This window comes from Achromobacter insolitus (assembly GCF_002209555.1).
Taxonomy (GTDB): domain Bacteria; phylum Pseudomonadota; class Gammaproteobacteria; order Burkholderiales; family Burkholderiaceae_B; genus Achromobacter; species Achromobacter insolitus.
In genome coordinates this window covers 55,691-99,269 of record NZ_NJIF01000015.1, presented here as the reverse complement: position 1 = coordinate 99,269, position 43,579 = coordinate 55,691, and the positions used below count along the sequence as shown (strand labels likewise).

The window sequence follows — 43,579 nt, the reverse complement described above, 5'->3', positions numbered from 1 at the left end:
GGGCCGCGCAGCGGCGCGCCCAGCGCCGATGGATCCCCGCCGATGCGGGCAATGCCGGCCGCGAGCGTTTCGCCCTCGGGGTTGCGGGCCTGCAGCATGTCCGCGGTCAATTGGCCGCAGAGCGCGCGGCTGCCCACGCAAGAGATACCGTAGTCGCTGGGTTCCTCGGACAGGAAGTCGATGACCTCGAAGGGGTGTTCCAGCTGGACGCCGTGTTCGCGCAGCGTGTGGGCAACCTCGATGCCGGCCAGCACGCCGATGATGCCGTCGAACCGGCCGCCGGCCATGACGGTGTCGCAGTGCGAGCCGGTCGCGATGGGCTTGCGCGCCGGATCGCGTCCGGCCAGCGTGCCGACCAGGTTGCCGCCGGCGTCCAGGCGGGTAGTGAGGCCAGCGGCTTCGAATTCACCGCGCAGCCAGGCGCGCGCTTCGTCAAACAGCGGCGAGAACGCGCGGCGCGTCCAGGGCACATCGGGCAGGGTGAATCGGGACAGGGTTTCGACGCGGGCCCAGAGGCGCTCGGCGTTCAGGGGAGGAAAAGCGTGTGGCATGAGACTTCCTGAAATTGCGCAGGGAATTATGGCATGCGCGCATTCAGGCTTTCGCGGATTTCCTGGCCGAACGGCTGGACGCCTAGCGCTTCGCGCGCCAGGCAGGGTCGCGTTTTTCCAGGAAAGCGCTGACGCCTTCGCGGGCTTCATCCGTGCTGCGCACGGCCGCGATGCGTTCCACCGTGTCGGCGATGAGTGCGGCGTCGATGTCTTGGCCGGCGAAGTCGCGCACCAGCCTTTTGCTGGCCTGCACCGCGCCAGGGCCGTTGTCGCAAAGGGCGAGGCACAAGGCCTCGGCGTGACGGGGCAGATCGGCCAGTGGCACGACGTCATGCACCAGGCCCAACCGGAAAGCGGTTGCGGCGTCGAAGCGTTCGGCGGTCAGGAAATAGCGGTTGGCCGCGCGCTCGCCCATGGCGCGCAGCACATAGGGGCTGATGGTGGCGGGCAAGAGTCCCAGCCGTGTTTCGGACAGGCAGAAGTGCGCGCTGTCCGCGGCGATGGCGATGTCGCAGGCCGACACCAGGCCCATGCCGCCGGCATAGGCGTCGCCGTTGACGCAGGCCACGACCGGCTTGGGGCAAGACCAGATCGTGTGCAGCATACGAGCCAGTTTTGCGGCGTCGGCGCGATTCTCGGCATCAGTCAGCGTGGCCATCTTGCGCATCCAGTTCAGGTCGCCGCCGGCGCAAAACGCCTTGCCAGCGCCGGTCAGCAACAGTACGCGCACGGCGGGATCTTCCACTGCCGCCTGCACGGCGCCGGTCAGGGCGGCGATCAGCGTGTCGTCGAACGCGTTGCGCATGTCCGGGCGGTTCAGCGTCAGGCGGGCGATGGGGCCGTCGTGGGCGATATCCAGTGGGGCAGGCGTGTCCATTCCTGGTCTCCAGTTTTCTTGATTCAGGCTCAATAAAGGCAAAGCGACTGTCGAGCGATTCTAGGGCGAAATTTCCTGTCCGGCCACACCCAAATCGGATAAGTATTGAGTTATCCTCAAAAAAATAATGGAGTGAGACATGAGCCAGAACAGGGCTGCCGCGGCGGCCTCCCAGCGCTATGCGTCGGTATTCCGACCCGGACTGTACGAAGGCAAGACCATACTTGTGACGGGCGGCGGCAGCGGTCTGGGCCGCTGCACCGCGCATGAGCTTGCATCACTAGGCGCGAGCCTGGCGCTGGTCGGACGCAAGCCGGAGAAACTGCAGGCGGCGCAGGATGAAATCGCGCGGATCTATCCCGAGGCCGCCGGGCGCATCAGCCTGCATGCCTGCGACATTCGCGATGAGGCCGGGGTGCGCGGCGCGGTCGCCGAAGCGCTGGCGCGGCATGGCGCCATCGACGGCCTGTTCAATTGCGCGGGCGGACAATTTCCCGCGCCGCTGGAACGCATCAGCTCCAACGGCTGGAACGCCGTGGTGCAGAACAATCTGCACGGCACGTTCCTGATGTCGCGCGAGGTCTATACCCAGCACATGCGCCAGCACGGCGGCGCCATTGTGAACATGCTGGCCGATATCTGGGGCGGCATGCCGGGCATGGGGCATTCCGGCGCGGCGCGCGCCGGGGTCTGGAACCTGACCGAAACCGCCGCCTGCGAATGGGCCCACGCCGGCGTGCGGGTCAACGCCGTGGCGCCGGGCTGGATCGCGTCCAGCGGCATGGATAGCTACGACGATGCCTACCGCGCCGTGCTGCGTGAACTCAGGACCAAAGTGCCGCTGCAACGCTTCGGTACCGAGGCCGAGCTGGCGGCGGCGGTGGTGTTCCTGCTGTCGCCAGCGGCCGCCTTCATCAACGGCAGCGTCATCCGCGTGGATGGCGGCGTGCCCAACGCCCGCCATTCCTGGACCTTGCCGCCCGCGGAGCGGGGAGAAACCTACAACGGCTTTCCTCAGTACGAGCCGCCGTCCTTGTTTTCCGACGATTGAAGCCTATGCAGGGCGTCCCGTACCTCTCCGCGGAACCGGGCCAGCGCCAGCGCGTCCTGCGCGGGCGGTTGCAGCGCCTGCCACAGAAAGCCGACCAGCTGGTCGGCGGTAGCCGTCACGTCCACCCGGGCGCCGCGCAGGATGGCGTCCCACAGCACGTGCTCCATCGGCCCGTAGACCGCCGAGCGCAGCAGCCGCAGCGGCATGTCGCGGCGTATGTCGCCATCGGCCTGGCCCTGGGCCAGGATGCGCATCAGGGGCGCGGTGTAGCGGCGCTGCAGGCCGGCGTAGACCTCGCCGAAATCGTCATTGCGGGCGCGCCCTTCCGACAGGATGAAGGCGCACAGGCCGGTCCCTTCCGCCAACAGGTGGCGCAAATGCGCGTGCACCAGATAATGCAGCTGGGCCCGGGCGCCATGCACGTGGGGCAGGCTGTCCTCGACCTTGGCGATGATTTCGTCGTACCAGTCGCTGATCACCCGTACGCAGAGTTCGCGCTTGCCGCCAAAGTAGGTGAATACCGTGGCTTCGGACACGCCCAGGCGCTGCGCGATCTCGGTGGCGGTGGCCGCCTGGAAGCCCGCTTCGGAAAAGACCTGGCGGGCAACGCGCAGGATGTCGCGGATGCGCTGTTCGGATTTGGCGCTTGCCGGCGGGCGGCGCATCGGGACGGTGGCGGCTTTTTCCATGCGGCGGGGAAGGGGGCTGCGAGTGGGCGGGGCTTATTATTGAGCCAGGGTCAAGTTTGAGGCAAGACGTTACATCGCCGGCGCCTGGCGCCGGCGCGTTCGACAACAACATCAGAGACAAACCATGCTGTCCAGAGCCGATTCCTACACGCAGCTAGCGTCCCAGTTCCAATGGCAAGTGCCCGAGTCCTACAACATCGGCGTCGACGCCTGCGACAAGTGGGCCGATGGCAGCGGCCGCCTGGCGCTGATCTACGAAAAGAGCGACGGCGCGCAGTCGCGCTATACCTTCGATGAGATCAAGGCGCTATCCAACCGCCTGGCGCACAGCCTGGGACGCCACGGCGTCAAGCGTGGCGACCGCGTGGCCGTCTATCTGCCGCAGGCGCCCGAGACGGCGGTCACTCATATCGCGGTGTACAAGATGGGCGCGGTGGCAGTGCCGCTGTTCACGCTGTTCGGCGTGGACGCCATCCAGTACCGCCTGGCCAACAGCGGCGCGGCCGCCCTGGTGACCGATGCCGAAGGTTGCCGCAAGCTGCGCGAGATCCGCGCCAGCCTGCCCGACCTGAAGGTCGTGTACTGCATCGACGAGGACTGCCCGGACGGCGCTGTGCCTTTTCATGCCGCCCTGGCGGCCGAATCGGCCGACTACACGCCGGTGGCGACGGCGGCCGACGACCCGGCCGTGATCATCTATACCTCGGGCACCACAGGCAAACCGAAAGGCGCGCTGCACGCGCACCGGGTATTGCTGGGCCACCTGCCGGGCGTGGAAATGTCGCATGAGTTCTTCCCGGAGAACGCCGCGCTGATGTGGACGCCGGCCGACTGGGCCTGGATCGGCGGCTTGCTGGACGTGTTGCTGCCGGCCTGGCACCACGGGGTGCCGGTGCTGGCGCGCCGCTTCGAGAAATTCGATGGCGCCAGCGCCTTCGAGCTGATGGCGCGCCACGGCGTGACGCACACCTTCCTGCCGCCCACGGCCCTGAAGATGATGCGCGGGACCGAACTGCCGGCCGGAGCGGGGGGGCTGGCGCTGCGCTCGGTCGCCAGCGGCGGCGAGTCGCTGGGGGCGGAACTCATCGACTGGGGCCGGCGCGTGCTGGGCGTGACCATCAACGAGTTCTACGGCCAGACCGAGTGCAACATGCTGGTGTCGTCCTGCTCGTCCCTGTTCGACCCCTGCATCGGCGCCATCGGCCGCGCCGCGCCCGGCCATCGCGTTGCTATTGTGGATGACCGGGGCGTCGAAGTGGCGGATGGACAGGAAGGCAATATCGGCGTACTGCGGCCCGATCCCGTGATGTTCCTGGGCTACTGGAACAACCCCGAAGCCACCGCCGAAAAATTCGCGGGCGACTACCTGCTGACTGGCGACCAGGGCGTGCGCGATGCGCAGGGTTTCATCCGCTTCGTCGGCCGCAACGACGACGTCATCACCAGCGCAGGCTATCGCATCGGCCCGGGCCCCATCGAGGATTGCCTGATCGGCCACCCGGCGGTGCGCATGGCGGCGGTGGTGGGCGTGCCGGACGCCCAGCGCACCGAGATCGTGATGGCCTATGTGGTACTGAACGAAGGATATGAAGGCGATGACGCGCTGGTCAAGGACCTGCAGGCCCACGTGCGCAAGCGCCTGGCGGCCCATGAGTATCCGCGCGCGATCCGTTTTGTAACCAGTTTGCCGACCACCGCGACCGGCAAGATCATCCGTCGCGAGCTGCGCGATGGCAGCTACCTCTGACGCGTCTCAACCGGTGACAATGTCGTCCAAGAGGATGGGTTGACGGGCAACCCGCCGCTGCAAGTATGATGGCGCAAATTGATACGGCCCCATGCCAATTGGGGCCGTATCACCATTAGCCTTACTAGTATGGAGATGAACCCCGATGAATAAGCCTTTGGATGGGGGATTGGCAGCCTTGAATGTGCCTGCCTATGTGAAGCACCGCGGCCTGATCGACTGGGTCGCCAGCTTCGTGGCGCTGGCCAAGCCTGACCAGGTCGTGTGGTGCGACGGTTCCCAGGAAGAATACGACCGGCTGTGCGAGCAGATGGTCCAGTCGGGGACCATGCGCAGGCTGAACCCCGCCAAGCGGCCTAATTCCTTCCTGGCGTGCTCGGATCCTTCCGACGTCGCCCGCGTGGAGGACCGCACCTTCATTTGTTCCGACCGCGCCGAAGACGCCGGTCCGACCAACAACTGGGCCGAGCCCGCCGCCATGCGCGAAACGCTCAACGGCCTGTTCGACGGCGCCATGCGCGGCCGCACGCTGTACGTGGTGCCGTTCTCGATGGGGCCCCTGGGTTCGGACATCGCCCACATCGGCGTGGAACTGTCCGACAGCCCCTACGTGGCCGTGAATATGCGCATCATGACGCGCATGGGCAAGCAGGTATACGACGTGCTGGGCGCCGACGGCGATTTCGTGCCGTGTGTGCATTCCGTGGGCAAGCCGCTGGCGCAGGGCGAGGCCGACGTGGCCTGGCCTTGCAACCCGACCAAGTACATCGTTCATTTCCCCAAGACCCGCGAGATCTGGAGCTTCGGCTCGGGCTACGGCGGCAACGCGCTGCTGGGCAAGAAATGCTTCGCACTGCGCATCGCGTCCACCATGGGCCGCGACCAGGGCTGGCTGGCCGAGCACATGCTCATTCTGGGCGTGACCTCGCCCAAGGGCCGCAAGTATCACGTGGCGGCGGCGTTCCCCTCGGCCTGCGGCAAGACCAACTTCGCCATGCTGATCCCGCCCCAAGGCATGGACGGCTGGAAGGTCACGACCATCGGCGACGACATCGCCTGGATCAAGCCGGGCAAGGACGGCCGCCTGCATGCCATCAACCCGGAAGCCGGCTATTTCGGCGTGGCCCCGGGCACCAGCGAGCAGACCAACTTCAACGCCATGGCCACGCTCAAGGCCAACGTCATTTTCACCAACGTGGCGCTCACCGATGACGGCGACGTCTGGTGGGAGGGCATGACGGACGAGCCGCCGGCGCACCTGATCGACTGGCAGGGCCAGGACTGGACGCCCGCCATCGCGCGCGAAACCGGCCGCAAGGCCGCGCACCCGAACGCGCGCTTCACCGCGCCGGCCGCGCAATGCCCGTCCATCGACCCCGAATGGGAAAACCCGCAAGGCGTGGTCATCGACGCCTTCATCTTCGGCGGTCGTCGTTCCACCACCGTGCCGCTGGTCACCGAAGCCCGCAACTGGGTCGAAGGTGTCTACATGGCTGCCACCATGGGCTCCGAAACCACCGCCGCGGCGGCAGGCCAGCAGGGCGTGGTGCGCCGCGATCCCTTCGCCATGCTGCCGTTCTGCGGCTACAACATGAGCGACTACTTCAGCCACTGGCTGAAGCTGGGCAAGCAACTGGAAGCCGCTGGGGCCACCCTGCCGCGCATCTACTGCGTCAACTGGTTCCGCAAGGGCCCGGACGGCAAGTTCGTCTGGCCCGGCTTTGGCGACAACATGCGCGTGCTGCGCTGGATGCTGGGTCGCATCGACGGCCAGTCCAAGGGCGTGGATCAGGTGTTCGGCATTTCCCCGAGCTACCAGGACATCGATTGGACGGGCCTGGAATTCAGCCCGGACAAGTTCGAGCAGGTCATGTCCGTGGATGCCGCGGCATGGCGCGACGAACTGGCGCTGCACCAGGAACTGTTCGCCCAGTTGAAGCAGGGCTTGCCTGACGATCTGCCGGCCACCAAGGCCAGCATCGAAGGGCGCCTGGCGGCCTGAGGCCGGGCGTCCGACGTGCCGGGATTGCGCGCCGCATGCGGCGCGTATTCCCGGTGGCGCCGGATGTCGCAGCAACGATGAAACTCGACGCCGACGATCTCGCCAAGATCAGTTCCCTGACTCTCGCGCACTACCAGGAGAACGCCGAGTCGTTCGAGGCCGGCACGCGCGATCACGACGTCAGCCAGAACATCGCGGCGCTCTTGCGCCATATCGAAGGCGACCCTCCCTATGACATCCTGGACTTCGGATGCGGGCCGGGTCGCGACCTCAAGACCTTCGCCGCCCGGGGCACCGACCCGTGGGCCTGGACGGCACGCCGCGCTTTGTCGAGATGGCGCGGCAGGCCAGCGGCTGCGAAGTCTGGCAGCAGGACTTCCTGCGTCTGGCGCTGCCGTCGGAACGATTTGACGGTATCTATGCCAATGCCGCCCTGTTCCACGTGCCCGGCCAGGAGTTGCCCCAGGTGCTGCAGGCCTTGCGCGGCGCGCTGCGGCCGCGTGGCGTGCTGTTCAGCTCCAATCCGCGGGGCGGCAACCAGGAAGGCTGGAACCGCGGACGCTACGGCGCCTACCACGACCTGGACGGTTGGCGCGCGCTGATGACCGCCGCCGGCTTCGAGGAACTAGAGCACTACTACCGGCCGTCTGGCCTGCCGCGCGAGCAGCAGCCCTGGCTGGCCAGCGTCTGGCGGCGCGCGGCGTAGTTCAGGCGGCCTGTATCGTCCAGGGCGCGTCCGGCAGGTCCACGATTTCGCAATCCACCGCGGGGCCTGCGCGTTCCAGCACGGCGAACTCACCCTCGGCCAGCGCCATCAGGGGGTGATGCCAGACGTCCCTGCGCAGCGTGATGCCCATGCCAGCGCCCGCCATAAAAGCTTGCAGCGTCGCCAGGTCGGGCGCGTCCGCGCCCAACGCGACCAGCACCACATACCGTGTGCCGGCCAGCGGCAGGAAGGTCTGGCTGCCCAGCCGGTGGCGTTCCAGCATGCGCGCGGCAAAAGGCAGGGTGATCGCCTGCGCGCGGAAAACCGCGAGCGATGGACGGCCGCCCGCGTCCACGATGTCGGGATCGCCCATTTCGACGCGCAGCGAAGTGCCCGCATTGATGGCGCGGCCCGCGCGGCCTGCGCTGCTGATGACCTCGCCATAAGGCGCAAAGGCGGCGGCGGTCAGCGGTTGCGCGGTCAGGATCCGGGCACTCATCAGAAGTTGATCCCCAGCCATTCGCGCACCTGTTCGTGCAGGTCGCCGGCGAAGTCCTCGGGTGAGCCGGAGGCGGTGATTTCGCCCAGGCTCAGCACGTAGATGTGGTTGGACATGGACACGACCCGGCGTACGTTGTGGTCCACCAGCAGGATACCCATGCCTGCGTCGGCGAATGCGCGGATCCACTGGAACACCTCGGCCGCCACGCGCGGCGCCAGCCCGATGCTGGGTTCGTCGATCAGGCAGACTTCCGGCTGCACCATGTAGGCCTTGGCGAACTCCAGCGACTTTTGCTGGCCGCCCGACAGGTTGCCGGCCTGGTCCTTGAGCTTTTGCTTGAGCACCGGAAAGCGCTCCAGCGTATCCGAGTAGCGCGCTTCCAGGACGCCGCCGTAGCGCTTGCGCCGGCCCTCCAGCGGCAGGCGCAGGTTCTCCTCCACCGTGAGGTAGGGAAAGAGACTGGATTCCTGCGGAATGTACCAAAGGCCGTCGTCGATCATGCGGTGCGGCGGTTGGCCCGAGATGTCGCGCCCGGCACGCGTCACGCGGCCGGACTTCGGCCGCAGGAAGCCGCAGATCGCCTTCATCAACGTGGACTTGCCCGCGCCGTTCAGGCCGATCAGGCCGCTGATGCGACCGGCCTGGACCGTGAGCGAGACGTTGCGCAGCACGTCGATGTCGCCCATGTAGCCGGCGGTGACGCCTTCCATGGCCAGCAGCGAGTCAGGCATGGCTTTGCTCCTCTTGTCCCTCTTCGCCAAGATAAGCCTCGATCACCTCGGGCGCGCGCAGCACCTCTTGCGTCGGGCCATCGGCCAACACCCGGCCGGCGTTCATGCACACCGAACGCGGGCACAGGTCCACCACCACCGGCATGTCATGGCTGACCAGGATGAACGCCTGGCCGCTCTGGTTGCGGCGGCGGATGAATTCCGACATGGTTTCCTTCATGACCGGGTGGACCGCGGCGAAAGGCTCGTCCAGCAATGCGATGCGCGGCGGCACCATGAAGCAGGCGCCGAACTCCAGCAGTTTTTTCTGTCCGCCCGACAATTGCCCGGCGTCCAGGTGCATGACATGCGCAAGCTTCAATTCGTTCAGCAGTTCCAGCGCGCGCCGGCTGGCGGCTGCCTCCGCCAGGCCCATGGCCAGCCCGCACACGATCAGGTTGTCGTAGGCGCTGACGCGGTTAAAGACGCGGGTCATCTGGAACATGCGCAGCACACCCAGCCGGGTCAGCTGGGTGGGGTTCAGGCCCATGACGCTGCGGCCATCCAGGCGCACCTCGCCCGCGTCCGCCGCGAGGTGGCCGGACAGGACGTTGAGCAGGGTGGTTTTGCCGGAGCCGTTGGGGCCTATCAGCCCCAGCAGCTCGCCGTCGGCGACGTCCATGCCCGCGCCGTTCACGGCGAGCAGTCCGCCGAAGCGTTTCTGTATTCCGGAGATCTGCAGCAATGCCATCAGGCCCCCCTGGCGCTGGCGTTGGCGCCGGCCGAGCGGCGCAGGGCGGCGCGGCGCGCCAGTCCCCACAACCCCTCGCGGAAGAAGCGCGCGAAGATGATTACCAGCAGCGCGAAGACGATCATCTGGATATTGCCCGCGTCGCGCAGCAATTCGGAGGCGACATACACCAGCACCGCGCCCAGCAGCGGTCCGACCAGCGTGCCCATGCCGCCTATCACGACCATGGCGATAACCATGCCGGTCTGCGTCACGATGCCCAGTTCCGGGCTGACCAGTTGCGCGAAGGTGCCGTACAGGCCGCCGGCGAAGCCGCAGATGGCGCAACTGATCAGGAAGGCCAGCGTCTTGTAGCGCACCACGTCGATGCCCCGGCTGGCGGCGCCGATCTCATCGTCGCGGATGGCCTGCAGGAAACGGCCAGGCCGCGCCCGCAGCAGCAGGTAGATCAGCAGCGTGATTGCCGCCAGCGCGGCCAGGAACAGGTAGTAATTGCCCACCCGGCTTTCCAGCAGCGCGGGCACGTGCAGGCCCTGGTCGCCGCGAGTGAAATCGATGGAGTTGTAGATCACCAGGCGCACGATCTCGGCGAAGGACAGGGTGGTCAACGCCAGATAGGGGCCGGACAGCCGCAGGACGATGCGGCCCAGTGCCAGTCCGACCAATCCCGGCAGCACGGCCGACAGCGGCAGCCCCAGCCACAGGGGCACGCCCCAATGGAAGGCAAGCAGGCCGGTGGTGTAGCCGCCCAGCATGGCAAAGGCGGCCGGCGCCAGCGAGAACTGCCCCGCGTAGCCGGCCAGCAGGTTCCAGCCGCAGGCCAGCATCGCGAAGTACATGCTGACGATCAGCACGCCCAGCCAGTACGGCGAGGACACGCCCAGGGGCAGTAGCGCCAGCACGGCCAGGAACACAAGCGACAACCGCATTTCCTGGGTCAGCTTGTTGGCGAGCAGATTGGGATGGGCTAGCGGTTCCATGGTCAGACCTCCCGCGCGCGTTCGCCGAACAGGCCCTTGGGCCGGAACAGCAGGATCAGGATCAGGAGCGCCAACCCGAAGGTGTCGCGGTAGTCATACGACAGGTAGACCGCGCCGAAGCTCTCCAGCACGCCCAGCGCAAGCGCGGCCACGATACTGCCCGGGATCGAGCCCATGCCTCCGATGACGACGATCACATAGGATTTGATCGCCGGAAACGCGCCCACGTCTGGCGCGGGGTTGATGACTGGCGCGAGCAGCGCGCCGGCCAGCGCCGCCAGCACGCCGGAAGCCATGAAGATGATGCTGCTGGCGCGCGCCGTGTCGATGCCGGCGATGGATGCGCCCAGCCGGTTCTGCGCCACCGCCTGCACCTGCCGTCCCCACAGCGAACGCTTGATGAAGAGCGCCAGCGCCACCAGCAGCACGATGGACAGGCCGGCGGTGATCAGCTTCTGGCCGCTCATCATGAAGGGACCGACGGCCATGCGCGTCACGTCCGAGAGCGCCGGGCCGCGCATGGGGTAGGGGCCCACGACCTTGTCGACCAGGTTGATAAGCAGCAGCGACAGGCCGAAAGTGACCACCACCGCGTATTCATCCTTCATCAGGCCCCAGGAACCATAGCCCGCATACAGCGGGCGCATCAGCCAGCGTTCCGTGGCCCAGCCCAGGAGCGCCCCGGCCGCCGCAGCCACCGGCAGCGCCAGCCACGGCGGCACGCCCAGGGCCAGCGAGACCAAGGTGTATGTGTAGGCCCCGATCATGTAGAACTCGCCGTGGGCAAAGTTCACGACCTTCAGGATGCCGAAGATCATGGTCAAGCCGACCGCCATCAGCGCGTAGTACAGGCCGATGATCAGGCCATTGACGAACAAGTCCAATGCCAGCACTCGATTCTCCCTGGCGCCGGGGCCAGGCCCCGGCGTGTTGCGGTCATGCTGTGGAGGCGATCCGGTCCTTTTTGCCGCCGCGCCACCCCAAGGCGAAAAGCGCCCCCTCGGGGGGCTGCAAGCCGAAGGCGCGGCGTGGGGGCACCGTTACTTGGCAGGCTTGACGAGTTTGTCGACCTGCAGCGGCTGTCCGCTAGCCTGAATCAGCGTGGTCTTGCTCAGAGGCTGGTCCACTTCGGTCAACTGGTAAGTGACATAGGGAATGTCGACCCACTGCTGGTAGGTGTAGCCCGGCTGTTGAGAAAAGCCGAACTTGCCGCGCACGCCTTCGAACTGCATGCCCTGCAGCGCTTTGATGATGGCGGCGCTGTCGGTGGACTTGGCCTCTTCGATGGCGCGCGCAATCAGCAGCACCGAATCCGCAGCCTGGAAGATCAGGCGGTTGGGCTCGGTCTTGGCCTGCTTCTGGTAGGTGGCGGCCACGTCCATGCCGAGTTGCGGCATGGGCATCTGCGGGTGATACAGGCCGAAGGCCAGCATGTACTTGCCAGCTTCCTTCACGTTCTTCCAGAAGTCGGGATAGTCGGCGATGCCGGCGCCGTCGTAGAACCAGGTCTTGGCGCTGGGCGCCACGCCCTGTTCATACAGCTGATTCATCAGGATGTAGGCCGCCGGCGGCAACATGATGTTGACCACCAGATCCGGCGGACTGCCGCGCAAGGGGAGCACGGCCGGCGTGAAATCCTTGCCGGCCCGGTCCAGCGCCACGTATTTATATTGGGTCTGCGGCGCGGCCTTCTTCAGGAATTCGCCCAGCAGCTTGGCCTGGCCGATGCCGTAGTCGGTGTTCTCGGCAAAGGCCACCACGCTTTTGACCTTCAGCGCGGCGATGGTGTCAGCCATGGCGCTGGAGACGCGGGTGTTGTAGTTGGCCGGATTGAAGACTTCCGGATAGCCCTTGGCGCGCACATCGTCCGACCAGCAATTGGTGTTGACGTAGGGCACCTTGTAGCGGTGCGCGACTTCGATCTCTGCCAGGCAGACCGAGCTCTGGTGTCCACCCGTCACGGCCACGACCTTGTCGCGCGAGATCAATTTCTCGGCTGCCGCGCGGCCCTTTTCCGGAATGCCCTGGTTGTCTTCATAGACGATCTTCAGCGGCCGGCCCAGCACGCCGCCCTTGTCGTTGATCATCTTGGCGATGATTTCCACCCCGTCTTTCACCTGGGTGCCTTGCACCACCGAGCCGGGCGGAGATTGCGCGATGCTGACACCGATGACGACAGGATCGGCGCCATGAGCGGCAGAGGCAAGAACGACCGCGGATACGGCTGCGGCTAAGCGGAGCAGTTTCATCGTGGTTTCCTTTTGGAAAGGATCTGCGGCGATGCCGCCACTCGCGCGGGCGAAGCGTCGGCGGGCGGGAAGTCTGCTTGTTTGTAATCCTGTAGTACCGGTCTGACCAGTTAGGGGTTTCCAGCATGCAAGCCCAGGCCCGTGCCCGCAAGAGCTGGCCCGGGCCGCAAGGCCTTACGCGGCCAGCAGATTCTCCATGCGGGCGGCCGTGTTCAGCACGCGCCAGTCGGCGCCGCGCGCGCCAGCGATCTGCAGGCCCAGCGGCAGGCCATTGCGGCCATTGCCGCAAGGCAGCGTCAACGCAGGCATGCCGGTGAGGTTGAAGGGCATGGTCAGCCCGGTGACGGCCGTGTGCAGCGGCACTTCGCGGCCGGCCAGGGACACCGCGCCCGCGCCAGAGCGCGGCGGTTCGATGCGCAGCGTGGGGGTGACCAGCACATCCACCGACTGCATCGCCTGGTCGAACATGCGCGCCAGCGCGGCGCGGCCGCGTTGCGCCCGCGCGTACCAGGCGGCCGGGAAGAACTGGCCGATTTCAAGGCGCACGCGCACGTCGTCGCCCAGGGTCTCGGGTTGGTCGACCAACCGGCGCCAGTGCAGGTCAGTGGCTTCGCTGCAGAGAGTGGCGAACTGTAGCGCCGCGCTGTGTTCGACGCCGGGCAGGTCTAGGGGGACCAGCGTGGCGCCGTCGGCCTGCATCAGGGCCAGTGCGCGGTTGACCGCCTGCGCCACGTCTTCCGCCAGCGGGTCGTAGAAATAATTGCGCGGCACGCCCACGCGCAGGCCCGTGAGCGCGCCGGCGCTGACGGTTCGTTCGGCCTGGCCCGACATGATGGAATAGGCCAGGGCGGCGTCCGCCACGCTGGCGGCGATGGGCCCCAGGTGGTCCAGGCTCGCGCCCAGCGCCTGGGCGCCGTCGCGCGGAATGGCGTCGAAGGTGGGCTTGAAGCCCACCACGCCGCAGCAGGCGGCGGGTATGCGGATGGAGCCGGCGGTGTCGGTGCCCACTGCCAGGCGTACGATGCCGGCAGCCACCGCCGCGGCCGAGCCGCCGCTGGAACCGCCGGCGGTGTAGCCCGGCTCGCGCGGGTTGCCCACCCAGCCGTAGTGGGGGTTTTCGCTGGTGATCCCGTAGGCCAGTTCATGCAGATTGGCGGTGCCCACAACCAGGGCGCCGGCCTCGCGCAGCCGTGCCACCGCCAGCGCATCGCGCAGGGCAGGCGGCGGCTTCAGTCCGCCGCTGCCGTTGGTCTGGGGAAAGCCCGCGACCTGCATCAGGTCCTTGACGGCGATTGGCACGCCCATCAACGGCATGGCCGCGCCTTCGCGCAGCTTGCGCGCGGCGGCTGCGGCGGCGCCGTCCAGCGCCGGCGTGTCGGACAGGCTGATGAAGGCGTTCAGGCCGGCCTGCTGGCGCGCCGCTGCCAGCGCGGCCTTGGCGGCATCGGCCCCGCGCGTCGGGTCCTCGCGGCATTCGCGCGCGATGGCGGCGATGCCGCGCGCATGCCGCGATACGGCGACACCCCGGCCGGCCTGGGCCGCGGGCAATCGTTCGGCCGGCGCGGCCGGCGGCGGCGCCAGATAGCCCAGCTCCGTGTCCGGCGCAAGCGTGTCCAGCACGGCCAGTTCGGGCAGGTTGACGCGCAGGCGGTCGAGCCAGGCCTGGCGGCGTTCGGAATAGGGGTAGTCGGCCAGTCGGGCCATGGCGTCGACGGCGCGGGCAAATCGGTCGTAGAGATCGGTCATGAGCGGCGATTTGAGCAAGAAAGGGCGTGGGGCCGCGGGCGTGCCGGGGCGCTTTGCAGTACGGCGTTATCCTAACCGGTCAGACCAGTTGAATGTCATAATGCCCAGGCAGTATATGGCTGTCAACGCCAACCGGGGCGGCCGCCGCGCGCCCATGCCTTGAGAATTCCGCGATGAACACCGTCGAACACATAGCCCAGCAGTTGCAGGCCCGCCTCCGCCAGCGCGACTGGGCGGAAGCCGGCAAGCTGCCTGGGCAACGCCAGCTGGCCGAAGAGCTCGGCGTGAGCCGCGCTTCATTGCGCGAGGCTATCACCATGCTGGAAGGGCTGGGCTTGCTGCGCAGCGAAGCGGGCCGCGGCGTGTTCATCGCCCGGCCCGGGGAAAAAGGCCTGGGCAGCGCCTACGGCCGCTGGCGCTTCCAGGGCCGCTATGCCTTGCGCGATGTCTACCTGGTGCGCAACCAGCTGGAGGAGTTGGCCGCCGGCCTGGCGGCGGGCGTTGTCACGCAGGCGGGGCTCGCCCGCCTGCGGGCCACCATTACGCACATGGAGCAGGCTGCTGACGCCGGCGACCTCGTGGCGATGTCGGAAGGGGACCGCGCCTTCCACGCCTGCCTGTACGAAATCGCCGGCAGTCCCATGTTGCTGGACCTGGCCGAGAATATCGCCGAGGTGGTCGACGGCAGCCGCCAGGTGGCGTTCGCAGACCCCGCGCGCGTGCGTGAGCCGATACGCGAGCATGCAGCCATCATCGACGCGCTGGCCACGGGTTCCGCCGAAGCCGCGCGCCGGGCCATGCGCGCCCACATCTGCAACGTGGCCGACCGGGCCGGCCTGTCGCTGACGATCCCGGGCGCCTAGGCGCGGCGCGGACTCAGCGCTGCCCGTCGTGCACGGTGACCGCTTCCTTGGTCAAGCCGCCCAGGCGCGAATGCACGCGGCCGCCGGTGCCCATGACCAGCGCGAACAGGATCTCATTGGAGCGTGGCGCATCCTGGATGCCGATCTCGATGCTGTTGAAGTGGCTGCGCACATACGAAGCATGGATGTAATGCACCGGCACCATCATGCGGTAGCCAGCCACCGCCACGGCCTTGACGGCGGGAACCATGGCGCGCGGCTCGCCGAGCACGCTGCGCATGGCCCAGCCGCCGGCCTCGTGCCAGACCGCGCCGTGCTCCATTTCGCCGTCCAGGCCGACGATGGCGGCCTTGCTGTACACCTCGATATTCTCCTTGCCGCCCAGCGTGTCGACGAGTTCGGTCGCCAGCAGCGTGCCCAGGGTGCGCAGTTCGGCCATGAAGGGCATGAGGTCCGGCTCGTAGCGGCCGGCATAGGGGTTGCGAATGACGGCGCAGGAGGCCGCCAGCTTCAACGGCCGTTCGGGCGCCGGACCGTTCTCGTGGAAGGTGGTCTCGACAATGAGGCAACGTTTGCGGATATCGATCAGCGACATGCGGGAAGTTCCTGATAACGGTTGAAAGGGATAGGTCATTGCGGCGGAATGCCGGTTTCCTTGACGATGGCCGCCCATTTGTCGATCTCGGCGCGTACGAAACCGCCGAATTCAGCCGGGGTCTGCTGTTTGACGGTGAGGCCCTGGCGGGCATACGTCTGCCTGAGTTCCTCGCTGGCCAAGGCCTTGCCCAGCGATTGCGACAGGCGCTCGACCACGGGCGCGGGCAGCGCGGCCGGGCCCATCAGGCCGAACCACACCGTCAAGTCGAAGCCGGGCGCGCCGGTCTCGTTGAGCGTGGGGATGTCCGGGGCCAACGGAAAGCGTTCCGGGGTGCTGACGCCGTAGGTCTTGACCTTGCCGGCGCGCGCCTGCTGCAGGCCGTTGGCCAGGTCGGTGAAGGTGAGGTCGACGGTGCCGCCGATGACGTCGGTGAGCGCCTGCGGACCGCCGCGGTAGGGGACCGGCGTGACGTTGATCTTGCCCATGGCCGCCAGCTTGGCGCCGAACACCTGCGCGCTGCCCGAGCCGTAGGCATAGGTCAGCTTGCCCGGATGCTGGGCGCCATAGGCAAACAGATCCGATACCTTGGTGCCGGGCATGCGGGGCGAACCCACCAGCAGGTAGGGCGTTTCGGCGACCGCGCCGATGGGAGTGAGATCGGTGGCGGGGTTGTAGGGCAAGTCCTTGAACAGGCTGACGCCGCTGGCCGCCGTGGAGACGCCCACGACCACCAGCGTGTAGCCGTCGGCCTTGGCGCGGGCCACATCGTGTGTGCCGATGATGCCGTTGGCGCCGGGCTTGTTTTCCACCACCATGGGCTGGCCCAGGTCCTCGGCCATGGCTTTGCCCAGGCTGCGAGCCACCACGTCGGTGATGCTGCCCGGAGGGAAGGGCACGACCATGCGGATGGGATGGTCGGGGTAGCTCGCGGCGCCAGCGGGCAGCGGCGGCGCGCCCAGCCCGAGCGCCAGCGCAAGCGCGGCGGCGGATCGTTTCATCGTTGTCTCCTGTGGAATGTCGTTGTCGTTGTCGTTGTCGTTGTCGCAGGCAGCAGCCGCTTCAGGCCGGCGCCGGCGCCTGCAGCCGTTCCAGGTAGCGGTGGATCTCGGTGTTGTCCACGCCCGCGGGCATGTCCTGGAGCGCGCGCTGCCACAGCGCCGTGCACAGCGACAACTGCGAGGCCGACACGCCTGCCAGCGTCTGCAGCGCATCGGCGGTGCGCAGGTCCTTGGCCATCAGCGCCAGGGCGAAGCCGCCGTTGTAGGTGCCGGGCACGATGAACTGCCGCAGCTTGGTTTCGGTGGCCACATTGCGGCCGCTGGAGGCGTTGAGCACTTCGGTGAAAACGTCCAGGTCCAGATTCATGCCGCGGGCGATCAGCAGCGCCTCGCTGGCAGCCAGCAGGCCAGCCGCGTAGACGTAGTTGTTCAGCGCCTTCATGGCGTGCGCGGAGCCCACGGCGCCTGTGTGGATGAGCGAGGCGCCCATGCGCGAGAGCAGGGGGCGCACGCGCTCCAGGCCGTCTTTGTCGGCGCCCACCATGATGGCCAGCGTGCCGGAGGCCGCCTTGGCCACCGCGCCCGATACGGGCGCGTCGATGAGCGTAACGCCGGCTTCACGCAGGAGCGGGGCCAGGCGCAGCGTCTCGGCGGGGTTGGACGACCCCATGTCCAGCAGCACTGAACCGGCGCGCATCACGCTCGCCAGTCCGTTTTCGCCCTCGATCACGGCATTGGTGATGGCGCTATCGGGCAGCATGGTAATGACTACGTCGCAATCGGCCAGCGCCTGCGGACTGGCGACCGGCTTTAGCGTCTTGTTCCAGGCCGGGTGTCCGGCCAGGCGCTCCAGTCTTGCGGGGTCGCGGTCATAGGCCAGGATGTTGAAGCGTTCCTCGCCGCGGGCGAGGTTGTCCAGCATGGGCAGGCCCATCATGCCCAGGCCGACGAATCCTACTGTCAGTGTCATGCATTCCCTTTATCGAATCATCCTGGAATGTGCGCCAGGAGCCATCTGGAATGCTAATAAATGCCTGATTGCCGCGGTTATGCTAAGTTGGCCAGGGGATATAACAAACGATTATCGGATTAGCCATGCGTTTCAAGCTCAGGCAGATGGAGGTGTTCCGGGCGGTGATGCTGACCGGGTCCATGAATGGCGCCGCCAAGTTGCTGTTTGTGTCGCAGCCCGCGGTCAGCCGCCTTATCGCCCACACCGAGCAAAGCCTCGGCCTGCAACTGTTCGAACGCGACAAGGGCAAGCTCACTCCCACTCCCGAAGCGCAGCGTCTGTTCCAGGAAGTGGGGGCGCTGTTCGAAGAGGCCGTGCGCATCGACGAGCTGGCCCGCGATCTGGCCGAGCGCCCCGAGGGCGCCTTGACGCTGTGCTCCAGTCCCAGCCTGGCGCTGAATTTCGTGCCGCCGGTCATTGCGCAGTACCTCGAGCTGTACCCCAACGTCAGGCTCAAGTTCCACACCACGCTGCTGTCCGACATGGCGCACGAACTGCTGGGACGCAAGGCGGAACTTGCCGTGTCCGTCCTGCCCATAGACCATCCCAACCTGGTGGTGGAGCCGCTGGCCACCGGCGAGATGATCTGCATCCTGCCACAAGGGCACCCATTGGCCTCGCAGCCGGCGGTCAGCCTGGCCGAACTGGCCGAATGCAGGCTCATCCTGTATGCCCGCAATATTCCATTCGGGCAATTGGTGGCCGCGGCGTTCCAGCGCGCCAACGTCAGCTGGAACGCCGCGGTGGAAATCGTGCGCGCCGAACTGGCCTGCGCCCTGGTGCGCGTCGGCGCGGGCGTGGCGATCGTCGATGAGTTCTCGGTCGGTGAGCAGGGGTGGCCCGGCGTGGTGACCCGGCCGCTCAGGGAGTCGATCCCGCTATCGCTGAGCCTGGTGCGTTCGCGTTTTGATCGTCCCAGCCGCCAGGTGCAGCGTTTCGTGCGTCTCATCAAAGAGCACGCTCGCAAGACGCGCAAGGCGGGCCGCGACCGGCCTGCTACTTAAGCTGGCTGGCGCCGCAAGGAACGGACAGGCGCTGCAGTTTCCGGACACGCCGGCTGGACCTGGATCAAGTTTGCGCTCAATAAGCGCAGTTTGCGGATAGCGTCGGCCAGATCCGGCTAACGCGGCGTCGGCACGCGGCTTCAGTATTCGCTTCACTCAATCAGCGAACGGTGAGGTGATGCGATGAAGGGTCTGGACAACAAAGTGGCCATTGTGACGGGCGGCGCCACGCTGATCGGCGCGGGCGTGGTCGCGGTGCTGCGGGCCAAGGGCGTGCGCGTGGCGCTGTTCGACATCGACGCCGCCGGCGGCGAGCGTGTGGCGGCCGTCGATCCCGCAGGCACGCGGTTCTGGCCGGTGGACATTGCGGACGACGCGCAGCTCGAGCGCGGCGTGGCCGAAGCCGCCGCGCATTTCGGCCGCATCGATTTCCTGGTCAACCTGGCTGCGACCTACCTGGACGATGGCGCCGCATCGGGGCGCGCCGATTGGTTGCGCGCGCTGGACGTCAATGTGGTCAGCGCGGTGATGGCCGCGCGCGCGGTCCACCCTCACCTGGTTGCCGCAGGCGGCGGCGCCATCGTCAATTTCACCAGTATTTCCTCGCGCGTCGCGCAGACCGGGCGCTGGCTTTATCCGGTCTCCAAGGCGGCGCTATTGCAGGTCACACGCAGCCTGGCGATGGACTATGCCGCGGACGCGATACGCGTCAACTCTGTGTCGCCGGGCTGGACCTGGTCGCGCGTCATGGACGAGCTGACGCAGGGCGACCGCGCGAAGACCGATAGCGTCGCCGCGGACTATCACCTGCTGGGGCGCGCCGGCGATCCGGCGGAAGTGGCCGAGGTGGTCGCCTTTCTGCTTTCAGACCATGCCAGCTTCGTCACCGGCGCGGATTACGCGGTGGACGGCGGCTATTCCGCCATGGGTCCCGAACAGGCGAAGCCCGCGATCCCGCGCCTGGCTGCCTAGCGCCTGCTCACATCGAAAGGAGAACAAACATGCGTCGAATCGCAATCGTGGGTGGAGGGCAGGCGGGTCTGCCCCTGGCGTCGGGACTGCTGGACAAGGGTTATGAGGTGACCGTGGTCACCAACCGCGAACCTGACCACATTCGCCGCGGCAAGGTGATGTCCAGCCAATGCATGTTCGATGCCTCGTTGCAGATCGAACGTGACCTGGGCTTGAACCAGTGGGAGGCCGAGTGTCCGACGGTGGACGGCATAGGCCTGGCGATACCGCATCCCGAACGCCCGGGCCACAAGCTGATCGATTGGGTCGCCCGCCTGGACAGGCCCGCACAGGCGGTGGACCAGCGCATCAAGATGCCGGCCTGGATGGAACTGTTCGCCGCGCGCGGCGGCCGGTTGCTGATCCAGGACGGCGGCGTGGCCGAACTGGAATTGCTGGCGGCATCGCACGACCTGGTGCTGCTGGCCGCCGGCAAGGGCGACGTGGTCAAGTTGTTCGAGCGCGACGCGCTGCGCTCGCGCTTTGACCGGCCGCAGCGCGCGCTGGCGCTGACCTATGTGCATGGCATGCGTCCTGCGCCGGAGCATTCGCGGGTCGCCTTCAACCTGATTCCCGGCGTGGGCGAGTACTTCGTGTTTCCGGCGCTGACCCACAGCGGCCCCTGCGAGATCATGGTGTTCGAGGGGGTGCCCGGCGGTGCCATGGATTGCTGGCGCGACGTCAAATCGCCGCAAGAGCACCTGGCTCAAAGCCTCAATATTCTGCGCACCTATCTGCCCTGGGAGGCGGATAGGTGCGCGGCGGTGGAACTGACCGATGACAACGGCATTCTGGCCGGCAGCTTCGCGCCCACGGTGCGCAAGCCCGTGCTCGCCTTGCCGTCGGGCCGGCTGGTGTTCGGGCTGGGCGACGCCGTGGTGACCAACGACCCGATCACGGGACAAGGGTCGAACAACGCCACCAAGGCATGCGCCGTCTATCTGGACGCGATCCTGGCGCATGGCGATGCGAGCTTCACCGCCGAATGGATGCAGCGTACGTTCGAGCGCTTCTGGGACTACGCCGGCGCGGTGGTGGAATGGACCAATTCCATGCTGCTGCCGCCAGCCCCGCACCTGCTCAAGCTGCTGCAGGCCGCGGACCACACGCCGGCGCTGGCCAGCATCATCGCCAACGGCTTCAACCATCCACCGTCGCTGTTTCCCTGGTGGGACGACGCGACGGCATGCGAAGCGTTTATCGCGGCGCAGCCGGCGCGGGCGGCGGCATGACGGCGGATTGCGCGGCGGGCCTGCCCCTGGACTGGGGCTGCACCGATCTGCATCCCAAGGTCCTGCGCGGCGTGCTCGGCAGCTACCCGACCGGCGTGGCCATCGTGGCCACGCGCTGTCCGGACGGCCGCCGGGTCGGGCTCACCATCAACTCCTTCGCCTCATTGTCCCTGGATCCGCCGCTGGTGCTGTGGAGCCTGGTGAACCATTCGCCCAACCTGGCGGCGTTCCGCGATTGCAGCCACTTCACCATCAGTGTGCTGGCCTGTGGCCAGGAAGAACTGGCCCTGCGTTTCGCCAGCTCCGCGGTACCGGACAAGTTCGCGGGAGCGCCCGTGCACGATGTGCCGGAAGGCGTGCCCGCCATCGCGGGGGCCGTGGCCACGCTGGTCTGCGCCAACGATCAGCAAAGCCCCGCGGGCGACCATCTGCTGCTGTTCGGCCGGGTGCTGCGCGTGGCGAGCGTGGCGGCCACGCCGTTGGTGTTCCATGCCGGGCGCTTTACCGCGCTGACCGCCGCCTAGGCGCTGCGCAAGGTTTTTCAGCGTACAGGGCCCAGCGGCCCGCATCTCATTGGAGCGCATCATGCCCCTGGAGTCAGAGGCGCAGGTCATTATTGTCGGCAGCGGCATGAATTCGCTTGTGTGCGCGGCCTTGCTGGCGCTGCGCGGCAAGTCGGTGCTGGTACTGGAACGCAACGACAGATTGGGCGGATGCATCCGCACCGAGGAACTGTTTCCCGGCTACCGCCACGACGTGCTGTCCTGCTGGTATCCGCTGTTCGTGGGCAGCCCGGCCTATGCGGCGCTCAAGCCCGCGCTGCAAGAGGCCGGACTGGAATTCATGCAGGGCGAGTATTCCACCGGCCTGGTGCTGCCGGATGGCTCGGGCCTGGCCTTGAAGCAGGACGTGGCGGACAGCGCGCGGCGGCTGGATGCCTGGGCGCCCGGCGACGGCGCGGCCTTCGGCGCCATGGCGCAGCGCCTGTTCGGCGAGGACGCCGCGCTGACTTTCGGACTGCTGGGCCAGAACCCCTACGGCGCCGGCATGCTCAAGCTGCTGTTCGGCGAATGGCGCAAGCGCGGCATGGACGGCCTGGCCGCCTTCGCCGCCGATTCCATGGAGAGCTTTCGCCGCTGGTCCGAACGCGCCCTGCAATCGGACGCGGCGCGGGCGCTGATCGCGCCCTGGGTGCTGCATACCGGTCTGGGGCCGGACGATGCCTGTTCAGCGCTGATCGGCAAGCTGACCTTCGCGGCGGTGGTGGCAGGCGGCATGCCGGTGGTCAAGGGCGGCGGCAGCGGCGTGGTGGATGCGCTGGCCGCCGTCATTGAACGGCACGGCGGCCGCCTGCAGACGGGCGCCCAGGTCGACCGCATTATCACCAGCGGCGAAGGCCGGCGCCGCCGCGCGGTGGGTGTGGTGGCCGCCGGACACCAGTACCGCGCGGCCGAGGCGGTGGTCTGCAATGTGGCGCCAGGCCAGTTGTACGGGCAATTGCTGCCTGATGCGTCGCCGGCGCTGCGCGATCGCGCAGCGAATTATCGCTATGGCCGTGGAGGCATGCAGATCCATTTCGCCCTGAACGCGCCGCCGGACTGGCTGACGCCGGAACTGCGCCACGTGCCCTTGGTGCATCTGACCGAAAGCATGGAACAAGTCTGTGCCTCGGTGACCGAAGCCAACAACGGCCTGCTGCCCGCGCGTCCCACGCTGGCCATCGGTCAGCCGGTGGCGGTCGATCCCTCGCGCGCGCCGGCGGGCGGCTGGATCCTGTGGGTGCAGATGCAGGAACTGCCGGCGCGGGTCAAAGGCGACGCTGCGGGCGAGTTGGCCGCACCCCCTGATGGCCGCTGGAATCCGGTATTGCGCGAGGCGATGGCCGACCGCGTGCAGGCGCGTCTGGAGCGCGTGATGCCGGGTCTGGCGGGGCGCATCGTTGGCCGCCGCGCGTACTCGCCGGCGGATCTGGAAGGCCTGAACTGCAATCTGGTGGGAGGGGATCCCTATTCAGGCGTGTGTTCGCCCGACCAGTTTTTCTGGCTGCGCCCCTTTGCCGGCGGACAGGGCGCGCGCGGCCACCGCACGCCGCTCTGCAATCTCTTTCACATCGGAGCCTCCACCCATCCAGGTCCTGGCCTGGGCGGCGGCTCCGGCTATCTCGTCGCGCAACACCTAGCGCCCCGCCGGGGCAGGAGCGGAACATGAGCAGACACTTGAAACTGCGGCGGCTGGGCTGCGCCATGGCATTGGCGCTGGCCGGCGCGGGGGCGCACGCTACCGAGGGAGGCGGGCTGGGCATCTATCCGGACGGCCTGGAGAATTTCATGTCGGGCGCGCTGCCGCCGCCCGGCGTGCACATGCTGGTCTATGCCGGCGGGGCGCGCTACGACACGCTGCGCGGCAACGACGGCGAGCGCGTGCCGGTCCCCGGCTTCAAGGTGGACGTCAACGTGCTGGCGCCGCGCCTGATCTGGGTCACGCAGCAGCAGGTCATGGGGGGACAACTGGCCTTCCACGCCATTGCCCCGTTGCTGGACGTGACCGCTAAGGCCGCCGGGCAGCGCAACCGCAGCACCGGCCTGGGCGACATGACCCTGGGCGTGGCGCTGGGCTATCACCCGTCTGAAAGCCTGCATTACGTGGTGGGGCTGGACATGTACGCGCCCACCGGCGAGTACGACCGCAAGGACCCGTCCAGCCTGGGCAAGAACTACTGGACCGCGCAGCCGGTTTTCGCGTTGAGCCGGATCAGTCCGGACGGCTTCAACGCCGACCTGAAAGTGATGTACGACTTCAACTTCACCAATTCCGCCACCGACACGCGTTCAGGCCAGGCCCTGCACGCGGACTACGCGCTGGGTTGGGGCGTGGGCAAGGGCTGGGTGCTGGGGGTGGGCGGCTACGCCTTCCAGCAAGTCACGGACGATAGCGGCCCCAACAGCGCCGCCGGCCGAGCCCGCGCCTTCGGCATCGGCCCCTCGGTGCGCTACATGAACGAGCGCGGCTGGTTGTTCACCGCCAAGTGGCAGCAGGACTTCAAGGTCAAGAACCGGCCCGAGGGCGCGCAGCTTTATGTGAAGCTGGGGATACCGTTCTAAAGCGATCGACGCCAGTGCAAAGGTCCCGGCCCGGCGCCTGTCTGCTGGTATCGTTCCGCCGTGGATTGAACAGGATCGGGACATGAATCTGTACGAAGCGATACGCTGGGGCAACGAATCGGAAGACCCCTATCACGGCGGGCCGAATGGCGCGGACACCTGCTTCCTGGTGCGCGCCGGATCGGTGGAACAGGCCGGGCAACTCGCGGACGCGGCCTTGCGGGGCGGGAGGGGCGAGTTGGCGAACTGGACCCAGGTCCTGCACTTGCTGGGCGCGGAGCAGTCCTCCGACAGCGAACCGCGCATCCTGCGCGGGCCCTATCTGCAGCATGCCTACCGGCATGGCTGGCGCCTCTGGCTCCGGGAGGACGCGATGGCGTCCTGGGTGGAGCAACCGTAGCAGCGAGGCGGCTTCCCCGCGCGCGAGTTTCGTAGAAATTCAAGCTCCGCGCCATAGCGGTCAGCGACGCGGAACTCAGGCGTTGTTCGAGCGCAACCGCCGGGATCTGCCCGCCGGCATCCCTTGCACCGGCCGACCGATGTTGGAATAGCATTCGGCGTAAGAAAAAATCCGCGCCGGGGGCGCATACGGGCGATCAAGGGGGGAACGATGAAAGGAGGGGCGTGGGCGTTGGCGCTTTGCCTGTGTGGCGGGTTTGCCGCAGCGCAGAAACCCAGCAGCGGCTTTGAGGTGCAGGAGCCGATGCGCAATTCGCAGGGCTTCCGGATGGGGGACGAAGGCGAGCAGGAGTCGCTGGGCGAGAAGGCGGCCACGCACATCGGCTTTATCGGCGCCTGCAAGCTGTATCCGCCCGACGCTCCCGAGGTCCAGGGGCTGGTGGCCATGTCCCTGGCTGAAGCGAACCTGGGTACGGATCTGGCCAAGGCGCCCAAGGATCCAGCCGCGCTGCGCACAAGGCTCGCGCTGCGCCTGGGATCCCAGGATGGACTCAAGTCCGTCGCGGGGAGGATCCAGGCTATGCGCAAGCGCACCCTTGCCGAGCAGGCGCATGCGGGCAAGCTTATTGAGGCCCACACCCCATTCACGGGTAAGAATGCGAATCCCTGTGTGCTGGAGCAGTACTACCTGCGCCAGTTCCTCACGCAGCACAAGGATGGCGCCATGAAGGCCGCGCCGAGGATCAACCAGCTCGCCCGCGAGATCCTGGCGCAGAACCGGTCTGCGAAGGCGAAGTAACGGATCTAGCGCACCTGCCGGCCAAGGCGCAAGGCATCCACGACGAGGGCGAACGCAGGCGAAGGCTGGCGCCTGCTCGGGTAGTACAGGTGGTAGCCCTCAAATGCCGGGCACCAATCCTCCAGCACGCGCACCAGCCGGCCCTCATCGAGATACGGCGCCAGTTCGTCGTCGGGCAGCAGGGCGAGGCCCAGGCCCGCGAGCGCCGCATCTATCTGCGGCTGCGTGGTATTGAAGATCAACGGGCCGTCCACGCGCACATTGGCCTTGCGGCCACGCCGCTCGAAATCCCAGACGTACAGCCCGCCAGAGCTTTGCATGCGCTGGTTGATGCACGGGTGGGAGGTCAGGTCCTGGGGCACCTTGGGAATCGGATGAATGTCGAAGTACCCCGGGGATCCCACCACCGCCAGTCGCATGGGGGGGCCGATGGGGATGGCGATCATGTCCTTGTCGATGGTTTTCCCCATCCGCACGCCTGCATCGAACCGATCCGCCACGATGTCGCGAAAGCCGTAGTTCACGTCGAACTCCAGCTTGATGTCGGGATACTCGCGTATCAGTGGCGTGAGCCTGGGCAGCAGAATGTTATGCAGCACATGGTCGCCGCAAGTGATGCGAACCGTGCCCGCGGGTTTGTCGCGCAGCTCGGTCAACAGGTCCAGCTCGGCGTCGATTTCATCGAACCGGTGCCCGATGGCATTAAGAAGGCGTTCGCCGGCCGTGGTGGGAGAAACGCTGCGCGTGGTCCGCGTGAGCAGGCGGATTTGCAAGCGCGTTTCCAGTCCGCTGATGGCTTGGCTGAGCGCCGACTGTGTCACGTTGAGCAATGATGCGGCCCGCGTGAAACTGCCTTCGCGCGCCACGGTGACAAAGTAAAAGAGATCGTTGAGGTTGCGCCGGCCCATTGCTGGTATTCCGTACTTGTTGATTAGTCTAGCTTATAGACCAATTAAGCATTCATTAGCTAGTCAACAAGATCTTGGCTGGCAAAAATAGGAGCTATGAAAAAGCTCGAACAAACCACTTCGGCCCATTCCAGGGCGTGCAGCGTGGATGCCTGCAACGGGGCTGCCGAGCCGAAAGAATTGGTCCGGGTACTCGGCGCGGGCCATGTGGATCTGTACGACCGCGTGAAGCGGCCGTCCTGGGGAGCGGTCTATGCCCTGGCGGTGTGCGCTTTCGCGCTGATCGCATCGGAGTTCATGCCTGTCAGCCTGCTGACACCCATTGCCAGCGACCTGCGCATCACCGAAGGCATGGCGGGGCGGGGGATCGCCATCTCGGGCGTGTTCGCCGTGCTGACCAGCTTGTTTATTTCCGGGTTGGCAGGCGGCCTGGACCGCAAGCCGCTGCTTCTCGGCCTGACGATGGCGATGGGCGCGTCCGGCGCTATCGTCGCGCTGGCGCCAAACTACGTCACCTACATGCTGGGGCGGGCGCTCATCGGCGTGGTCGTAGGCGGCTTTTGGTCACTGTCTGCGGCTACGGCCATCCAGCTTGTGCCGTCGCGTCAGGTGCCACGGGCGCTGGCGGTCGTCAACGGCGGCAATGCGCTGGCGACCGTGGTGGCGGCGCCCTTGGGCGCCTATCTTGGCGCGGTCGTCGGCTGGCGCGGCGCCTTTCTGGGCTTGGTGCCGATCGCGCTGATCGCGTTGATCTGGCAGTGGATCACCTTGCCGTCCTTGCCTGCCGCGGGACGCTCCCCCGGAGGCGGCCAGGCGTTCAAGCCATTCCTGCTGCTAAAGCGTCGGGGAGTCGCCGCGGGCATGCTGGCCAGCAGCCTGTTGTTCATGGGGCAATTTTCGCTGTTCACCTATGTGCGTCCGTTCCTGGAGACGGCCACCGGCGTGCATGGCGGCACGATTTCGTTCATTCTGCTGGTCATAGGCGCGGCGGGATTTATCGGCACCGTGTTCATCGGCCGGGTATTGCAATGGCGCTTCTACCAGACGCTGATCGGCATTCCGCTGCTGATGGCCGCCACGGCCTTGGCTCTGGTGTCCCTGGGAGGCTGGAGCGCCGCCGTCGTCGCATTGCTGGCGCTGTGGGGATTGGCCGGGACCGCCGCGCCAGTCGGCTGGTGGGCCTGGATCGCCAGGGCTTTTCCCCGCGACGCCGAGGCAGGAGGCAGCCTGTTCGTTGCGGTGGTGCAGACGTCGATCGCGCTGGGGTCCACCTTGGGTGGCCTGGTGTTCGATCGCTACGGCTATCGGAGCACTTTCTTGATGAGCGCCGCGCTGCTGGCGGCTTCTGCCGTATTGGCCGCGAGAACGCCGCGTGTCCCTGCATCTGCTGTGTGAGGGCACAGGGTCGCACTATCGCCTACGGCGCCCTAGCGGCCGAGCGTCCTCTCGAATCCATGGGTCGGCGTGGGCTGCATCGTCGACAGTTGCCAGCACTGCGCCGATTGCGCAGCGCTTCGCGCTGCTCAAGCGCGACGGCACAATGACGCCGGTGGGCGCTCCGGCTACGCCGCATGACGCGCCCGACGTGTTCGCCTTGATCATGAAGCGGCGCAGCCTGGCGGGTTCGATGATAGGGGGCATACCCGAAACTCAGGAGATGCTGGATTTCTGCGCGGAGTACGGCGTTGTCGCGGACATCGAGATGACCCGCGCGGACGAGATCAACGAGGCTTACGAACGCATGCTCAAAGGCGATGTGAGGGACCGATTCGTGATCGATACCGCCAGCCTTGCGGGTGCCGTGGCTGGGTAGGTTTCAGCCACGCCGCCTCAGGCTCTCGCTGGGGCTTACGCCATAGCGTTCCTTGTAGCCGGCGCTGAAGCGCCCCATGTGCGCAAAGCCCCAGCGCAGTGCCACGCCGGCGATGTTGCGGCTTTCGCCGGACACCAGCTCGGCGTGCGCGCGCTCCATGCGCAGGTCGCGCAGGTAGTGCATGGGACTCACACCCAGGAATTCCTTGAACCCCGCGTACAGGCTGCGCACGCTGACGCCGGCGATGCGCGCCAGCTGCTCGGCGCTGACGGGCTCATGCGCATGCGCCTGCAGATAGTCCTGGACACTGCGTACGTGGCGCGGCAGCACCGCGCCGCGGCGGCCGGGCAGGGCGCCGGTGTAATTGTGGGGCTGGGCCGATAGCAAGGTGGCGGCGACCAGCTGTTCCATCTGATGCACGATGAGTTTGTGCTCGGCCAGGTTCGCGTGCTGCGTGGAGCAGTCCAGCAGATAGCTCATCAGGCAGCGCCAGGCCGGGCATTCGCGCCAGCGAAATCCCAGCTGGAAGCGCAGCGGCCGGTCCAGCGCACAGCCCAGGTGGCCCACCAGGGTGCGTTCCAGCAGCGAGCGGCCCACGCGCAGCATGAACTGATCGTTGTCGTCGGCCCAGCGCATGGCCAAGTCGTCGTCCGGGCTGACGACCGAAGCGACCTCCGGCGTCGAATCCAGCTGCTGGGGGCCGCTGCTGATGCGGGCACAGCCCGATAGCGGCATCTGCACCAGGAAGAAGTCCTCCAGCGGACCGGGGCGGATCTCGACGTTCGCGCCATAGCGCAGGCGATTCAGAGAGACCTCGCCCAGGGGCTGGTGGTGCATGCGGGCATCCAGGCGCTGCACGGCGCCGACCACGCCCAGATGGTGCGGTCGCATCACCCGGCCGACCATGGATCGAGCTTCGTCCAGGTCGCCGGAGGCGAACAGCTGTTGCGCTGGCTGGCCCAGGACCGACTCGACCCGCGGTCCGGCCGGCGGCCAAGAAGTGCTGAGGGCGGATTGCGTCATGTCGAGCATGGGGGGACTCCACTGCCGGGGCCTTGAAGGCTCTGATAGTAAAGCTGGGCCGGACTGGGCGGACTGGTGGAAAACCCGTCCAGGCGCAGGGGGTTCTATCCGCATATTGCGGCGGCTATCCATACAGCGCAGAAAAACATTGCCAGCGCATATTGACAACCGGTTTCCATTAATGGAAACTGGTTGTCAATTTAACAAAAGCCATGGAGTCCGCCTATGCAACCGACCAAGGAAGAACGGCTCACCGGGGTCATCCTGACCTTGTTCCAGTTGAACGGCGCGCTGCTGGACTGGGGCGATGCCTTCGTCGCGCCCCAGGCGCTGACCAGCGCGCGCTGGCAGATGCTGGGCGCCCTGGCGCTGGCCGGCCAGCCGCTTAGCGCGCCACAGGTCGCCGCCGCCATGGGCGTGACGCGCCAGGGTGCGCAGAAGCAGCTCAACCTGCTGTCCGAGGCGCGGCTTGTCGAAGTTCGTCCCAACCCGCAGCACAAGCGCTCGCCGTTGTACCGGCTGACCGATGAGGGGCAGCGCGTGTATGGCGCCATCGACGCGCGCTGGAAGGAGCGTGCGCGGCAGCTGGCTGGCGGCTTCAGCGCGACGGAGCTGGACACGGCAGGGAAGGTGCTGTCGGGCTTGCTGGCCGCGCACCTCCCGGCGTCATCGGAGCAAGATCATGAAACATAGAATCCACGCGGCCGCGGCCATTCTGACGCTGCTGTTTCTGGCAGCATTCTGGATATCGACGGCGGTGTCCGAATTGTTCCTGGCGGCTGGCGCAGTGGCGCAGGTCAAGCTTGCCATTGCGTATGCGTTGCTGGGCTTTGTGCCCGTCATGGTGCTTACCGCCGCGAGCGGCTTCATGATGGCCGGCAAGGGCAAACATCCGCTCTTGCAGGCCAAGCGCGGGCGCATGCCCTTCATCGCGGCCAACGGCCTGTTGGTACTCGTGCCGGCGGCGGTGTTCCTGGCGATGCGCGCGCAGGCGGGGCGGTTTGACGGAGTGTTCTATGCGGTGCAGGCGCTGGAGCTGGCGGCGGGCGCCGCCAACCTCGCGCTGATCGGACTGAACATCCGCGACGGCCTGCGCCTGGGGCGCCTGCGGCGGCGTCCGCAGGAGCAGGGGCCTAGCTTCCCGCCACCCGTAGCGGGACAGGAAACCAGGCGGTCCGGTTGCGTCAGTGCATCTTGCCGTAGCGTCCGGCGTTGAAGTCCTGGATGGCTTCGACGATTTCCGCCTGCGAGTTCATCACAAAGGGGCCGTAGCCGACCACCGGTTCGTTGATGGGCTCGCCGCTGAGCACCAGGAACATCGCGTCGTTGTTGGCTTCGACGGTGATGTCCTCGCCTTCCAGGGAAAACAGCGCCAGCTGTGCGTCGCGGGCCACGGTTTCGCCGTTGACCAGCACGGTGCCGCGCAGCACCACCAACATGCTGTTGCGGCCCTCGGCCACGGGGAAGGTCGCCGACTTGCCGGCGGCCAGCTTCACGTCCCACACGTCCATCGGCGTGAAGGTGCGCGCCGGTCCCGCATGGCCCGCGTAGTTGCCCGCGATGACGCGCAGCGTGCCTGCGCCGTCCGGCAAATCCACCGCCGGGATGTCCGCGTTGAGGATGCCCTGGTAGCCGGCCGGCGCCATCTTGTCCTTGGCAGGCAGGTTGACCCAGAGCTGCACCATTTCCAGTTCTCCGCCCTTGCGGGTGAATTCGTGGGAATGGAATTCCTCATGCAGGATGCCCGAGGCCGCCGTCATCCATTGCACGTCGCCGGGACCGATGACGCCGCCGTTGCCGGTGGAATCGCGGTGCTCGACTTCGCCGCTGTAGACGATGGTCACGGTTTCAAAGCCGCGGTGCGGATGCTGCCCGACGCCGCGCGGATGTTCGGCCGGCTCGAACTGTGCAGGGCCTGCATAGTCCAGCAGCAGGAACGGGCTGGTGTTCTTGCCTTTGTCGTTATAGGAGAACATGGAGCGCACCGGGAAGCCGTCGCCCACCCAGTGGGGACGGGGGCTGGCATGCAATCCGAGGATCTTCTTCATGGTCGTATTTCCTGTTGCGCGGCCCCAGCGGGGCCGTTCGTCATAACTAAGAAGATAAGGGCGCAACCCCTTCGGCGGTAGTCCCTGGCATTGATAAGCACTGTTCCATGCATCGGACAGTGGGGGCGGAACTTGCGGCTGGCGTATCCTTCGGACATGGAAGACGGTATGCATACAGCCCAGGCGGGCGGCAACAACGATCAGGTACAGGGGTTCGCCCCAGTGGCGGGGGCTGGCGCGCGCGTGCTGGTGCTGGGCTCGATGCCCGGCGTGGCATCGCTCAGGCAGGGCCGTTATTACGCGCATCCGCGCAACGCCTTCTGGCCTATCGCGGCTAGCGTCTTCGGCTTCGATCCCGGCCTGGATTACCAGCGGCGTCTGCAGGCCTTGCAGGCTGCCCGCATTGCCTTGTGGGACGTGCTGCAGGCCTGCGAACGTCCCGGCAGCCTGGACGCCGACATCCGTGGCGACACCCTGGTCGCCAACGATTTCGCCGCGTTCCTGGAACGCCACCCGGCCATTGTGCGAGTCTGCTTCAATGGCGCCAAGGCCGCGGCGCTGTACCGCCGCCACGTGCTGCCCGGACTCGCCGTGCCGCTGGGATACGTGGACCTGCCGTCGACCAGCCCGGCGCATGCGGCGGCGTCGTTCGAACGCAAGCTGGCGGCCTGGAGCAGGGCGCTGACGCTCACCGATTGAGCCGCCGCGGACGTTGGCGGCGATTATTGACGGCAATCCGTCCCCGGTTTGATACTTATCAAGCCTCTATATAACTCCAAGTGATAAGTTAATTCCCGTAACAGAATTAACGCTTGGAGAAGCACTATGAGCACCCCCGCCAGCCCCCCGGAACCGCCGCTACCGGGTAAACGAGGCTTTTTGAAGGGCTTATTGGGGTTGGGGGCCGCGGCCACCGTGATTCCCATCCGCGCGGAGGCCACCGGCATGAACGGCCAGCCGCCGCGCCGTCCTGGAATGGCAGGCAAGCGCTACGGCATGGTCGTGGATATGCGCAAATGCATAGGCTGCCAGTCCTGTACGGTCAGCTGTTCCATGGAGAACCTGCCGCCCATCGGACAGTTCCGCACCACCGTCCTGCAATATGAAGTCGTGCCCGACGCCGGAGGACCGGCGTCCATGGTGATGCTGCCGCGCCTGTGCAATCACTGCGACAACCCGCCTTGCGTGCCGGTCTGCCCGGTGCAGGCGACCTTCCAGCGGGAAGACGGCATCGTGCTGGTCGACAACGAACGCTGCGTGGGCTGCGCCTATTGCGTGCAGGCCTGCCCCTACGACGCCCGCTTCATCAACCACGAAACGCAGACCGCCGACAAATGCACGTTCTGCGAGCACCGCCTGGAAGCGGGGTTGCTGCCCGCCTGCGTGGAAAGCTGCGTGGGCGGCGCGCGCGTCATCGGCGACCTGAACGATCCGGACAGCGCCATCTCCCGGTTGCTGGTCGAGCACAAGGAAGACATCAAGGTGCTCAAGCCCGAGATGAAGACCGATCCCCACGTCTATTACATCGGCCTGCCCGATGCGTTCGTCCATCAGGTCGACGGCCAGGCCGGCGTGCGGCTGGCTGGCGGCCATTGAGCCATCGAAGGGGATGAGCATGCAGATCTCTGAATTGTTGACGCCGGTCTACGATGCCGCCTGGCTGCCGTGGGCCGTGCAGTATTTCTTCCTCATCGGCATCAGCGCCACCACCGCGCTGACCGCCGCCTTCGCGGCCTTCGGCAGCGCGGGTTCCCCCGCGCGCCGCCTGTTGCCCGCGGCGGTGACGGTGCTGCTGGTCAGCGCCATTGCCGCGCCCGTGTCTTTGCTGGCGGACCTGCACCAGCCGGGCCGCTTCTGGCATTTCTACGCGCATTTCACACCCTGGTCGTGGATGTGGTTGGGCGCTTTGCTGCTGCCGGTGTTCGTGACCCTGGCGTTGCTGTTCTGCGCCGCCTGGTGGTGGGGCCGCATCGGCTGGGTGCGTGTGCTGGGAATGGCGCTGGCGGTGTCGGCGCTGTCCATCCTGGTCTACACCGGCGCCGAAGTCATGGTGCTGCGCTCGCGGCCCTTGTGGCACACCGTGTTCCTGCCCGTGAACTTCGCGCTGACCGCCTGGCTGGGCGCGCTTGGCGCCATGTTCCTGGTGGGCCGCTGGCTGCGTGGCGGCACGCAGGCCATGCCTGTGGAATTGTTGCGCAGTCTCAGCGTGACCGCGGTGGTGATGATGGTGCTCGGCGCCGGCGCGTGGGCGCTGTTGGGCATGCTGGGCCTGGATCCCTCGTTTGACGCCGCGCTGCGCCTGTTCGCGGAATTCCCGATCTGGCGCGTCAGCCTGGCGGGGGCCGTCGCGACGGGCTTTTGCATGATCGCGTTGTTGCAGCGTCCTGCCCGCACGTTGTCCGCGCCGCTGCCTTCGGGCGCACTGGCGCTGACCATGCTGGCGGCCGCCTGGATTTTTCGTTGGGTCGTCTTCATGAGCGTGCAGGGCGTGCCCAAGTACGGCGCGGGCCTCTATCTGTATGACATGCCTTGGGGCAGCGACGGTCTGCTCGGCATGGTCGGGGTGCTGGGCTTGTGCGTGGCATTGATGGCCGCCGTGACCTACGCCCTGGAGCGGTTCCCGGCTCGCACGCGGGGATTGGCGGCCTGAACGCCGCCGACAGACCAAAGAACATGGAATAAAAGCAATGGAAAAGCAACACGAAGACGATAAGCGCGGCGCCCCGCCGGACGGATCACCGGACCTGCCGCGCGACGAGGCGCGGCGCAAACTGATGGTGCGCGGCGGCGTGGTCGCCGGCGGCATGGCGGCCTTCGCGGCGGGCTACGGCGAAACCGTGGCGCGCGCGGTCAAGGGCCTGGCCCAAGGCACGGCCGGCGTGCCCACCGCGCATGCGGTGCGCGGCAACTCGCTGACGCCGGAGTTCCGCATCGACCCCGTGAGCGGGGTGCTTACCGCTCAGCCAGGCCAGGTCGTCAGCCCCTCCAGTTGCCTGGGCTGCTGGACCCAATGCGGCGTGCGCCTGCGCGTGGACACGAAGGAAAACCGCATTCTGCGCGTGGCGGGCAACCCCTACCATCCGCTGGCCACGACCCGGCCCGCCGCCATGGACACGCCGGTGCGCGACGTCTACGCACAATTGGGCGGCGACAATGGCCTGGAAGGGCGCGCCACCTCGTGCGCGCGCGGGTCCGCTATGCTGGAGCAGATGCACAGCCCCTTCCGCGTGTTGCAGCCGCTAAAGCGGGTGGGCAAGCGCGGCGAGGGCAAGTGGCAGACCATCTCGTTCGAACAGCTGGTGCAGGAAGTCTGCGAAGGCGGCGACCTGTTCGGCGAAGGCCATGTGGACGGCCTGCGCGCCATCTTCGACCGCGAGACGCCGCTGGATCCGCAGAATCCCGAGTACGGCGCCAAGGTCAACCAGTTTCTCTTCACGGACGCGTCCAACGAAGGGCGTACGCCGCTCATCCAGCGCTTTGCCGGCCAATCCTTTGGCACGGTCAACTTCAGCAACCACGGCTCCTATTGCGGCCAGAGTTTCCGCGTGGGCGCGGGCGCCGCGCTGGGCGACCTGAAGGGCATGCCCCACGGCAAACCCGATTGGGACAATGCGCGCTTCGGCCTGTTCATCGGGGCGGCGCCGGCGCAGGCCGGCAACCCGTTCCAGCGCCAGGCCCGGCAGTTGGCCGAGGCCCGCGTGCGGCCCGAAGAGACCGGCTTTACCTATGTGGTGGTGTCGCCCATGCTGCCGGCTTCGTCCAGCCTGTCGGCCGGATCGGGCAACGAGTGGGTGGCCGTCAACCCGGCTGGCGACTTGGGCCTGGCCATGGGGCTGATCCGCTGGATCCTGGACAACGAACGCTACGACGCCCGCGCGCTGGCGCAACCCGGCCCCAACGCCATGAAGGCGGCGGGCGAGGCCGCCTGGACCAACGCGACCCATCTGGTGGTGGCCGAGCCCGGCCATGCGCGCCTGGGCAGTTTCCTGCGCGGTTCGGACCTGGGTTGGCCGCGTCCGGCAGATGCCGGCGACAAGTGGGAAGACGTGTATGTAGTGCGTCTGGAAGATGGCACGCTGGCGCCGCACACCACCGCGGCGCCCGCCGCGCTGTTCGTGGATGACGCGGTGGCCGCGCCGGGCATGGACGGCGCGCCCGAGGCGCTGCGCGTGCGCAGTTCGCTGTCGCTGTTGCGTGAGGAGGCGCGCCGCAAGACGCTGGACGAGTACGCGGAACTGAGCGGCGTGCCCGCCGCCAAGATCGCGTCCCTGGCCGAGCGCTTCACCAGCTATGGCAAGCGCGCCGTGGCCGACGCGCATGGCGGCACGATGAGCGGCGCGGGGTTCTACACTGCTTACGCCATCGCCATGTTGAACACGCTGGTGGGCAACCTCAACGTCGAAGGCGGCCTGGTGCTGGATGCCGGCCCGTTCCCGCCTTACGGGCAGGGACCGCGCTACAACATCGCCGGCTTCGCCAACCGCGCCACGCCCAAGGGCGTGGGCTTGTCGCGCAACCGCTTTCCGTACGAAAAGTCCAGCGAGTTCAAGCGCAAGAAGGCCGCGGGACAGCCCGTCTACCCGGCCGCTGCGCCGTGGTATCCGGCCACCGGCGGGCTCAGCTCGGAAATGCTGGCGTCCGCGCTGGCAGGCTATCCATACCGCGCCAAGGTGTGGTTCAACCACATGAGCAACCCGATCTACGGCATTGCCGGCCTGAAGAGCGTCATCATCGACAAGATGAAAGATCCGCGCCTGTTGCCGCTGTCGGTGTCGATCAACCCGTTCATCAACGAAACCAATGCGCTGGCCGACTACATCGTGCCGGACACGGTGACGTACGAAAGCTGGGGCATGTCGGCGCCCTGGGCGGACGTGATTGCCAAGGCCTCCACCGTGCGCTGGCCCGCCGTGCAGCCGCGCGTGGCGCGCACCGCCACGGACGAACCTGTCTGCCTGGAGACCTTCCTGATTGCCTGCGCCAAGCGGCTGGATATGCCGGGCTTTGGCGCTGGGGCCATCTCGGACAAGGACGGCGCCAAGTACGCGTTGGACACGCCGGAGGATTTCTTCCTGCGCGGCATGGCCAATATCGCCTTTGCGGCGGGCAAACCGGTGCCCGAGGCCAGCGACGACGACATGGCCCTGACCGGGGTGGACCGCTACAGCGCGCTGTTGCAGCAGAAGCTCAAGCCGGGCGAATGGCGTCAGGTCGCCATGCTGATGAGCCGCGGCGGGCGCTTCGACAAGATGGAGGACGCCTGGGTAGCCGAAGGCGGGGCGCGGCAGACGCGCGCCGCCTACGCCAAGCCGCTGCACATCTGGAGCGAAGAGCTGGCGAGTTTCCGCCATTCCATGACGGGCGAACGCTATAGCGGCTGTCCGACCTGGTATCCGACGCGACTGGCGGACGGCCGGGATATGCGGGCGCAATACACGCGGCAGGATTGGCCCTTCCTGCTCAGCTCCTTCAAGTCCAACCTGATGAGCTCGATGTCCATCGGCGTGAATCGCCTGCGCCAGGTGCACCCGCACAATCCGGTATCGATCAACCGGCAGGACGGCGAGCGCCTGGGCATCCGCAACGGGGATGCCGTGCGCATCGTGACGCCGGGCGGCGCGGTTACCGGCCTGGCGTTGCTGCGCGACGGCATTCAGCCTGGCGCAGTGGGCATCGAGCACGGTTACGGCCACACCGAACTGGGCGCACGCGCGCACGTCGTGGATGGCACGCCCATGCCGCACGATCCGGGGCTGGCAGCGGGCGTAAACCTGAACGACCTGGGATTCGGCGACGCCACGCGCGGCGAACACGCCAACGTCTGGATCGATTGGGTTTCCGGCGCGGCGGTGCGCCAAGGCTTGCCCGCGCGGATCGAGCGGGTCTGATTCCGCCCTTACGGCACGACGGTATCGGCCACCAGCTCCAGCCCGTCGGCAGGAATGCCGACGGCCGGCAGCGTGCCGCCCAGGTCGCCCGGCCGGGCGGCGGCCGTGCCGGACCGGCTGACGCGGATTTCCACCAGCACCTTGCCGGCCCGCGACAAGGTTGCGTCGGGGGACATGGCGTTGCTGTCGTCCAGCACGAAATCGCGCGGCAGGTCTGAGACTTGCAGGCGCAGGATGGCCAACGGCATCCGCGAACCCTGTTCGGGACGCGCCAGGATGAACACGGTATCGGAGGGCTGGACGCGGTCGCGCAGCGCGTCGGCGATGCGGGCGCGTCCGCTCAGGCGCGCGGCAGCCGCGGCTGCGGCTGGCGGGGGCGCTGTATGGGCGGTGGGCGTCTCGGCAGCAGCCTGGGCGGTGGTTGCCGCAGCAGTTCCGGCGGGCGCGGCCGCCATGGCGCGCGCCTGCGCGATGTTGGACTGGATCTGGCGCGCCGCTTCCGAGTCCGGCGGCAGTTGCGTGCGCAGGCGCTCCCAATGCGCCAGCGCCTCTGCTGCGTCGCCGCGACGCAGCGCCATCATGCCGGCCAAGGCCAGCGCCTTGGGCTGGTCCGGCTGCGCGGCCAGCGCCTGCGCCACCGCCGCGATGGAGGCGTCGTCGGGGTTGCCCTGGTTGGCCGAAAGCAGCGCGTCGGCCAGATCGGCCAGCACGGCCGGTTGCCCGGGCACGAGGCGCAGCACCTGTTGGTAGGCCGCTACCGCGTCCGCGTAGCGTCCCAGGGTTTCATACGAACGCGCCAACATATACCAGCCATCCGCGTCATCGGGCGCCGCGCGCAGCCGCTGCGCCAGCGCGTTAATGGCCAGCGTCATGTCATTGCCGGTTTCGGACGCATGCGGTTCGGCGGGCTGGCCCGCGCCGGCGACGGCCGCCGCGCGAGGATTGCCCAACTGGCCATACAGCAGCACGGCCGCGACGGGGATGAGCACGGTCAGCAGGCAGGCGGCCGCTACGCCTGCGCGCTGCCCGGCCCAGGGCGTGCTGCGGGTGCGCCGCCGTTCCAAGTCCTGCAGCAGGTCGCGCTGCAGTTCTTCCTCGGCGCGAGCTCGCGCCGCGGCGCTGAGGCTGCCATTGCCCATATCGCGTTGCAGATGTTCGCGCTGCGCGAGATAGAAGGCGCGAACATTGGCTTCGGATGCGGGTTCAGCGGCGGGAGCGCGGCGCAGCAAGGGGGGAATCAGGCAGAGCAGGGTCGCCAGCAACAGGCACACCACGATGAGCCAGAGAGTGGTCATGAGCCGGTATCCAGGAAACGCGTCGCGCGTTCGCGTTCGTCGGCAGTCAGGGGCGCGCGGGCGCCGGCGCGGCGCTTCAAGGTGCGCACCAATATGACGAAGCCTAGCGCCAGCAGCGCGAACGGCCCCAGCCACAGCAGCCAGGTAATGGGTTTGAAGGGTGGGTCGTAGCGCACGAAGTCGCCGTAGCGGTCTTCGAAAAAGCGCATGATCTGCGCGTCGCTGCGGCCCTCTGCCAACTGGTCGCGGATCAATTTGCGCATGTCCTGGGCCAGCGGCGCGTTGGATTCAGCCAGGGTCTGGTTCTGGCACACCAGGCAGCGCAATCCGTGGGCCAACTTGTCGGCGCGCTGTTCAAGGACCGGCGGTAGCGCTTGGGGGGCGGACGCGTGTACCTGGGCGCGGGCGCCGCCGGGCAGGGCGAGCGCCAGCGCCAGCACCCACGCCGCCGCCAATGTCAGCAACGGGCCGCGGAACCCGGCCCGTAGCAGGCCGTCAAGCGGCGAGCGCAGGCGCCTCATTGCAGCGCCTCGATGGCGGGTTGGATCCGGTCGCGCCAGATCTCGGGCGTGATCAGGCCCAGTTGCTTGTAGCGGATGCGGCCGTCGCGGTCGATGACGAAGGTTTCGGGCACCCCGTACACGCCATATTCGATGCCGACGCGGCCGTCGAGGTCGCTGGCCGATGCGATGTAGGGGTTGCCGTTACGCGCAAGCCAGGCTTCCGCTTCCTCCGGCTTGTCCTTGTAGTTCAAGCCATACAGGGGGATGCCGTGGCGCTGCGCGGCTTCACGCAGCACGGGCAGCTCATCTTTGCATGGGCCGCACCAGGACGCCCAAACATTCAGCAGCCAGACCTGGCCGCGCAACGATTGCACGTCCAGTTTCTTGCCGGGCGCCAGCAGCACGGGCAGGCCGATGGCGGGGGCAGGCTTGTCTATCATGGCCGAGGGAACCGCGCGCGGATCGCGCGACAGGCCCATCGCCAGGAACACGGCCATGGCCAGAAACGCGGCCAGCGGCACGAGATAGCGCAGCATCAGATGCCCTCCCGAGAGGCCGCGCGCGCGGCGCCGGGCATGGCCGGTTGCGGCGCGCGGGCTGGCTCCTGGACGCGGCGGTAACGCTTGTCGCCGGCCGCCAGTAGACCGCCCAGCGCCATCAGGATGCAGCCCGTCCAGATCCAGGTCATGAAGGGCTTGACCTGCAGGCGCACCGTCCAGGCGCTATCGCCCACGGGGTCGCCCAGCGCCACGAACAGGTCGCGCGTGAAGCCGCTGTCGATGTCCGCCTGGCTCAGCGCCATGTCCTGCACGGCATAAAGGCGCTTTTCCGGGTACAGCGTGACCACGGGCTTGCCGTCGCGGGTCACCGGGAACACGGCGCGCTGGGCGCTGTAATTGGGGCCGGTGGCCGGACCGATGCTGGCGAAGGTGAATGCGTAGCCACCCGCCTCACGGGTGGCGCCGATCTCGATCTTCAGCTCTTGCTTGACCTCGTAGCCATTGGCCAGCGTGACCCCGGCGATGAAGATGCCCACGCCCGCGTGTGCCAGCAGCATGCCGTACCAGGAGCGCGGCTGGCGGCCCAGCCGGCGCAGCCACTGGCCGTCGCCATCCGTCAGCCGTTGCCAGGCATGCGCTGCGGCGCTGGCGACCGACCAGGCTGCCAGCCACAAGCCCAGCATCACCATGGGCGAGCCCAGGCGCGCGGGGCCCGGCATGGCCAGCGGCAGCAGCACGGCTGTCGCAACGCTGACCGCGAAGGCAATGCGCAGCCTGCGGCCCAGGTCGGGCAGTTCGGCCTGCTTCCAGCGCGCCACCGGCCCGATGCCCATCAGGAAGATCGCGGGCGTCATCAGCGGAACAAACACAGCTTCGAAATAGGGCGGGCCGATGGAGATCTTGCCCCACTCCAGTACGTCCAGCACCACCGGATAAAGCGTGCCCAGCAAGACCGAACCCGCCGCCACGGTCAGCACCACGTTGTTCGACAGCAGCAGCGATTCACGCGATAGCAGCGAAAAGCCTCCCCCCAGTCCCACCGTGGGCGCGCGCCAGGCGTACAGGGCCAGCGACCCGCCCACGATCACCAGCATGAACCCCAGTATGTACAGGCCGCGGCCCGGGTCCACCGCGAAGGCATGGACGGAGGTCAGCACGCCCGATCGCACCAGGAAGGTTCCCAGGATGCTGAGCGAAAAAGTGCAGATGGCCAGCAGCACCGTCCAGCTGCGGAAGGCGCCGCGGCGCTCGGTCACGATCAGGGAGTGGATCAGCGCGGTGCCCGCCAGCCACGGCATGAAGGACGCATTCTCCACCGGGTCCCAGAACCACCAGCCGCCCCAGCCCAGCACGTAGTACGCCCAGGCGCTTCCCAGCAGGATGCCGACGGTCAGGAAGGTCCAGGCCGCCAGCGTCCAGGGGCGCACCCAGCGCGCCCACATGGCGTCGAGCTCGCCCGACAGAAGTGCCGCGATGGCGAAGGCGAAGGCCACGGAGAAACCGACGTAGCCCATGTACAGCATGGGCGGGTGCACGATCATGCCCGGGTCCTGCAACAGCGGGTTGAGGTCGCGGCCCGCCATGGCTGGCGGCATCAGGCGTTCGAAGGGGTTGGACAGGAACAGCAGGAACAGCAGGAAGCCCACGCTGATCCAGCCCATTACCGCGAGCACGCGGCCGACGAAGGGGAGAGGCAGCCGGCGGCTGCACAGCGCCACGGCCAGGGTCCAGGCAGTCAACAGGTACAGCCACAGCAGCAGCGACCCTTCATGGCCTCCCCAGACCGCCGCGAAGCGGTAGGCGGCCGGCAGGTCGGCATGCGAGTTGGCGGCCACGTACAGCACGGAGAAGTCGTTGTCCACGAACGACCAGGCCAGGCAGCCGATGGCCACGGTGGTCAGGCCGAACTGGCCGTACGCGGCGGGCCGCGCCAGTCGCAGGCCCGCTTGCCAACCGGTGGCCGCGCCCAGCAGCGGCAACACGCCCTGCGCCAGCGCCACCAGCAGCGCCAGGATCAGGCTGAACAGGCCGATCTCAGGAATCATTGCGCCTCCGCGCGCATGGCGCTCGGTTCCGCGCCCGCGCGCTTGAGCGCATCGGCGGCTTCGGGCGGCATGTAGTTTTCGTCGTGCTTGGCCAGCACTTCGGTTGCGCGGAACACGCCGTCCGGTCCCAGCTTGCCGGCCACGACCACGCCTTTTCCTTCACGGAACAGGTCGGGCAGCAGGCCCTGGTATGTCACCGGCACGGTATGCGCCGTGTCCGTCACCACGAAGCGCAACGTCAGGCCGTCGGCCTCGCGGCGCAGCGAACCTTGTTCTACCAGGCCGCCGACGCGGAAACTGCCGCTGGCGGGCGCTTCCTTGGCCAGCACTTGCGTGGGACTGAAGAAGAACACCAGGTTGGACTGCAGGGCGTTGAGCACCAGCGCCGCGGCGGCGGCCAGCAGGCCCAGCCCGCCCAGGATGGCCAGCGCGCGGCGTTTGCGCGGGCTCATGGCGCCGTCCTGTCCGCGCGTCTGGCGGGATCCCGCGGCGCGCGCCGCGCGCGGCTGCGGCGCCAGAGCACCAGGGCCTCCAGGCCGATCAGGACCAGCGTCACGCCATAGGCGCCCAATAGATAGGGGCTGTGGCCTTGCAGGGAAAACAGGGCTTCCCAGCTCATGGCGTCTCCCTCTGCGCCCGGCCCGCGCGCAGGGCGGCCGGTTCGCGTTCGGCGATGATGCCGCGCACGCGCGCCAGCGCCGCCGCCGCGCTGTAGCACCAGAATGCCGCCACCATCAACAGCATGGCGGCAACCATGATGCGCGCCATGCTGGGCGCGGTGGTGAGGTTGATCGAAGCGCCCTGGTGCAGGGTGCTCCACCAGCGCACAGAGAAATAGATGATGGGTACGTTGATCACGCCCGCCAGCACCAGGATGGCACCGCCCCGGTCGGCCCGCTGCGTGTCGTCGTCGGCCGCGGCCTGCAAGGCCAGGAAGCCGAGGTAGAGGAACAGCAGGATCAGTTCGGACGTCAGCCTGGCGTCCCACACCCACCAGGCGCCCCAGGTGGGTTTGCCCCACAGCGCTCCGGTCCACAGGGTCAGGAATGTGAAGAGCGCGCCAGTGGGGGCCAGCGCCCGCATCATCATGAACGACAGGCGGGTATTGAAGATCAGCCCCAGTGCGGCGTACAGCGCCATGACCAGGTACAGGAACATCGACATCCACGCCGCGCCGACGTGGATGAACAGGATGCGGTAGACCTCTCCCTGTTGGCTATCGGTGGGCGCGACCGCCAGGCCTACGTACAGGCCCGCGGCCGCGAACAGCCCGGCGGCCAGCGCCAGCCATGGGATCATGCGGCCGGCCAGCGGGTAGAACGCGGCGGGCGAGGCGTACCGCAGCCAGCCCGCGCCCGGCGCGGCGGAGGGATAGGAGTCCAGGGCAGGGTGCTTGTGCATGGCGTCCTCAGTCCAGCGCCACGCGCAGCGCCGCCGAGGCGCTCCAGGGACACAACAGGATGGCCAGGCACAGGCAGGCGCCCAGCAGCGACAATTGCGGGCCGGCACCCATCCCCACGTGCGTAGCGGATACCGCGCCCGCGCCGAAGATCAGCACAGGCACATACAAGGGCAGCACCAGCAGCGGTAGCAGCGCGCCGCCGCGCAGGCCCAGCGTCAGTGCGGCGCCCAGCCCGCCCACCAGCGCCAGCGTCGGTGTCCCCAGCAGCAGTGACAGCACAAGTATGCCGATGGCCTGCGGCGCCAGGCCGAATTGCAGGGCCAGCACGGGGCTGGCCAGGATCAACGGGAGGCAGCTGCTGAACCAGTGCGCAGCGAGCTTCGCCCCAACCAGCAAAGGCAGCGGATGCGGCGACACCAGCAATTGTTCCAGCGCGCCATTGTCATAGTCCTGCGCGAAAGGCCGGTTCAGCGTCAGCAGGATCCCCAACAGGGCGCAGACCCACAGCACGCCCGGCCCGATGGCCAGCAGCAGCGCAGGGTCGGGGCCCACCGCCAGCGGGAACAGCGTGCCGGC

General features: G+C 67.4%; 43 protein-coding genes and 2 pseudogenes (1 of these 45 only partly in view). 21 read left to right on the top strand and 24 right to left on the bottom strand.

Going from position 1 to position 43,579, the window contains the following annotated elements; genetic code table 11:
• Positions 1-551: M28 family peptidase (locus CEY08_RS28845; RefSeq protein WP_141099901.1), on the bottom strand; the 551-nt coding region annotated here is incomplete at its 3' end.
• A gap of 82 nt (positions 552-633) precedes the next feature.
• Positions 634-1,428, bottom strand: a complete 795-nt coding sequence (locus CEY08_RS28840) for an enoyl-CoA hydratase/isomerase family protein (RefSeq protein ID WP_042793048.1) — start codon at positions 1,426-1,428, stop codon at positions 634-636.
• Positions 1,429-1,567: 139 nt separating this feature from the next.
• Here CEY08_RS28840 and CEY08_RS28835 point away from each other — a divergent pair, with 139 nt between their 5' ends.
• Complete coding sequence (locus CEY08_RS28835; protein ID WP_063642647.1) at positions 1,568-2,479, top strand: SDR family oxidoreductase; 912 nt, start codon at positions 1,568-1,570, stop codon at positions 2,477-2,479.
• Here CEY08_RS28835 and CEY08_RS28830 read toward each other — a convergent pair.
• Positions 2,443-3,168, bottom strand: a complete 726-nt coding sequence (locus tag CEY08_RS28830) for a TetR/AcrR family transcriptional regulator (RefSeq protein ID WP_076812639.1) — start codon at positions 3,166-3,168, stop codon at positions 2,443-2,445. The genes CEY08_RS28835 and CEY08_RS28830 overlap by 37 nt on opposite strands.
• Positions 3,169-3,292: 124 nt before the next feature.
• On the opposite strand from CEY08_RS28830, the gene CEY08_RS28825 reads away from it, so the two are divergent.
• The 3 genes and pseudogenes from CEY08_RS28825 to CEY08_RS28815 all read left to right on the top strand — a co-directional run bounded on the left by CEY08_RS28825 (position 3,293) and on the right by CEY08_RS28815 (position 7,623).
• Entirely contained in the window at positions 3,293-4,915 is a 1,623-nt protein-coding gene (locus CEY08_RS28825; RefSeq protein ID WP_076812642.1) for an acyl-CoA synthetase, read from the top strand.
• A 145-nt stretch (positions 4,916-5,060) separates the two neighbouring features.
• Positions 5,061-6,917 carry a phosphoenolpyruvate carboxykinase (GTP) gene (locus tag CEY08_RS28820; protein ID WP_076812646.1) on the top strand — a complete coding sequence of 619 codons (1,857 nt, stop codon included), beginning with the start codon at positions 5,061-5,063 and terminating at the stop codon, positions 6,915-6,917.
• Between the two features lie 77 nt (positions 6,918-6,994).
• Positions 6,995-7,623: pseudogene (locus CEY08_RS28815) on the top strand (class I SAM-dependent DNA methyltransferase).
• 1 nt (position 7,624) lies between these two features.
• Here the strand turns inward: CEY08_RS28815 and CEY08_RS28810 are convergent.
• The 7 genes from CEY08_RS28810 to CEY08_RS28780 form a co-directional block, all read right to left on the bottom strand.
• Positions 7,625-8,122: an ureidoglycolate lyase gene (locus CEY08_RS28810; RefSeq protein WP_076812649.1), complete on the bottom strand. Its 498-nt coding sequence runs from the start codon at positions 8,120-8,122 to the stop codon at positions 7,625-7,627.
• A complete protein-coding gene (locus tag CEY08_RS28805; RefSeq protein ID WP_042793054.1) occupies positions 8,122-8,856 on the bottom strand; it encodes an ABC transporter ATP-binding protein in 735 nt (244 codons plus the stop codon). Before CEY08_RS28805 ends, CEY08_RS28810 begins: the two co-directional genes overlap by 1 nt.
• The gene (locus CEY08_RS28800) at positions 8,849-9,586 is read right to left on the bottom strand and encodes an ABC transporter ATP-binding protein (RefSeq protein ID WP_084738661.1); all 738 of its coding nucleotides are present in this window, start codon (positions 9,584-9,586) and stop codon (positions 8,849-8,851) included. The genes CEY08_RS28805 and CEY08_RS28800 overlap by 8 nt, the downstream gene beginning before the upstream one ends.
• Positions 9,586-10,566, bottom strand: coding sequence for a branched-chain amino acid ABC transporter permease (locus CEY08_RS28795; RefSeq protein WP_042793055.1), 981 nt, complete (start codon positions 10,564-10,566; stop codon positions 9,586-9,588). Before CEY08_RS28795 ends, CEY08_RS28800 begins: the two co-directional genes overlap by 1 nt.
• A 2-nt stretch (positions 10,567-10,568) precedes the next feature.
• Entirely contained in the window at positions 10,569-11,459 is an 891-nt protein-coding gene (locus tag CEY08_RS28790) for a branched-chain amino acid ABC transporter permease (protein WP_082884742.1), read from the bottom strand.
• Positions 11,460-11,606: 147 nt separating this feature from the next.
• Positions 11,607-12,815 carry an ABC transporter substrate-binding protein gene (locus CEY08_RS28785; RefSeq protein ID WP_076812652.1) on the bottom strand — a complete coding sequence of 403 codons (1,209 nt, stop codon included), beginning with the start codon at positions 12,813-12,815 and terminating at the stop codon, positions 11,607-11,609.
• Between the two features lie 174 nt (positions 12,816-12,989).
• Entirely contained in the window at positions 12,990-14,561 is a 1,572-nt protein-coding gene (locus CEY08_RS28780; RefSeq protein WP_076812654.1) for an amidase, read from the bottom strand.
• A 173-nt stretch (positions 14,562-14,734) separates the two neighbouring features.
• Between CEY08_RS28780 and CEY08_RS28775 the strand changes: the two genes are divergently transcribed.
• Positions 14,735-15,424: a FadR/GntR family transcriptional regulator gene (locus tag CEY08_RS28775; protein ID WP_042793057.1), complete on the top strand. Its 690-nt coding sequence runs from the start codon at positions 14,735-14,737 to the stop codon at positions 15,422-15,424.
• Between the two features lie 13 nt (positions 15,425-15,437).
• Here CEY08_RS28775 and CEY08_RS28770 read toward each other — a convergent pair whose 3' ends face one another.
• From CEY08_RS28770 to CEY08_RS28760, 3 genes are all read right to left on the bottom strand, one after another.
• Entirely contained in the window at positions 15,438-16,019 is a 582-nt protein-coding gene (locus CEY08_RS28770) for an amino acid synthesis family protein (protein WP_042793058.1), read from the bottom strand.
• 35 nt (positions 16,020-16,054) lie between these two features.
• The gene (locus CEY08_RS28765) at positions 16,055-17,020 is read right to left on the bottom strand and encodes a Bug family tripartite tricarboxylate transporter substrate binding protein (RefSeq protein WP_076812657.1); all 966 of its coding nucleotides are present in this window, start codon (positions 17,018-17,020) and stop codon (positions 16,055-16,057) included.
• Positions 17,021-17,081: 61 nt separating this feature from the next.
• Positions 17,082-17,990 carry an NAD(P)-dependent oxidoreductase gene (locus CEY08_RS28760; protein ID WP_076812660.1) on the bottom strand — a complete coding sequence of 303 codons (909 nt, stop codon included), beginning with the start codon at positions 17,988-17,990 and terminating at the stop codon, positions 17,082-17,084.
• Between the two features lie 125 nt (positions 17,991-18,115).
• Between CEY08_RS28760 and CEY08_RS28755 the strand changes: the two genes are divergently transcribed.
• The 8 genes from CEY08_RS28755 (at position 18,116) to CEY08_RS28720 (ending at position 25,578) form a co-directional block, all read left to right on the top strand.
• Positions 18,116-19,036 carry a LysR family transcriptional regulator gene (locus CEY08_RS28755; RefSeq protein ID WP_063962192.1) on the top strand — a complete coding sequence of 307 codons (921 nt, stop codon included), beginning with the start codon at positions 18,116-18,118 and terminating at the stop codon, positions 19,034-19,036.
• 183 nt (positions 19,037-19,219) lie between these two features.
• Positions 19,220-20,008 (top strand): SDR family oxidoreductase, encoded by a 789-nt coding sequence (locus CEY08_RS28750; protein ID WP_063962193.1) that lies wholly within the window; start codon positions 19,220-19,222, stop codon positions 20,006-20,008.
• Between the two features lie 29 nt (positions 20,009-20,037).
• Entirely contained in the window at positions 20,038-21,279 is a 1,242-nt protein-coding gene (locus tag CEY08_RS28745) for a styrene monooxygenase/indole monooxygenase family protein (RefSeq protein ID WP_076812663.1), read from the top strand.
• A complete protein-coding gene (locus CEY08_RS28740; RefSeq protein WP_042796940.1) occupies positions 21,276-21,803 on the top strand; it encodes a flavin reductase family protein in 528 nt (175 codons plus the stop codon). Before CEY08_RS28745 ends, CEY08_RS28740 begins: the two co-directional genes overlap by 4 nt.
• A 61-nt stretch (positions 21,804-21,864) precedes the next feature.
• Complete coding sequence (locus CEY08_RS28735; RefSeq protein ID WP_076812666.1) at positions 21,865-23,487, top strand: phytoene desaturase family protein; 1,623 nt, start codon at positions 21,865-21,867, stop codon at positions 23,485-23,487.
• On the top strand, positions 23,484-24,380 hold the full coding sequence (locus CEY08_RS28730) for a SphA family protein (protein WP_088607860.1): 897 nt from the start codon (positions 23,484-23,486) through the stop codon (positions 24,378-24,380). The genes CEY08_RS28735 and CEY08_RS28730 overlap by 4 nt, the downstream gene beginning before the upstream one ends.
• An 82-nt stretch (positions 24,381-24,462) precedes the next feature.
• Positions 24,463-24,780, top strand: coding sequence for a hypothetical protein (locus CEY08_RS28725; RefSeq protein WP_076812668.1), 318 nt, complete (start codon positions 24,463-24,465; stop codon positions 24,778-24,780).
• Between the two features lie 303 nt (positions 24,781-25,083).
• On the top strand, positions 25,084-25,578 hold the full coding sequence (locus CEY08_RS28720) for a hypothetical protein (protein WP_076812671.1): 495 nt from the start codon (positions 25,084-25,086) through the stop codon (positions 25,576-25,578).
• Between the two features lie 5 nt (positions 25,579-25,583).
• On the opposite strand, the gene CEY08_RS28715 is transcribed toward CEY08_RS28720, so the two are convergent.
• Complete coding sequence (locus tag CEY08_RS28715; protein ID WP_076812674.1) at positions 25,584-26,486, bottom strand: LysR family transcriptional regulator; 903 nt, start codon at positions 26,484-26,486, stop codon at positions 25,584-25,586.
• Positions 26,487-26,582: 96 nt separating this feature from the next.
• On the opposite strand from CEY08_RS28715, the gene CEY08_RS28710 reads away from it, so the two are divergent.
• Both CEY08_RS28710 and CEY08_RS28705 read left to right on the top strand, forming a co-directional pair.
• The gene (locus tag CEY08_RS28710) at positions 26,583-27,881 is read left to right on the top strand and encodes an MFS transporter (protein ID WP_084738524.1); all 1,299 of its coding nucleotides are present in this window, start codon (positions 26,583-26,585) and stop codon (positions 27,879-27,881) included.
• Positions 27,882-28,002: 121 nt separating this feature from the next.
• Positions 28,003-28,299, top strand: a pseudogene (locus CEY08_RS28705) (NAD(P)-dependent alcohol dehydrogenase); the annotation flags it as partial.
• A 3-nt stretch (positions 28,300-28,302) separates the two neighbouring features.
• On the opposite strand, the gene CEY08_RS28700 reads toward CEY08_RS28705, so the two are convergent.
• Positions 28,303-29,331, bottom strand: a complete 1,029-nt coding sequence (locus CEY08_RS28700) for an AraC family transcriptional regulator (RefSeq protein ID WP_063960875.1) — start codon at positions 29,329-29,331, stop codon at positions 28,303-28,305.
• 216 nt (positions 29,332-29,547) lie between these two features.
• Between CEY08_RS28700 and CEY08_RS28695 the strand changes: the two genes are divergently transcribed.
• Entirely contained in the window at positions 29,548-30,015 is a 468-nt protein-coding gene (locus CEY08_RS28695; RefSeq protein WP_076812678.1) for a MarR family winged helix-turn-helix transcriptional regulator, read from the top strand.
• A complete protein-coding gene (locus CEY08_RS28690) occupies positions 30,005-30,538 on the top strand; it encodes a hypothetical protein (protein ID WP_232033741.1) in 534 nt (177 codons plus the stop codon). The genes CEY08_RS28695 and CEY08_RS28690 overlap by 11 nt, the downstream gene beginning before the upstream one ends.
• Here the strand turns inward: CEY08_RS28690 and CEY08_RS28685 are convergent.
• Positions 30,507-31,370 carry a pirin family protein gene (locus CEY08_RS28685; RefSeq protein ID WP_042793071.1) on the bottom strand — a complete coding sequence of 288 codons (864 nt, stop codon included), beginning with the start codon at positions 31,368-31,370 and terminating at the stop codon, positions 30,507-30,509. The two genes, CEY08_RS28690 and CEY08_RS28685, sit on opposite strands and share 32 nt — an antisense overlap.
• A gap of 168 nt (positions 31,371-31,538) precedes the next feature.
• Here CEY08_RS28685 and CEY08_RS28680 point away from each other — a divergent pair, with 168 nt between their 5' ends.
• The 4 genes from CEY08_RS28680 (at position 31,539) to CEY08_RS28665 (ending at position 37,258) form a co-directional block, all read left to right on the top strand.
• Positions 31,539-32,069, top strand: coding sequence for a DNA-deoxyinosine glycosylase (locus tag CEY08_RS28680; protein ID WP_088607859.1), 531 nt, complete (start codon positions 31,539-31,541; stop codon positions 32,067-32,069).
• Positions 32,070-32,195: 126 nt separating this feature from the next.
• Complete coding sequence (dsrO, locus tag CEY08_RS28675; RefSeq protein ID WP_082884745.1) at positions 32,196-32,966, top strand: sulfate reduction electron transfer complex DsrMKJOP subunit DsrO; 771 nt, start codon at positions 32,196-32,198, stop codon at positions 32,964-32,966.
• A gap of 19 nt (positions 32,967-32,985) precedes the next feature.
• On the top strand, positions 32,986-34,020 hold the full coding sequence (gene nrfD, locus CEY08_RS28670) for an NrfD/PsrC family molybdoenzyme membrane anchor subunit (RefSeq protein WP_063960881.1): 1,035 nt from the start codon (positions 32,986-32,988) through the stop codon (positions 34,018-34,020).
• A 37-nt stretch (positions 34,021-34,057) separates the two neighbouring features.
• Positions 34,058-37,258 (top strand): tetrathionate reductase subunit A, encoded by a 3,201-nt coding sequence (locus CEY08_RS28665; RefSeq protein WP_408609552.1) that lies wholly within the window; start codon positions 34,058-34,060, stop codon positions 37,256-37,258.
• A gap of 8 nt (positions 37,259-37,266) precedes the next feature.
• Here CEY08_RS28665 and ccmI read toward each other — a convergent pair whose 3' ends face one another.
• The 8 genes in view from ccmI to ccmB are tightly spaced (at most 7 nt apart) and all read right to left on the bottom strand, a layout consistent with a single transcriptional unit that may run on beyond the window.
• A complete protein-coding gene (gene ccmI, locus CEY08_RS28660; protein WP_076812684.1) occupies positions 37,267-38,553 on the bottom strand; it encodes a c-type cytochrome biogenesis protein CcmI in 1,287 nt (428 codons plus the stop codon).
• On the bottom strand, positions 38,550-39,074 hold the full coding sequence (locus CEY08_RS28655; protein ID WP_084738525.1) for a cytochrome c-type biogenesis protein: 525 nt from the start codon (positions 39,072-39,074) through the stop codon (positions 38,550-38,552). Before CEY08_RS28655 ends, ccmI begins: the two co-directional genes overlap by 4 nt.
• A complete protein-coding gene (locus CEY08_RS28650; RefSeq protein ID WP_042793074.1) occupies positions 39,071-39,592 on the bottom strand; it encodes a DsbE family thiol:disulfide interchange protein in 522 nt (173 codons plus the stop codon). Before CEY08_RS28650 ends, CEY08_RS28655 begins: the two co-directional genes overlap by 4 nt.
• Complete coding sequence (locus CEY08_RS28645) at positions 39,592-41,601, bottom strand: heme lyase CcmF/NrfE family subunit (RefSeq protein ID WP_076812687.1); 2,010 nt, start codon at positions 41,599-41,601, stop codon at positions 39,592-39,594. Before CEY08_RS28645 ends, CEY08_RS28650 begins: the two co-directional genes overlap by 1 nt.
• Positions 41,598-42,053: a cytochrome c maturation protein CcmE gene (gene ccmE, locus CEY08_RS28640; protein WP_042793076.1), complete on the bottom strand. Its 456-nt coding sequence runs from the start codon at positions 42,051-42,053 to the stop codon at positions 41,598-41,600. Before ccmE ends, CEY08_RS28645 begins: the two co-directional genes overlap by 4 nt.
• The gene (gene ccmD / locus CEY08_RS28635) at positions 42,050-42,220 is read right to left on the bottom strand and encodes a heme exporter protein CcmD (protein ID WP_042793077.1); all 171 of its coding nucleotides are present in this window, start codon (positions 42,218-42,220) and stop codon (positions 42,050-42,052) included. The genes ccmE and ccmD overlap by 4 nt, the downstream gene beginning before the upstream one ends.
• On the bottom strand, positions 42,217-43,002 hold the full coding sequence (gene ccmC / locus CEY08_RS28630; RefSeq protein WP_076812690.1) for a heme ABC transporter permease CcmC: 786 nt from the start codon (positions 43,000-43,002) through the stop codon (positions 42,217-42,219). Before ccmC ends, ccmD begins: the two co-directional genes overlap by 4 nt.
• 7 nt (positions 43,003-43,009) lie before the next feature.
• Positions 43,010-43,579, bottom strand: the 3' portion of a protein-coding gene (gene ccmB / locus CEY08_RS28625; protein WP_076812693.1) for a heme exporter protein CcmB. The gene runs 96 nt beyond the window's last position; the window shows 570 of its 666 coding nt (coding positions 97-666); the start codon falls outside the window, past its right edge — the gene reads right to left on this strand; the stop codon is at positions 43,010-43,012.

What these genes read in the sequence shown, in the direction of transcription:
- CEY08_RS28725 (WP_076812668.1), top strand. Translation starts at nt 24,463, where the DNA reads ATGAATCTGTACGAAGCGATACGCTGGGGCAACGAATCGGAAGACCCC.
- CEY08_RS28665 (WP_408609552.1), top strand. Translation starts at nt 34,058, where the DNA reads ATGGAAAAGCAACACGAAGACGATAAGCGCGGCGCCCCGCCGGACGGA.
- CEY08_RS28680 (WP_088607859.1), top strand. Translation starts at nt 31,539, where the DNA reads ATGCATACAGCCCAGGCGGGCGGCAACAACGATCAGGTACAGGGGTTC.
- CEY08_RS28770 (WP_042793058.1), bottom strand. Translation starts at nt 16,019, where the DNA reads ATGTCGCTGATCGATATCCGCAAACGTTGCCTCATTGTCGAGACCACC.
- CEY08_RS28690 (WP_232033741.1), top strand. Translation starts at nt 30,005, where the DNA reads ATGAAACATAGAATCCACGCGGCCGCGGCCATTCTGACGCTGCTGTTT.
- CEY08_RS28730 (WP_088607860.1), top strand. Translation starts at nt 23,484, where the DNA reads ATGAGCAGACACTTGAAACTGCGGCGGCTGGGCTGCGCCATGGCATTG.
- CEY08_RS28780 (WP_076812654.1), bottom strand. Translation starts at nt 14,561, where the DNA reads ATGACCGATCTCTACGACCGATTTGCCCGCGCCGTCGACGCCATGGCC.
- CEY08_RS28695 (WP_076812678.1), top strand. Translation starts at nt 29,548, where the DNA reads ATGCAACCGACCAAGGAAGAACGGCTCACCGGGGTCATCCTGACCTTG.
- CEY08_RS28755 (WP_063962192.1), top strand. Translation starts at nt 18,116, where the DNA reads ATGCGTTTCAAGCTCAGGCAGATGGAGGTGTTCCGGGCGGTGATGCTG.
- CEY08_RS28765 (WP_076812657.1), bottom strand. Translation starts at nt 17,020, where the DNA reads ATGAAACGATCCGCCGCCGCGCTTGCGCTGGCGCTCGGGCTGGGCGCG.
- CEY08_RS28835 (WP_063642647.1), top strand. Translation starts at nt 1,568, where the DNA reads ATGAGCCAGAACAGGGCTGCCGCGGCGGCCTCCCAGCGCTATGCGTCG.
- CEY08_RS28825 (WP_076812642.1), top strand. Translation starts at nt 3,293, where the DNA reads ATGCTGTCCAGAGCCGATTCCTACACGCAGCTAGCGTCCCAGTTCCAA.
- ccmC (WP_076812690.1), bottom strand. Translation starts at nt 43,002, where the DNA reads ATGCACAAGCACCCTGCCCTGGACTCCTATCCCTCCGCCGCGCCGGGC.
- CEY08_RS28650 (WP_042793074.1), bottom strand. Translation starts at nt 39,592, where the DNA reads ATGCTGCGCTATCTCGTGCCGCTGGCCGCGTTTCTGGCCATGGCCGTG.
- CEY08_RS28800 (WP_084738661.1), bottom strand. Translation starts at nt 9,586, where the DNA reads ATGGCATTGCTGCAGATCTCCGGAATACAGAAACGCTTCGGCGGACTG.
- CEY08_RS28740 (WP_042796940.1), top strand. Translation starts at nt 21,276, where the DNA reads ATGACGGCGGATTGCGCGGCGGGCCTGCCCCTGGACTGGGGCTGCACC.
- CEY08_RS28700 (WP_063960875.1), bottom strand. Translation starts at nt 29,331, where the DNA reads ATGCTCGACATGACGCAATCCGCCCTCAGCACTTCTTGGCCGCCGGCC.
- CEY08_RS28720 (WP_076812671.1), top strand. Translation starts at nt 25,084, where the DNA reads ATGCGCAATTCGCAGGGCTTCCGGATGGGGGACGAAGGCGAGCAGGAG.
- CEY08_RS28715 (WP_076812674.1), bottom strand. Translation starts at nt 26,486, where the DNA reads ATGGGCCGGCGCAACCTCAACGATCTCTTTTACTTTGTCACCGTGGCG.
- CEY08_RS28750 (WP_063962193.1), top strand. Translation starts at nt 19,220, where the DNA reads ATGAAGGGTCTGGACAACAAAGTGGCCATTGTGACGGGCGGCGCCACG.
- CEY08_RS28805 (WP_042793054.1), bottom strand. Translation starts at nt 8,856, where the DNA reads ATGCCTGACTCGCTGCTGGCCATGGAAGGCGTCACCGCCGGCTACATG.
- CEY08_RS28830 (WP_076812639.1), bottom strand. Translation starts at nt 3,168, where the DNA reads ATGGAAAAAGCCGCCACCGTCCCGATGCGCCGCCCGCCGGCAAGCGCC.
- CEY08_RS28645 (WP_076812687.1), bottom strand. Translation starts at nt 41,601, where the DNA reads ATGATTCCTGAGATCGGCCTGTTCAGCCTGATCCTGGCGCTGCTGGTG.
- CEY08_RS28775 (WP_042793057.1), top strand. Translation starts at nt 14,735, where the DNA reads ATGAACACCGTCGAACACATAGCCCAGCAGTTGCAGGCCCGCCTCCGC.
- CEY08_RS28795 (WP_042793055.1), bottom strand. Translation starts at nt 10,566, where the DNA reads ATGGAACCGCTAGCCCATCCCAATCTGCTCGCCAACAAGCTGACCCAG.
- ccmE (WP_042793076.1), bottom strand. Translation starts at nt 42,053, where the DNA reads ATGAGCCCGCGCAAACGCCGCGCGCTGGCCATCCTGGGCGGGCTGGGC.
- CEY08_RS28685 (WP_042793071.1), bottom strand. Translation starts at nt 31,370, where the DNA reads ATGAAGAAGATCCTCGGATTGCATGCCAGCCCCCGTCCCCACTGGGTG.
- CEY08_RS28760 (WP_076812660.1), bottom strand. Translation starts at nt 17,990, where the DNA reads ATGACACTGACAGTAGGATTCGTCGGCCTGGGCATGATGGGCCTGCCC.
- CEY08_RS28655 (WP_084738525.1), bottom strand. Translation starts at nt 39,074, where the DNA reads ATGAGGCGCCTGCGCTCGCCGCTTGACGGCCTGCTACGGGCCGGGTTC.
- CEY08_RS28840 (WP_042793048.1), bottom strand. Translation starts at nt 1,428, where the DNA reads ATGGACACGCCTGCCCCACTGGATATCGCCCACGACGGCCCCATCGCC.
- ccmD (WP_042793077.1), bottom strand. Translation starts at nt 42,220, where the DNA reads ATGAGCTGGGAAGCCCTGTTTTCCCTGCAAGGCCACAGCCCCTATCTA.
- CEY08_RS28820 (WP_076812646.1), top strand. Translation starts at nt 5,061, where the DNA reads ATGAATAAGCCTTTGGATGGGGGATTGGCAGCCTTGAATGTGCCTGCC.
- CEY08_RS28785 (WP_076812652.1), bottom strand. Translation starts at nt 12,815, where the DNA reads ATGAAACTGCTCCGCTTAGCCGCAGCCGTATCCGCGGTCGTTCTTGCC.
- nrfD (WP_063960881.1), top strand. Translation starts at nt 32,986, where the DNA reads ATGCAGATCTCTGAATTGTTGACGCCGGTCTACGATGCCGCCTGGCTG.
- CEY08_RS28710 (WP_084738524.1), top strand. Translation starts at nt 26,583, where the DNA reads ATGAAAAAGCTCGAACAAACCACTTCGGCCCATTCCAGGGCGTGCAGC.
- CEY08_RS28735 (WP_076812666.1), top strand. Translation starts at nt 21,865, where the DNA reads ATGCCCCTGGAGTCAGAGGCGCAGGTCATTATTGTCGGCAGCGGCATG.
- CEY08_RS28810 (WP_076812649.1), bottom strand. Translation starts at nt 8,122, where the DNA reads ATGAGTGCCCGGATCCTGACCGCGCAACCGCTGACCGCCGCCGCCTTT.
- CEY08_RS28745 (WP_076812663.1), top strand. Translation starts at nt 20,038, where the DNA reads ATGCGTCGAATCGCAATCGTGGGTGGAGGGCAGGCGGGTCTGCCCCTG.
- ccmI (WP_076812684.1), bottom strand. Translation starts at nt 38,553, where the DNA reads ATGACCACTCTCTGGCTCATCGTGGTGTGCCTGTTGCTGGCGACCCTG.
- dsrO (WP_082884745.1), top strand. Translation starts at nt 32,196, where the DNA reads ATGAGCACCCCCGCCAGCCCCCCGGAACCGCCGCTACCGGGTAAACGA.